The organism is Saccharopolyspora taberi (assembly GCF_039534165.1).
Classification (GTDB): Bacteria; Actinomycetota; Actinomycetes; order Mycobacteriales; family Pseudonocardiaceae; genus Saccharopolyspora_D; species Saccharopolyspora_D taberi.
The window spans coordinates 311018-365715 of record NZ_BAAAUX010000014.1; the positions used below are offsets into that span (position 1 = coordinate 311018).

Here is a 54698-nt window from a genome sequence, read left to right on the forward strand (position 1 = left end):
GGCTTCCCGCTCCGGACCCCGATGCCGACATCCGGCTGTGGGTGGACCGCTCCTTCACCGTCCGCGGCGCGGGAACCGTCGTCACCGCGACCCTCGCGGCGGGGACCTTGCGGACCGGCCAGCACCTCGCGGTCAGCTCGTCGGACCGGCAGGTAGCGGTGCGAGGCATCCAGGTCCTCGGCGAGAGCACCACCGAAATCGGCGCGGTCGCCCGGGTCGCGTTGAACCTGCGCGGGGTCGAGGTCGACGAGATCCGCCGCGGTGACGCCCTGCTGAGCCCGCGCCGGTGGCTGACCACCGACGTCATCGACGTCCGGCTGGTCGGCACGGCCAGCGGCGACGTCCCCCGCGAGCTGACCGCGCACATCGGATCGGCAGCGGTTCCCGCCCGCGTCCGCCCGCTCGGCGAGGACACCGCGCGGCTGGCCCTGCGCTCCGCGCTCCCCCTGCGGATCGGCGACCGCGCGCTGCTGCGCGAGCCCGGCGGGAAGCACGTGCGGGTCGGGGCGATCGTCCTCGACGTGCGCCCGCCCGCCCTCCGGCAACGGGGCGCGGGGAAGGCCCGGGCCGCCGAGCTGGCCACGATGGACGGTCGGCCCGACGGTGCGGCGGAACTGCGGCGGCGGCGCCTGATCCGCGCCGGTGAGCTGCGGGCGATGGGCGCGGAGCCGCCCGGTGACGGCCCCTGGCTGATCGACCCGCCCCACCGGGACCGGCTCGCCCAGGAGCTCCGCGCCCTGCTCACCCGCCACCGCGAGGAACACCCGCTCGAAGACGGCATGCCCGCCGAAGCTGCGCGGCGCGCGCTCGGGCTGCCCGACCCGGCCCTGCTGCAGGCCGTGGTCACCGAGGCCGGGGTCGAGCTGCGGTCCGGCCGGGTCCGGCTCGGCGACTCCGCGCTGCCCGGGCCGGTGCGCAAAGCGGTGCGCGAGATTCGCGGTTCGCTGTCGGAAAATCCGTTCGACGCACCCACCGCCGACGACCTGACCGCGCTCCGCCTCGGCGAGCGGGAGCTGGCCGCCGCCGAACGCGCGGGCGAACTGCTCCGGATCGGTCCAGGGCTCGTCCTGCTGCCCGGCGCCGACGGGGAAGCGCTCGACCGCCTCCGGTCGCTGCCCGATCCGTTCACCGTCAGCCAGGCCCGGCGCGCGCTGGGCACCAGCCGCCGGGTCGCGCTCGCGCTGCTGGCGTTCCTCGCCCGCGACGGCCGGACCGCGCGGGTGGAGGGCGGAACCCACCGGGTCGTCTCGCACGGCGGCTGACCTTGTCGTTTCGGATCGCCGCTGACCGGGCAGTTCGTGGGTGCGACCGGCCGGCGCTGGTGCGATCTTGCGCCCGTGCCCGCATCGTGGAAGCCGCGACGGCAAGGGAGGCGCGCCATGCCGCGAAAGATCTGGACCGGATCGATCAACTTCGGACTGGTGACCATCCCGGTCGGGCTCTACGCCGCCACCGAGGACCACTCGATCCAGTTCCACCAGTACCAGCGCGGGACCACCGACCGGGTCCGGATGAAGCGGGTCAACGAGCGCACCGGCAAGGAGCTCGGCTACGACGACATCGTCAAGGGCCGCGAGGTGGACGGGACGCTGGTCACCGTCGAACCGTCCGAGCTGGACGAGATCGCGCCGGTCCTGTCGCGCACGATCGACATCAGCACGTTCGTCGACATCGGCGAGATCGACCCGGTCTACTTCCAGAAGACCTACTGGCTGGCGCCCAACAGCAAGGAGCATTTCCGCCCGTACAACCTGCTCCGGCAGGCGATGGACCAGACCCACCAGGTCGGCATCGCCACCTTCGTCATGCGCGGCCGGGAGTACCTGACCGCGGTCCGCGCCGAGGACTCGGTGCTGGCGCTGAACACGATGTTCTTCGCCGACGAGATCCGCGATCCCGGCGAGCTGGTCGGCCAGGCGTCCTCGGCCGCCGAGCCCACCGACAAGGAGATCCAGATGGCGACCATGATCATCGAGTCGATGAGCGGGCCGTGGGAACCGGAGGAGTACGAGGACACCTACACCGCGCGGGTGGAGAAGCTCATCGCGGACAAGAGCGAGGGCCGCACCCCGGAGGTCGAGGAGGAGCCCGAGCGCCCCAGCGACGTCATCGACCTCACCGAGGCGCTGCGGCGCAGCGTCGACCAGGCGCGCGGCGCGCGGCGCGGGAAGGTGCCGAAGCAGCGGGAGCGCGAGGAGGACGTTTCCGGGATGAGCAAGGCGGAGCTGGAGAAGAAGGCGAAGGAGCTCGGGATCCGGGGGCGGTCGAAGATGAACCGGGCCGACCTGGTCGCCGCGGTCAGCGAGCAGACCTCCGGCCGTCGCCGCCGTCCGGCGTCCTGATCCGGCGCGGGGTTTTCGCGGAGCGCTCGGCGAAAACCCCGCCCGCTCTCGCTACGCGTCGTAGTCGACGGTGATCGTGTCCGAGACCGGGAGCGACTGGCAGGTCAGCACGAACCCGTCGTCGACCTCGGACTCCTCCAGGGCGAAGTTGCGGCGCATCCGCACTTCGCCGCAGGTGACCTTCGCCCGGCAGGTTCCGCACACGCCGCCCTTGCACGCGAACGGCAGGTCGGGGCGGACCTTCTGGGCCGCGTCCAGCACCGGGGTGTCCCTTGGCAGCGCCAGCTGGGTGGCGCGGCCGTCGAGGATGACCGTGACGTCGCTGGCCGGTCCTTCCAGTTCGGGTTCCTCGTGCCGCACCGGCTCCGGCGGGGCGTCTTCGACGAAGAACAGTTCCTGGTGCACGCGGCGGGATTCGACGTCGTGGTCGTGCAGGACCTCCTGGGCGTCGGTGACCATCCCGTACGGTCCGCACAGCCACCAGTGGTCCACGTCGGCCGCGTCGACCACTGTGGACAGCAGGGCGCGGAGCTTGGCCGCGTCGAGCCTGCCGGTGAACAGCTCCGACTCGCGCGGCTCGCGGGACAGCACGTGCACCAGTTCCAGCCGGGCCGGGTAGCGGTCCTTGAGGTCGGCCAGCTCGTCGGCGAACATCACCGTGTCGCTGCGCCGGTTCCCGTACAGCAGGGTGACCGTGGCGTCGGTCTCGGCCAGCACCGAGCTCGCGATCGACAGGATCGGCGTGATGCCCGAACCGGCCGCGACCAGCACGTGCCGCTCGTGCGCGGTCAGGTCCGGGGTGAAGCTGCCGGTCGGCGCCAGCACCTCGACGGTGTCGCCGACCGCGATCTCGTTCACCAGCCAGCCGGAGAACAGCCCGCCCGGCACGAGCCGGACACCGATCCGCAGTTCCGCCCCGCGGGCGGCGCAGATCGAGTAGTTGCGCCGGTGCTCCCGGCCGTCGATCTCGCGCCGCAGGGTCAGCGACTGCCCGGGCCGGAAGTCGAACTCCGCGGCGTGCTCGGGCGGGACGGCGAAACTGACCGCGACCGCGTCGTCGCACAGCCGCTCGACCCGGCTCACCCGCAGCGCGCGGAACGTGGTGCGGCGGCGCGCCGGGCGGCCGTTGTCCTGGGACTCGGTCACCCCGGCGGGCGGACCGGTCACGACGGGGGCAGAGCGGGCCACGTCAGATCTCCTTGATGTGCTCGAAAGGTTCGGAACACGCGCGGCAGCGGCGCAGGGCCTTGCAGGCGGTCGCGCTGAACCGCGACACCTCCTCGGTGTCGGCCGACCCGCAGCGCGGGCACGCCACCCACGCCGGCGGTGGCGACAGCGCCAGCGGCACCGGACCGGACGCCGCCTTCGGGGCGCTGCCCGGCGGGGCGATGCCGTAGTCGGCCAGCTTGCGCCTGCCCTCCTCGCTGATCCAGTCGGTGCTCCAGGCCGGGTGCAGCACGGTGCGGACCTCGACCTCGGCGAACCCGGCCGCGTGCAGCCTGCGCCGCAGGTCCGCGCGCATCTCGGCCATCGCCGGGCAGCCCGAGTAGGTCGGGGTGATCGAGACGACCACCCCGCCGTCATCGGACAGCTCGACATCGCGGAGCACCCCGAGATCGGCCAGCGTCAGCACCGGCAGCTCGGGGTCCGGCACGGTGCGGGCGACCTCCCGCGCGCGGGCCACGTCCGGCTTCGCCGTCGTCACCATGTCGCCTCCGGGTGTGCTCGGGCCAGGGACTGCATCTCCGAGAGCAGGTAGCCCAGGTGCTCGGTGTGGATCCCGTCGCGTCCGGCCCTGCCCGCGACTCCCGCCAGCGCCGGGACTTCCGGCCGGGACAGCGTCGCGGCGCCGAGCACCTGCTCCAGCACCTCGTCGAACTCCGCCCTGGTCTCGGCCGGATCGACCCCGACACCGGCCTCGACCACGCGCCGGTCGACGTCGTGGGTGGCGAACAGCTCGGCCACGTACGGCCAGACGTCGTCGAGCCCCCGGCGCATCCGCTCGTGCGAGGTCTCGGTGCCGTCACCGAGGCGCACCACCCACCGGGCCGCGTACTCGCGGTGGTAGGTCAGCTCCTTGACGCCCTTGGCCGCGATCGCCGCCAGCACCGGATCGCGCGAGCCGGTCAGCCCGCCGAACAGCGCGAGCCGCCAGGTCGACAGGACCAGCAGCCGGGCGACGGTCTCGGCGAAGTCGCCGTGCGGCACCTCCGCCAGCCGGACGTTGCGGAACTCCCGGTCGTCCCGGAAGTAGGCCAGTTCGTCCTCGGTGCGCCCGGTGCCGTCGGCCTGCCCCGCCCTGGACAGCAGCAGGCGGGCCTGGCCGAGCAGGTCGAGCGCGATGTTGGCCAGCGCCAGCTCCTCCTCCAGCTCCGGCGCGTGGGTGACCCACTCGGTCAGCCGATGGGAGGTGATCAGCGCGTCGTCACCGAGCGCGGTGCAGTACGCGGCCAGCGCCGCGCCGTCGACGCCGCCGGGCAGCGCGGTGTCCACACCGGACAGCGGATCGTCGAATCCGGTTCCGAACGCCCACCTGGCCTCGCCGTCCGGCTCGGCCTCGGTCAACGCCTCGTAGGCATTGTCAAACGACATCAGGCCGACCTCACATGTGCGGAACGTTGTCTGGGATCGAGTAGAACGTCGGGTGCCGGTACACCTTGTCGCCGCTGGGCGCGAAGAACGGGTCCTTCTCGTCCGGGCTGGACGCGGTGATCGCGTCCGCCCGCACCACCCAGATGCTCACGCCCTCGTTGCGCCGGGTGTAGAGGTTGCGGGCGTTGTGCAGCGCCATCTCCTCGTCCGCGGCGTGCAGCGACCCCACGTGCACGTGGTTGAGGCCGCGCTTGCCGCGCACGAACACCTCGAACAACGGCCACGACGACTTCGGCGCGGTTTCCTCGCTCATCGCCCCGCCTCCTGACGTGCGGCGTGCTTGGCCGCGTGGGCCACCGCCGCGTCGCGGACCCACTGCCCCTCCTCGTGCGCCCGGCGGCGGTGTTCGAGCCGCTGGGCGTTGCACGGCCCGCTGCCGCCGATCACGCGCTTGAGCTCGCTCCAGTCGGGTTCGCCGAAGTCGTAGTGCCCGCGCTCGGCGTTCCACGACAGCGCCGGGTCCGGCAGCGTCACGCCCAGCGCCTCGGCCTGCGGCACCGTCATGTCGACGAACTTCTGCCGCAGCTCGTCGTTGGTGTGCCGCTTGATCCGCCAGGCCATGGACTGCTGGGTGTTCGGCGAGTCGCCGTCGGGCGGGCCGAACATCATCAGCGACGGCCACCACCAGCGGTCGGTGGCGTCCTGCACCATACGCCGCTGGGCCTCGGTGCCGCGCATCATCGTCATCAGCAGCTCGTAGCCCTGCCGCTGGTGGAACGACTCCTCCTTGCAGATCCGCACCATCGCGCGGGCGTACGGGCCGAACGAGCTGCGGCACAGCGGCACCTGGTTGCAGATCGCCGCCCCGTCGACCAGCCAGCCGATCACGCCGATGTCGGCGAAGGTCAGCGTCGGGTAGTTGAAGATCGACGAGTACTTCTGCCTGCTGCTGATCAGCTTGCCGGTCAGGTCCGCCCGGTCGGCGCCGAGCGTCTCGGCCGCCGAGTACAGGTACAGGCCGTGCCCGGCCTCGTCCTGCACCTTGGCCAGCAGGATCGCCTTGCGCCGCAGGCTGGGCGCGCGGGTCAGCCAGTTGCCCTCCGGCTGCATGCCGATGATCTCGGAGTGCGCGTGCTGGGCGATCTGGCGGACCAGCGTCCTGCGGTAGCCCTCCGGCATCCAGTCCCGCGGCTCGATCCGCTGGTCGCGGGCGATCCGGTCGTCGAAGTGCCGCTGCAACGCCTCCTCGGCGTCGCCTGCGCGTTCAGCTGCCAGCGTCATCGTCATCCCCGCTCTTCCGGACGTTTGGCCACGAGGGTGAGCACGTCGTACTTGGCCACCGACTCGCCGTCCTGGTTGGTCACGTCGGCGTCCCAGCGGACCTCGCCGTGCTCGGCGTTGGTGCGCGGGGTGATCTGCTTGGCCGTCAACGTCACGGTGATCTCGTCACCGGGGTAGGTCGGGGTGAGGAACCGCAGGTTCTCCAGCCCGTAGTTGGCCAGCACCGGTCCCGGCTCCGGGTCGACGAACAGGCCCGCGGCCAGCGAGACGACCAGGTAGCCGTGCGCCACGATCCCCTCGAAGAAGGGGTTGGCCGCCGCGGCCTCCCGGTCGGTGTGGGCGTAGAAGGTGTCGCCGGTGAACTCGGCGAAGTGCTCGACGTCGGCCATCGTGACCGCGCGCGGCCCGCCGACCACGGTGTCGCCGATCCGCAGGTCCTCCAGGTGCTTGCGGAACGGGTGCACCTCGGTCTCGGTGCGCGGCGAGCCGGGCACCCACTGGCCGGTGATCGCCGTCAGCGTCTCCGGGTCGGCCTGGACCGCGGTGCGCTGCATGTGGTGCAGCACGCCGCGCACACCGCCCATCTCCTCACCGCCGCCCGCGCGGCCCGGTCCGCCGTGGACCAGGTTGGGCAGCGGCGAGCCGTGGCCGGTGGACTCCTCGGCGTCCCGGCCGTTGAGCACCAGCAGGCGGCCGTGCCGGGACGCGGTGCCCAGGACGACGTCGCGGGTGAAGCCGGTGTCGGCGCTGACGACCGATCCGGCCAGGCTGCCCCCGCCGCGGCGGGCGAGATCGACGGCGTGCTCGGTCGACTCGTACGGCAGGATCGTGCTGACCGGGCCGAACGCCTCGACCTCGTGCGGCTCGGCGCGGTCCGGGTCGTCGCAGCGGACCAGGATCGGGGAGAGGAAGGCGCCGCGCTCGGCGTCGGCGTCGACGACCTCGACGCGCTCGGGATCGCCGTGCACCAGCGTGCCCGCGGCCAGCAGGGCCTTGAGCGAGCGGCGGACCTCCTCGCGCTGTTCCAGGCTGGCCAGCGCGCCCATCCGCACCCCGGACGATTTCGGGTTGCCCACGACGACCTTCGCCAGCCGCGCGGAGGCGGCCTGCACGACGTCGTCGACCCGCTCGGCCGGGACCAGCGCCCGGCGGATCGCGGTGCACTTCTGGCCCGCCTTCACCGTCATCTCGCTGACCAGCTGCTTGACGAACAGGTCGAACTCACCGGTGCCCGGCGTGGCGTCGGGGCCGAGGATCGAGCAGTTCAGCGAGTCGGCCTCGACGTTGAACCGGACCGAGCGCGCGGCCACGTTCGGGTGCGCGCGCAGCCGCTGGCCGGTGGACGCCGAACCGGTGAACGAGACCAGGTCCTGGTCGGTCAGGTGGTCCAGCAGGTCGCCGACGCCGCCGCAGATCAGCTGCAGCGAGCCCTCCGGCAGCAGCCCGGACCCCAGCATCAGCTCGACCAGGCGGTGCGTGAGGTAGGCGGTCTGGCTGGCGGGCTTGACCAGCGTCGGGACCCCGGCGAGGAAGGCCGGGGCGAACTTCTCCAGCGGCCCCCACACCGGGAAGTTGAAGGCGTTGATCTGCACGGCCACGCCCTGCAGCGGCGTGCAGATGTGCTGGCCGGCGAAGGTGCCGCCCCTGCCCAGCGGCTCGACCGCTCCGTCCAGGTAGACCCGGCTGTTGGGCATCTCCCGGCGGCCCTTGCTCGAGTAGCCGAACAGCACGCCGATCCCGCCGTCGATGTCGAACTTCGAGTCGCCGAGCGTCGCCCCGGTGCGGGCCGACAGCGCGTACAGCTCCTCCCGGTGCTCGCGCAGGTGGGAGGCCAGCGACTTCAGCAGCGCGGCGCGCTGGTGGAAGGTCAGCTCCCCCAGCGCGGGCCCGCCGCGGCGCCGGCCGTGATCGAGCACCCGGGCCATGTCGATCCCAGCCGAGGACACGCGCGCGACCTCCTCACCGGTCACCGCGTCGTGCAGTGGTGCGCCCTCTTCCGAGGGGACGTGCCAGTCGCCGTTGACGTAGCTCCGCAGGGCGGCCATGCCCCAACCTCCTCAGCGCGTGCTGAACTCGATTCGAATTACCGACCGTTCGTTCAGGAACGATAGCAGCGCGCACCCCCGCACCGACACCGGGTTTCCGGCCGATTTCCCTGCTGTACCGAGCAAGACACCTCCGCGCCGCGCCGCTGTTGACAGCACCGCGGGCAGCGGTATTAATTACCGACTGTTCGTTCGGCCTGAAGGAGTCACGCCATGACAGGGACGACGAGGTCTCGCACCACTCGCCGGCTGGGCGCCGCACCGGCTCCTTCCGAGCTCGACCCTGCCGAGCGGTACTCGGCCGACGAGCTGGCGGCCGTGCAGCTGGAACGGCTCCGGTGGACGCTGCGGCACGCCTACGACAACGTGCCGCTGTACCGCGCCCGGTTCGACGAGGCCGGGTTCCGGCCGGAGGACTGCCGCGGTCTGGGCGACCTGGCCCGGCTGCCGTTCACCACCAAGCACGACCTGCGCGACACCTACCCGTTCGGCATGTTCGCGGTCCCGATGTCCGACGTCCGGCGGGTGCACGCCTCCAGCGGCACCACCGGCCGCCCCACCGTGGTCGGCTACACCGAGCACGACATCGACGTGTGGGCCGACGTGGTCGCCCGGTCGATCCGCGCCGCCGGGGGCAGGCCGGGGCAGAAGGTCCACGTCTCCTACGGCTACGGGCTGTTCACCGGCGGGCTGGGCGCGCACTACGGCGCGGAGCGGCTGGGCTGCACGGTCATCCCGGCCTCCGGGGGCATGACCGCCCGGCAGGTGCAGATCATCCAGGACTTCCGGCCCGAGATCATCATGGTCACCCCGTCGTACATGCTCACCCTGGTCGACGAGTTCGAGCGGCAGGGCATCGACCCGCGCACGACCTCGCTGCGGACCGGCATCTTCGGCGCCGAGCCGTGGACCGAGCAGATGCGCCAGGAGATCGAGGAGCGCCTCGACATCGACGCGGTGGACATCTACGGGCTGTCCGAGGTGATGGGCCCCGGGGTGGCCAACGAGTGCGTGGAGACCAAGGACGGCCTGCACGTCTGGGAGGACCACTTCTACCCCGAGGTCATCGATCCGTTCACCGGGGAGGTGCTGCCCGACGGCGAGGAGGGGGAACTCGTGTTCACCTCGCTGACCAAGCAGGCGCTGCCGATCATCCGGTACCGGACCCGCGACCTGACCCGGCTGCTGCCGGGCACCGCGCGGCCGATGCGGCGGATGAGCAGGATCACCGGCCGCAGCGACGACATGATCATCCTGCGCGGGGTCAACCTGTACCCGACGCAGATCGAGGAGCTCGTGCTGCGCACCGGCGGGATGTCCCCGCACTTCCAGCTGGTGCTGGCCAGGCGGGAGCGGATGGACCAGCTCACCGTGCGGGTCGAGGCCCGGCCGGACTGCCCGGGGCCGCGCCGCGAGGCCGCCGCCGCCGAGCTGGCCAGGGCGATCAAGGACGGGGTCGGCGTGACCGCCGAGATCGCGGTGGTCGATCCCGACACCCTGGAACGCTCAGTAGGCAAGCTTCGCCGGATCGTGGACACCCGCGAACCCTGATCGGCGAACGGGTAATCGGAGATTGGGATACTCCACGTCATGCAGGGCAACGCTGGGCAGCGCAACCGCCGGGGCCGGCCGGGGTACGACCTCGGCAGGCTGCTTGACGTCTCGGTCCAGGTGTTCATCGAGCGCGGCTACGAGGGCACCAGCATGGAGGACCTCTCGCACCGGCTGGGCATCTCGAAATCGGCGATCTACCACCACGTGGCGGGCAAGGACGAGCTGCTGCGGCTGAGCGTCAACCGCGCGCTCGACGCGCTGTTCGCGGTGGTCGAGGAGGAGGCGTCCACCACGGGCAAGGCGATCGACCGGCTCGAACACGTCGTGCGGCGCAGCGTCGAGGTGCTGGTGGAGGACCTGCCGTTCGTCACGCTGCTGCTGCGGGTCCGGGGCAACACCAGGATCGAGCGGCAGGCGCTGGCCCGGCGCCGCGAGTTCGACCGGATCGTCAGCGACCTGGTCCGGCAGGCCGAGGCCGAGGGCAGCATCCGGCCCGACGTGGACCCGGCGCTGACCAGCAGGCTGCTGTTCGGGATGGTCAACTCGATCATCGAGTGGTACCGCCCCGGACGCGGGGTGCGGGCCGGGCAGGTCGCCGACGCGGTGACCAAGATCGCCTTCGACGGGCTGCGGAACGGCGTCGCGGAACCCGTCGAATAGGAATTCATGTTCTTGCGTCATACCGCCCGGGCCACTCCGTCCCCCACGCGTGCGGGTGATCTGGAGCTCCCGCGCCGCGCGTGGAAAGCAGAGGGGATTCCGCGCGCGCAGGCCGTCGGCCGCGCCGGAGGATGTGGGAGGCGGTCGGCGGCCCCACTGCCGCAGTACGCTGGGAAGTGCCTGGTCGGAGCTTCGCGCTGGCACGCGGAGCGGATCGGTCCGGCCGGGCGGAGCCCTCGGTCCGAGTCGGCCGGGGGCTCTCGTTTCGCGTTCCCCGGTCGCCGCGGTGCGAACGCGGTAGGGCCTTAGGACTCCTGCGCTCCGGCGCATCGCCGCCTACCGTCCCGCGAGGGCGGGCCGGTCGCTGGGGAAGGCTCGTCACGCGCTTTCCACCGTCATCCGGAGGCGACCGTGTCACGGTTGGAGATGATCGCTCGCGCTTTCCTCCGCTACCTCTACAAGGACCCGCACTTCCGGCCCGAGGTCTCGGGGTTCCTCGCCGATCCCGGGCTGGTGGTGCCGGTCGGCAGGGACGAGTTCGCGCAGGTCGTCGACGCGTTGCGGGGCCAGGAGCTCATCACGACCAGCGGCGAGGAGGCGGGCGGGGTGCCTGCCAGGGCCGGGCTCACCGGTTCCGGGCTGATCTGCGCGGGTCACCACGACGGGGACATCGCCGCGTGGATGAACGCCCGCGCCGCGCCGCTGGCGGTGCTGGAGGACGAGCCGCCGGTGGTGATCCCGGAGCAGCCCCGGCCCGCCGACTTCACCGGGCTCGCGCGAGTCGCCCGGGTGGTGCTGCTGACCCTGCCGACGGTGCAGGAGCGGCGCGGCGGTGGTGACCGCGTCGAGCGGGCCGCGCGCGAGCTGTGGGAGACCGCCCGGCTGCCCCGGCCCGATCCCGCCGAGGTCCGCGAGCTCGCCCGGGCGCTGCGCGGCGAGCTGGTCGGCGGTCCGGTGGCGCACACCCTCGGGGTCGTCCTGGTCGACGGTCTGGACGAGGAGATGGCCCGTGCCGGCCTGTCGTGACCGGGTTCACGACCGGGTCGACCGCGCGCACCGCTTCCCGGGCGTGTGCTGAGATTCCGGTATGGACACCGCTGCCGGAGGCCGTTGCCGATGACCCGTCGCGAGCTGGACGCGGCGGGAATCCGGCAGCCCCGGCTGCGGGCCGCCTACCGCCGCTGCCGCAGGCTGCACTCGGCGCACGGGCGCACCTACTTCCTGGCGACCAGGCTGCTCAGCCCCGGGCGCCGGCCCGCCGTGCACGCGCTGTACGGGTTCGCGCGGTGGGTCGACGACATCGTCGACGGCTCCGGTGGCGACGCGCGCGAAGGACAGCTGGACCGGCTGGACCGGGATCTGCGCACGGCGCTGCGGGAAGGGCGCAGCGCGCACCCGATCATCGCGGCTCTGGTGGACACCGTGCGTCGCTACGACATCCCGCACTCGCTGTTCGCCGACTTCATGGCTTCGATGCGGATGGACCTGTCCGTCGGCGAGTACCGGACGCGCGCCGAGCTGGACGAGTACATCCACGGTTCGGCGGCGGTGATCGGGTTGCAGGTGCTGCCGGTGCTCGGCACTGCCGGGCCCGTCGACACCGCCGCGCCGTACGCGGCGGCTCTCGGCTGCGCCTTCCAGCTCACGAACTTCCTGCGCGACATCGCCGAGGACCTCGACCGGGACCGGGTGTACCTGCCCGCCGACGAGCTGGCGGCGTTCGGCGTGGACCGCGAGCGGCTGGTCTGGTGCCACCGGACCGGCAGACCGGACCGCCGCGTCCGCACCGCGCTCGCCCACCAGGTGGCGCGAACCCGCGCGGTGTACCGGGACGCCGAACCGGGAATCGGCATGCTGGCCGAGACCTCGCGCCCGTGCGTGGCCACCGCTTTCACGCTGTACGGCGAAATCCTGGACCGGATCGTGGAGTCCGGTTACGACGTGTTCCGGCAGCGGCTCGCGGTGTCGAACGCGCGGCGGCTGGGGATCGCGGTCTCCGCCGTCGGCACGACGGCCGCGGCCAGGGCGCGGGTGTCGGCGCGCGGGCGTCAGCGCTCCTGCTGATCGGCGATCGCCTGGGCGGCGACCCTGGTGGCGTGGCTGAGGTCCTCGGCCGCCGCCGCGGCCTGGTCGAGCGCGACGTGCACTTCGGACGGCCGCACCAGCGCGGCCCCCGCCTCCGAGAAGCGGTTGGACAGCGCGTCGAGCTGCCGGGCGAGCCCGTTGCCCGCCGCGGTCACGACTTCCAGCGCCTCGCGCGCCGCGTCGATCTCGGCCGGTGTACCGGCCTGCCTGCGCGCGGCGAGCTCCAGCCCCTCGCTCGCACTCGCGATAGCGTCCGCGGTGGCGGTCAGATCCTGCCATCGGGACGAGGGCGTACCTGCCATCGCTCCTGCCCCCGCACGTGCCCGTGTTCAGCGGGCGCCTGGTTCGGCCAGCGCGGTTCCGGAGCGACCCGGGTGGCCGCGTCCGAGCCGGAACCGCTACTGCGGCAGTACCCGGCCCGGACGGCGAGCACACGTGGCGGGTGGGTCAGGGTTGACGGGCCGATCAGGGTGCCTGGACCAGGCCCGCACCGGCGTCGGTCGACGGCAGCGGGACCCGCCGGGCGGTCTGCGCCAGCCGCGCCCACAGGCCCCACGCCCGTTCCGGCGTCTGCTGGGCCAGCAGCGCGGCGATCCCGGCGACGTGCGGGGTGGCCATGCTGGTGCCGCTGAGCGTCTTGTAGCCCGCGCCCGGCCAGCTGGAGTGCACGTCGACGCCCGGTCCGACGACGTCGACCTGACCGATCTCGTCGACGGTGCCGCAGGAGAAGTCGGCGATCGCGCCCTGCGCGTCCACCGCGCCGACGGCCATGATCGACGGGCAGTTCGCCGGGTGCCCGACCGGGGCGACGGTGCCCTGCCCGCGGGCGCTCTCGTTGCCCGCCGCCGCGATGATCAGCGTGCCCTTGGCCATGGCGCGCTGCGCGACCCGCTCGAACGCCTCCGAGAACGGCTGACCCGGTTCGGTCGCCGCGCCCAGCGACATCGACACCACCGAGCAGCCGTTGGAGATCGCCCAGGAGATGCCTTCCAGGATTCCGCTGTCACTGCCCGAACCCTCGTTGCCGAGCACCTTGCCCGCGTAGATGCTGGCCTCCGATGCGATGCCGTAGCCGGGGCCGTTCTGCGAGGTCCGCGGACCGCAGGAAGTACCGATGACGTGGGTGCCGTGGCCGTGGCCGTCCTGCACCTCCTCCCCCGGCACGAACGATCCGGTGACGATGTCGCGGCCTGCCAGGTCCGGGTGCTGCAGGTCCAGCCCGGTGTCGAGGACGGCCACCCGCACGCCCTTGCCGGTGGCCGCGCTGCGGTCGGCCCGGGTGGCCTGGAGACCCCAGGTGAACTCGCCGTCCACCGGCGCCGCGGGCTGGTCCCCGATGGCGTAGACCGTGCGTTCGGCTTCGAACGCCGCGATCGGTCCGGGCGCGTTCACGGCTTCGCTCAGCGCGGTCGCCTGGTCGGCTCCCGCGGTGATCAGGGCGATTCCCAGTTCGTTGAGCACGACGCCGTCGGCGGCGCCGAGCAGTTCGGCGGCCGAGGCGCCGACGATGTCGGCTGTGTTGACCGTGCGGATTCCCGCCAGCCTGGTCAGTTCCCGTGCTCCCACAACGGTCGAGTCGTCCTCCAGCAACACCAGGTAACGCCCGGTGGCTGAGCTTTCGGTTCCGGCCATAGCGGCCCCCTAGGTCCGTTTGCGCGCTTTCCGGCACAGATACCACAGGTTTAACTCGCGTAACGCACGGTGAGCAAGGGGCCGGACGGGTACCGCTCGGAGGTCCTCAGTGGATGGACCGGCCGCAGCGGATGGCAACCGCGCCCGCGGATCCCCACACTGGTGGCCGGAGTCCGTGTGACCGGAGTCCGCGCCAGGAGCGGAAGGAGTCGTGATGAGCGATCCAGCCGAGTCCGAGATCGTCGTCGGTGTCGACGGTTCCTCCTCGTCGAAGGCCGCGCTGCGCTGGGCGGTCCGGCAGGCGGGGCTGACCGGGGCCGGGGTGCGGGCCGTTGCCGCGTGGGAGTTCCCGGCCTTCTACAGCTGGGAAGGCGGGCCGATGCCGCCCGAGGAGTTCGAGCAGACCGCGCGCAAGAGCCTCGACGACGCGGTCGACGAGGTCGAGCACCAGACTGTGGGGCCGGTGCGGATCAGCCGCGAGATCATGCACGGCCACTCGGCGCAGGTGCTGCTCGACGCCGCGGAAGGCGCCGAGCTGCTGGTGGTCGGCAGCCGCGGCCACGGCAGCTTCTACGGCGCGCTGCTCGGTTCGGTGAGCCAGCGCTGCGCGCAGCACGCGCGGTGTCCGGTGGTGATCGTGCGGGAGGAGTGAGTCACCCGCGCCACGCCTCGACCAGACCGCGCGCCGCGCGCCAGAGGACGTCGTAGGCGTCCTCCGGCGGCAGGCCGCGGTTGCCGATCAGGGTGTCCGCGGCGCGGATCATCACGTCACTGCTGCGCAGCGGTTCGCGGACGCGCGCGTCGTTGCGCGCCCCGGCCGCGTCGATCGCGATGGCGGAGTAGGACGCCAGGACGAGTGCCACGTCGGGGTCCGCCGCGGCCAGGCCCCGGGGCTCGGACGACCAGAGGGTGACCACGGCTTTGCGGCCCTCTGCCGCCAGGACCACCCCGGCCGCGAGCGCGCTGCGCACGCCGCGGTCGGCGGCCTGCGGGCCGAACCGCGGCCACGCCTGGTCCGCGGTGAGGTCGGCGCTGTAGCCGAGCCCGGTTCCTCCGTCGTCGGCCGCCCGCAGCGCCGGGCCTTCTCCCAGCCTGTGCTGCAACAGGTCCAGCTCGGCGCACAGCCGATCGGTGTGGGCGAGGGTCGACAGCCCGCCCACCGCGTCGCGGGTGGTCACGCTCGCCGACGACGCCCCGGGCACCACCGCCGCCGCGAAGTCGGCGATCAGCTGCAGCACCTCGGAAACGGTTCCGGCGGCGAACAGGTCCCGGCCCATGTCGGCGAACTGCAGGGCCAGCGGCGACCACAGCTGCGACCTGGCGTCGGCCACGCCGCGCTGCCCGGTGCCCTCGGCGCGCTTGCGGAAGTACTCCACGAACCGCTCGCGGTCCCTGACGTCGGGGTCCACAGTCCCCTGTTACCCGACCGCGTCCGGGGTCAACCGCCGAGGCATTCGCGCAGCCGGGCGAGTCCTTCGTCCACATCGGACGCGTCGATTCCGCCGTAGCCGAACACCAGACCGGGTGGGGTCGCGCCCGCCCGGCCGAACGGGCTGAGCGGCATGATCCCCACGCCGCCGGCCGCCGCGCGCTCGGACGCGGCCCGGTCGTCGGTGCCTTCCGGCAGCCGCGCGCACAGGTGCAGCCCGGCCTCGGCGGGCAGCACGTCGAGCAGCCCGCCGAAGTCGCGGCGCAGTCCCGCCGAGATCCGCCGGTACCGGTCGGCGTAGGCGGCCCGGCAGCGGCGGATGTGCCGGGCCAGCAGCCCCTCCTCGACGAACTCGGCCAGCGCCGCCTGCACCGGCAGCGAGGTGTGCGCGTCGGTCACGTGGCGCGCGGCCCGCAGCGCCGGGCGCAGGCTCCGCGGCGCGATCAGGAACCCGATGCGCAGCGTCGGCAGCAGGACCTTCGACATCGAGCCGACGTATATGACCCGGCCCGTGCGGTCGAGGTTCTGCACCGGCTCGATCGGGCGGCCGGAGAAGCGGAACTCGCTGTCGTAGTCGTCCTCGACGATCACGCCGCCGGTGCGTTCGGCCCATTCGAGCAGGGCGGTCCGGCGCGGCAGCGACATCGGCACGCCGAGCGGGAACTGGTGCGACGGGGTGACGCACACCAGCTTCGCCTCGCGCGGGATCCGGTCGACGACCAGGCCCTCGGAGTCCACCGGCACCCCGGCGACGCGGGCGCCCAGCGACCGGAGCAGCTGGCGCTGCGGCGGGTATCCGGGATCCTCCACCGCGACGCACATGCCCGGCTCGACCAGCACCCGCCCGATCAGGTCGACCGCGTGCTGGGCTCCGTTGGTGATCAGCACGTCGTCGGCGGTCGCCCGCACCGCCCGCGACACGCCGACGTGACGCGCCAGAGCCGCGCGCAGCCCGGCGTGCCCGGCGGGGTCCCCGTAGCTGGGCGGGCCGATCGCCGAGGCTCGCAGCCGGCGCGACATGAGCCGCCGCCAGGAGGCGTACGGGAACATCCGCACGTCGGGGATGCCCGCGCGGAAGTCGAACCGCGGCTCGCTCACGTCGGTCGGCGGCACCTTGATCCGCGACCAGATCGCGCGCGGGCGCAGCTCCGCTCCGGCGGCGGGTTCGGGTGGGCGTTCGAACCCGCCCTCGCGCACATAGGTGCCCGAACCCGTTCTCGCGGAGACGAACCCTTCCGCGGTGAGCCGGTCGTAGGCGGCGCTGACGGTGTTGCGCGAGACCTCCAGCCGGGCGGCGAGCTCGCGGCTGGGCGGCAGCGCCTGGCCAGGTCGGAGGCGGCCGTCGAGCACGGCCGCGGCGACCTGCCGGTAGATCTGGCCGGTCAGGTCCGTCCTGCCGACCAGGCTGACGTGGAACTCCACCCGGCAGAGCCTAGCCGGAATCGGCCCAGTCGAACTCGGCGGATTTGGCTCTGCCACCGGGCCGTTCCGGTTCCTAGCATCGGCGGTGTGGACATCCGACACCTGCACCAGCGGGCCGCCGCCGACGTTTGGCGGGTCGTCTCGCGGATCCGCCCGGACCAGCTGCACCTGCCGACCCCCTGCGCCGACTGGACGCTGCACGGGCTGCTGCGCCACCTCGTCAGCGAGAACCTCGGCTTCGCCGCCGCGGCCACCGGAAAGTCCGATGTGGACCGGAATGCGGTGGATCGGGACGCTGTGGACTGGGACGCGGTGGACTGGGACGCTGGGCGGCTCGGGGACTCCCCCGCCGAGGACTACCGGCGCTCGGCCGAGGAGTTCGACCGGGCCTTCGCCGACGACGGCGTGCTCGCGAGCCGGATGCGCGTCCGCGAGTTCGGCGTGCTGCCCGGGTCGACAGCGCTGGCGATGCACTTCATCGACCTGGTCGTGCACGGCTGGGACGTGGCGCGGACCATCGGCGCCGACTACCGGCCGGACGACGAGCTCCCGTCGACCGCGCTGCGGCTCATGCGCGGCTTCTCCGGCGGTCAGGCCGCTCGCGTCTTCGGTCCGCCGGTGGCCGTCGACGGCAGCGCGGGCGCGCTGGACCAGCTGGTCGCGTTCCTCGGGCGGTCTCCGGGCTGGAACGGCGGGGGCGTGGGCTGAGTCCTGGCCGGTCGAGGCGGTGCCGGTCGCTCGGCGCGTTCAAGCGACCGGCACCCCAGGGCCCGGTCAGCCCTGCCCGGCGAAGGGCGAGGGCACCCTGCCCTCGGAGCGGATCTGCTCGGCGAGGTCGGTCATCGACGCGGAGTCGTTGACGTGCGGGAAGTCCTCCTCGGGCACGTCGACGCCGAGGAACTCGCACAGCGGTCCCCAGCCCTGCTTGACCTCGAAGACCAGCAGCCGCTCCGGCGGCACGATCCGCTGCACCTCGGCGTTGTGCCGCTCGAACACCTCGATCGCGTGGTCGCGGTCCTCGAACCGGCCGTCGAAGGTGCCGTTCCAGACCATCCGCTCGATGGTCGGGCGCAGCGCCAGCATGTCCGGGTCGGCGCCGAACCGCTCGTCGGCCTCGGAACCGTTCTTCACGAACTGGTAGATCGTGTTGTACGTGCTCTCGTACCACCGCAGCGGGTCGCGCACCGTGAGCACCACCTTGGCGTCCGGGTACCTTTCCATCAGCTGCTGCCAGAACGCGCAACCCGGCCAGTCCACTGTGGATTCGAACCCGGCGAAGACCTGGTCCCAGTCGACCCGCTCGCCGTCGAGCGCGCTCGCCCACGGCCGTATCCGCGTGGGCTGGGCGATGACCTCGAACATGTGGTAGCAGGGGCCGTGGCCGATGTGCTCCAGGGCCGCCTTCAGCGACGCCGTTCCGGTCCGGCCGAACCCGGCACCGATGACCTTCATTGTGCGTTCTCCTCTTCCTCGGGGCCGCTCGCGGCCGTTCAGCCGCGGGCGCGGTCGATCATCACGGCGGCGACGGTCGCGTTCGTGGACTCGTCGACCAGCACCCCGCCCCCGGTGAGGCGGTTGTGCTCGTACGGGTCGCAGAACACCGGCTCGTCGAGCCGCAGCGCGATCCCGCCGATGTCGTTGAGCGCCAGTTCCGCCGCCGGTTCGCTGCGCAGGGTCATGACGTCGAGCCGGTGGTGCAGCTCGGTCACCGTCGCGCCGACAGTTCTGGTGGTGTGCTTGAGGAGCAGGCGCGCGTTCGGCCGGAGCGCCTTGCGCGCGTCCATCCAGCACACCGTCGCCTCGATCTCCGCGGCCCGCACCGGTTCCGACCCCACCGCGCAGAACAGGTCTCCGCGCCGGACCGGGAGATCGTCGCCGGGCACGAGCGTGATCGACAGCGGCGCCGCCACCCGGTCCGCGGGCCCGTCGGGCGTTTCGACCGCCGCGACCGTGGTGATCCGGCCGGATGGCAGGTGCCGGACCTGCTCACCGGCGCTCACCGATCCAGCGGCCAGCTGGCCCGCGCAACCCTCGAACCCGTCGGTCCGGATCAGGTACTGCACCGGGAAGCGCAGCGCGCCGTCGGCGTCGTCGCGCGCCGGCACCGACTCCAGGTGTTCGAGCAGTGCTGGACCCTCGTACCAGGGCGTGGCGGCCGAGCGGTCGACCACGTTGTCGCCGTGCAGCGCCGAAATCGGGATCGCGGTGACCTCGGCCAGCCCGATCCCCGCCGCCCGCGCGGCGAAGTCCTCGGCGATCCGGTCGAAGACCGCGCGGTCGTAGTCGACCAGGTCCATCTTGTTCACCGCGAGCACGACGTGCGGCACCCGGAGCAGGCCCGCGAGCACGGCGTGCCGGTGGCTCTGCTCGGTCAGCCCGTTGCGGGCGTCGGCCAGCACGATCGCCAGGTCCGCGGTCGAGGCACCGGTGACCATGTTGCGGGTGTACTGGGCGTGGCCCGGAGTGTCGGCGATGATGAACGCCCGCCGCCCGGTCTCGAAGTAGCGGTGCGCGACGTCGATGGTGATGCCCTGCTCCCGCTCGGCCCGCAGGCCGTCGGTGAGCATCGCCAGGTCCAGGTGCTCGTCCCCGCGCTCCTCGCTGGCCAGCCGAACCGCCTCCAGCTGGTCGGCCAGCAGCGACTTCGAGTCGTGCAGCAGCCGCCCGATCAGGGTGCTCTTGCCGTCGTCCACGGCGCCCGCGGTGGCGAACCGCAGCAGTGTCGCCTGGGACATCGTCACTCGGGACATCAGAAGTATCCCTCCCGCTTGCGGTCCTCCATCGCGGCGGCACCGGCGCGGTCGTCGGCGCGGGTCTGGCCGCGCTCGGTGATCCGGGTCGCGGCGATCTCGGCGATCACCTCGGCGACCGTGGTCGCCTCCGACGGCACCGCACCGGTGCAGGTCATGTCGCCGACGGTGCGGAAGCGCACCGACCGCTCCACCAGCGGCTCGTCGGCGTCCCGCTCGACGAACCTGTTGTCCGCCAGCAGCATCCCGTCGCGCTCGAACACCTTGCGGTTGTGCGCGAAGTACAGCGACGGCAGTTCCACCCCGTCCCGCTCGACGTAGGTCCAGACGTCGCGCTCGGTCCAGTTCGACAGCGGGAACGCGCGGACGTGCTCACCGGGGTGGATGCGGCTGTTGTAGAGGTTCCACAACTCGGGGCGCTGGTTGCGCGGATCCCACTGGCCGAAGGCGTCCCGGAACGACAGCACGCGCTCCTTGGCCCGCGCCCGCTCCTCGTCCCGGCGGGCGCCGCCGAACAGGGCGTCGAAGCCGTGCTCGGCCACGGTGTCGAGCAGGGTCACCGTCTGTGCGCGGTTGCGGCTGGGCCAGCGGCCCTCGGGTTCGGCGACCCGGCCCGCGTCGATGGAGTCCTGCACCGACCCGACCACCAGCCGCACCCCGAGCTCGGCGACCCGCCGGTCTCGGAACGCGATGACCTCGTCGAAGTTGTGTCCGGTGTCGACGTGCAGCACCGGGAACGGGATCGGCGCGGGCCGGAACGCCTTCTCGGCCAGCCGCAGCAGCACCGCGGAGTCCTTGCCGCCGGAGAACAGCAGCGCGGGCCGCCCGAACTCGGCGGCGACCTCGCGCAGCACGTGCACCGCCTCCGCCTCCAGCACCTCCAGCCTGGAGTCCGTCACAGCCCCTCCTCGGTCAGATCGAGCTCGGCCAGCTCGGCCAGCAGGCTTTCGGCGAGCCCGGGACGGCACACCACGAGATCGGGCAGCCACGGATCCGGCTGGTTGTAGCGCAGCGGGGAGCCGTCCAGCCGCGACGCGTGCATCCCGGCGGCGCGGGCGACCGCGACCGGCGCCGCGCTGTCCCACTCGTACTGGCCGCCCGCGTGCACGTAGGCGTCGACGTCGCCGAGCACGACGGCGGCGATCTTCGCGCCCGCCGAGCCCAGCGGCACCGGCACCGCGCCCAGGGCCTCCGCCAGCGGTTCGACGAAGCGCGGCGGTCTGGTGCGGCTCACCGCGATGCGCGGGCGGTTTCGCCCGGAGCCGACGCTGAGCGGCGCTTCGGCGGTGCTGAGCACGACATCGCGCGCGGGCAGCGCGACCGCCCCGGCGATCAGGTCCTCGCCCTCGGCCAGCGCCACGTGCACCGCCCAGTCCTGCCGCCCGGGTTCGCCGAACTCCCTGGTGCCGTCGAGCGGATCGACGATCCAGGTGCGCCCGCCCGCGCGGCGCGGCGGACCCGCGGTCCCGTGCTCGGACACGACGGTGTCCTCCGGGCGGTGCTCGGTCAGCTCCGCCACCAGCAGCTTGTGCGCGCTCTGGTCGCCTGCCGCGCCGAGCGCCCTGGGATCTCCACGGTCGTCTCGTTCGCGCAGCTCGACGAGGTGGCGGCCCGCCGACGCGGCGAGCCGCGCGGCGAGCGCGTGGTCGTTGTCGGTCACCTTGGTTCCCCTTCGTTTCCCACGCCCACGGGTGGACGTGGTCTTACCGCCAGCCCCGCTCCCGCGGCGGCGGCGACGGCCACCGCCGGCACGAGCGCGACGGCCACCGGCACCGAGAGCAGCACGAGGCCGGTCAGAGTCAGCATCGCTCCCAGCAGCACCCGGATCGGTGCGTCCGGTGTGCGCGCCGAGAGCAGGGCGCCCGCCAGCACGCCCGGGATCGATCCCGCCAGCAGCGCGCCGACCAGTGCGAAGTCGACCTCGCCCACCAGCAGGTGCGCCACCGCGGCGACCAGCACCAGCGGCACCGCCTGGACCAGGTCCGTACCCACCAGCTCCGACGATGTCAGCCGCCGGTGCAGGAGCAGCAGGCACACGATGACGATCGAGCCCGATCCCACCGAGGTCGTGCCCACCACCAGCCCTGCCAGCGCGCCGAGCAGCACGGTCGGCAGCGCCCCGGGCCGCGTCGGCGACAGGGCCGGTACTCGCACGCGATCCAGGTACATCCGCACGAACAGAGTGACCGCGGCCAGCACGACCGCCACCGCGGCGGCGATCTTGAGCACGTCCTGCGAACGCTCGCCGAGGTACCCGGACAGCACCGAGCCGACGGCCGCGCACGGCAGCGAGCCCGCGCACAGCCACCCGACGAGCCGCAGGTCGACAGTCCGGCGTCCCAGGTGCACCAGCGCCCCGGCGGGTTTGGTGACGGCGTTGGCGACCAGGTCGGTCGAGACCGCCGCCAGCGGCGGCACGCCGAAGACCAGGGTGAGCAGCGGCATGGTGAGCGCTCCCCCGCCCATGCCGGTGAGGCCCACCAGCAGGCCGGTCACCAGACCGGTCGCGGTCACCCCGAGGTCCACGACCGGACCCAGCCCCGCGCGCCCAGCAGCGCCACGACCTCCGCGACCGCCTCGGACACTGACATCCGGGAAGTGTCCAGCACCAGGTCGGCGTCCTCGGGCTCCTCGTACGGCGCGGAAACCCCGGTGAACTCGGGCAGCGAGCCCTCGCGAGCGCGCGCGTACAGGCCCTTGCGGTCGCGGCGTTCGCACTCGTCGAGCGGAGTCGCGACGTGCACGAGCGCGAACTCGCCGACCTCGCGGACGCGGCGGCGGACGTCGTCGCGGTCGGCGGCGTACGGGGCGATCGGAGCGCAGATCGCGGCGCCGCCGTGCCGGGTGATCTCGGCCGCGACCCAGCCGATGCGGCGCACGTTGCGGCTGCGGTCCTCGGGCGAGAAACCGAGCCCCGCGCACAGCGACCGGCGAACCACGTCGCCGTCGAGCAGGGTGACCTGCCTGCGGTCCAGCCGCGCGAGCTCGTCGCGCAGCGCGCTGGCCAGCGTCGACTTGCCCGCTCCGGACAGGCCGGTGAACAGCACGGTGAACCCGCGTTCGTGCAGCGGTGGGCGCAACCGCGCCCATTCCTCGGCGATCGGGGCGGTGGCGAACCACTCCGGCAGCGGCGTCCCGGAATCCAGCAGCTGCTGCAGCTCGTCGTCGGACAGCCCGGGACGGCGCTCCCCGGCGGGGACCAGCGCGGCCGGGAGCCACCGGTCGCCGGCTCCGCGCGCGACCTCCGGCGGCTCCACGACGGTCACCGGCACGTGCTCCATCGACCTGTCGCCCAGCAGGTGGGTCGCGCCGTAGGCGGCGGCGACGTGTGCGGCGAGCAGGTCGTCCTGCTTTCCGTCGCCGTGCGAGGTCAGCGGGACCGGTACCACCGCGGTGCCTTCGGGGAGTTCGGCCTGCGCGGCGAAGGTGGCGCGGACCAGCGTTTCCGGCCGGGGGCCGGTCAGCCGCGGCAGGAGCAGCACGGTCGCGCCCAGCTCCCCCGCGGCGTGCCGGATCTGCGCGAGCCTGGCGCGGTCCAGCGGCTCGTCCGGGACCACGCCGAGCACCGGGCCGGGCGGGAGGCCGGCGCGCACCACGTCCGCCGGGGGCCGCAGCATCCGCAGCAACCGGGACCGCTCGGCGGTCACCGCGCGGACCGGTCCAGCGAGGTGCGCGTACCGTTCGTCGCGCCACGGCGCGATGTTCTCGACGACCGCCAGCGGCGCGCCCTCCTGGTCGCGCAGCTCGACCCTGGGGTGCGCGGCGATCTCGTCGGGCACTCGCAGCGTGATCGGCACCGGCCACGGCGAACCGTCGGCCAGCCGTCCCGCGGTCCGCACCGACTCGGCGTCCTCCGCGCCGAGAAACCCGTCCAGGGCGGGAAAAGCCCCGTCCAGCAGAAGCTCCACATCGGACAGTTCCGCCGGCTCCGGCACCCACACCGGACAGTCGGACTCCGCAGCGTTCGTGCGCACGCACACCTCACGTCGTTCGACGATGGACCAGACCACCATCTTCGACACCGCGCCCGCCGGAGAACCCCGCTGACGACTTCTCGCCACCGGCCCACCGGTCCTTGCCTGATCAACGACCAACTGCCGAGTCCACAGTGGATCACCGGTACGCGGCATTGACGCTGCCGCACCGGGCCGACAGAGTGTGACTCCGGCGCGACGCACGCGAAGGAGACACGATGACGGCGCAGGTGCTTCCCCACGACCGGGTCGGAACCGGTGAGCACGCGGTGCTGGCCGTGCACGGCTGGCTCGGCGACCGGACCAGCTTCGCCCCGCTGCACCCCCACCTCGACCGCTCGGCGTTCTCGTACGTGTTCGCCGACCTGCGCGGCTACGGCGAGGCCGTCGACGTGCGCGGCGAGCACACCGTGTCCGAGGCCGCCGACGACGTGCTGGCCACCGCGGACGCGTTGGGGCTGCGCGAGTTCTCGCTGCTGGGGCACTCGATGGGCGGCATGGTCGCCCAGCACGTGCTGCTCCGGGCCCCGGAGCGGGTGCGCCGGATCGTCGGCGTCTCGCCGGTGCCCGCGTCCGGCGTGCCGTTCGACGAGCAGGGTTGGGAGCTGTTCTCCGGTGCCGCCGAACGGCCCGGGAACCGCCGGGCGATCATCGACCTCACCTCCGGCAACCGGCTGCCGGGCGCCTGGCTCGACGCCGTGGTGCGGCGTTCGGTGGAACGCACCGACACCCGGGCGTTCCGGCGAATCCTCGATTCCTGGGCGAAAACCGACATCCACCAGGAGATCGACGGCAACCCCGTCCCGGTGCTGGTGTGCGCCGGGGCGCACGATCCCGCGCTGTCGCCGGAGGTCATGACCGCGACGTGGATGCGCTGGTACCCCAACGCCGAACTGGAGGTGTTCGCCGACGCCGGGCACTACCCGCCCGACGAGGTGCCGCTGGCGCTGGTGGCCAGGGTCGAGTCCTTCCTGTCGGCATGACGGCCACCGAGGTCCCCGACGTCTTCGACCCGCGCCGGTACGCCACCGGGATCCCGCACGCCGACTTCGCCTGGCTGCGCGAGCACCAGCCGGTGAGCAGGCAGGCCGAGCACCGGGTCGGGGACTGGCCCGAGGGCCCGGGATTCTGGGCTGTCACGCGGTATTCCGACGTGGAGCGGGTGCTGAAGGAGCCGGCGGCGTTCTCGTCCTGGCTGGGTGCCACCCAGATCCGCGATCCCGCTCCGGAGGATCTGCCGTTCATCCGCCGGATGATGCTCAACCTCGATCCGCCCGAGCACGGTGCGCTGCGGCGGATCATCAGCCGCGCGTTCACCCCGCGCCGCATCGACCGGTTCCGGGCCGACGTGGCGGCGCGGGCGCGGGAGCTGGTCGACTCGGCCGCCGATCGCGGCGGGTGCGACGTGCCGCCGGAACTGACCGACGACTACCCGCTGCTCAACCTGGCCGATCTGCTGGGCGTTCCGGAGTCCGACCGGCGGATGCTGCTGGAGTGGACCAACCGGATCATCGGTTACCAGGACCCCGAGCACTCCGAACCCACCCGCGACGCAGACGGGAATCCGGTCAACCCGCGTTCTCCGGCCCAACTGGCCGACATGTTCGACTACGCGGGCGAACTCGCCGCGCACAAGCGCCGCAACCCCGCCGACGACCTGATGACCGCGCTGGCGACCGCGGAGATCAGCGACACCGAACTGCGGATGTTCTTCTTCCTGCTGTCGGTGGCGGGAAACGACACGGTGCGCAGCGCTCTTCCCGGTGGGCTGCTCGCGTTCGCCGACCACCCGGACCAGCACCGGCTGCTGCTGGAGCAGCCCGGCCTGCTCGACCGGGCGATCGAGGAAACGCTGCGCTACCACCCGCCGGTGCTGAGCTTCCGGCGGACCGCCACCGCCGACGTCACGTTGGCCGGACAGCACATCCGCGCCGGGGACAAGGTCGTGGTGTTCCACTGCTCGGCGAACTTCGACCCCGAGAGGTTCGAAGACCCGCTGCGCTTCGACATCCGCCGCTCCCCCAACGCGCAGCTCTCCTTCGGCACCGGCCCGCACGTGTGCCTCGGGACGCATTTCGCGCGGATGCAACTGCGCGCGTTCTACTCGGAAGCCCTGTGGCGACTGCGCGAACTGCACCGCACAGGCCCGGTTCAGCGCCTGGTCTCGAACTTCATCAACGGCGTCAAGCACCTTCCGCTGGGCTTCACCGCCACCCCGCCGGAAGCACCGCCCGGACCTATCCTCGACCAATGAGCACAGGCGCTCCCGTCGCACTGCGGTCCACCTCGGGCCGCTGGGTCATCGTGGCCACGATCCTCGGGTCCGGCGTGGCGTTCCTGGACGGCTCGGTGGTCAACGTGGCGCTGCCCGCCATCGGCCGCGACGTCGGCGGGGACCTCTCGGTCCTGCAGTGGGTCCTCGACGCCTACCTGCTGACGCTGAGCGCGCTGCTGCTGCTCGGCGGCGCCCTCGGCGACCGGTACGGCCGCAGGCTGGTGTTCACCATCGGGCTGGTCGTGTTCACGCTCGCCTCGCTGCTGTGCGGGCTGGCACCGACCGGCGGCGCGCTCATCGGCGCGCGGCTGCTCCAGGGCGTCGGTGGCGCGCTGCTCATCCCCGGCAGCCTCGCGCTGATCAACTCGTCCATCCGCGGCGACGACCGCGGTCAGGCCATCGGGACCTGGGCGGGGCTGACCGGCGTGTCGTCGGCGATCGGCCCGTTCGTCGGCGGCTGGCTGGTGGACGCGGTCTCCTGGCGGTGGGTGTTCTTCATCAACGTGCCGCTGGCCGCGGTGGCCTTCGCGGTGACCGTCCGGCACGTCCCGGAGAGCCGGAACCCGGAGGCCACCGGGCGGCCCGACCTCGCGGGCGCGCTGGCGGTCACCGTCGGTCTGGCGGGCACCATCTACGCGCTCATCGAGGTGCCGACCAAGGGCTGGGGCCCGATGCCGGTCGTCGCGCTCGTCGCCGGCGTCGCCGGGCTGGTGCTGTTCCCGTTCGTCGAGGCCCGCAGGCCCAACCCGCTCATGCCGCTGTCGCTGTTCCGCTCCGGGCAGTTCACCGGGGCGAACCTGACGACCTTCACCGTCTACGCGGCGCTGAGCGGGGCGCTGTTCCTGCTGTCGTTGCAGTTGCAGCAGACCCTCGGCTACTCGGCGCTGTCGGCCGGGATCGCGACGCTGCCCATCACGATCATCATGCTGCTGCTGTCCGGCCGGATGGGCGCGCTCGCGCAGCGCACCGGTCCCCGCCTGCCGATGACCATCGGGCCGCTGGTGTGCGCGGGCGGGCTGGCGCTGATGGTGCTCGCGGTTCCCGGCAGCACCTACCTCACCGGCGTCCTGCCGGGCGTACTCGTGTTCGGCCTGGGACTCGCGATCACGGTCGCTCCGCTGACCTCGGCCGTGCTGGCCTCGGTCAGCGAGCACCACGGCGGCATCGCCTCCGGCGTGAACAACGCCGTCTCCCGGGTCGCCGGCCTGCTCGCGGTCGCGGTGCTCCCGCTGGTCGCCGGGCTCTCCCACACCGGTGCCGGGCAGGCGCTGGGCGCCGGTTTCGGCCGGGCCATGCTGATCTCGGCCGCGCTGTGCGCGCTCGGCGGGGTGCTCGCGTGGGCCACCATCGACCGGGGCAAGGCGGTCGAGGCCGTCCCCGTGCCCGCGCTCAACCACGCGTGCCAGGACCCGGGCACCTGTCCCGACGTCAGCTGATGCGCACGCCGCCGCGTGCCCTCACGCGGCTCGCCGGACGTCGCCCAGCTGCCGCATCCGGGCCAGCCACAGCTCCAGCTCGGCCAGCTGGCCGTGCAGGAGCTCGCTTCCGTACATGTCCGGGCTCGCGCTCAGCGCTGTCAGCTCGTCCCAGCGCTGCTGCATCTGCTCGGTCAGCTCGCGCACCGTGTTGGCCGCCATCCGGCACCCCCTCCGACTAGGTCACCCAGGTGACGGTACGAACGCGGTCGGTGACCTGGGAAAGGGCGAAAGTCCCGAACCCAGCCACCCGGAAGATCGCCTACCGCCCGGGGTCCGGCTGTGGTCTGATCATCCGGGTGGGGGCCGCCCCACCGGACCGGCTTGGAGGCTGGGGATGAGACGAGGACGGCGGGGGCATCCGTGCGAACCGGACACCTCCCGCATCGGCCTGTGGCGCTGCGAGGAGTGCAAGCAGCTGTGGGAGATCCACGGCGTGGAGGGCGCGCCGAAGGTCCGGCGGGTGAGCCGGATCGGCCAGTTCTTCGCCTGGCTGCTCGGCTGACCGCCCCGCGGCGGCGGCTACCGTGATCAGGGTGCGCGGAATCGTCGTCACCGAGCAGGGCTGGACCGAGCGCGATGACCTCCCGGCGCCGGAACCGGATCCGGACGAGGTCGTCGTCGAGGTCCGCGCCGCCGCCCTGAACCACGCCGACCTCGACGAGCTCACCGGCGACTACCGGTCCGACCAGCGGCGGGCCGACCGGCCGCGGATCGCCGGGTCCGACCTGGCCGGGGTCGTGGTCCGCACCGGCAGCGACGTCAGCGGCCTACGTCCCGGCGACCGCGTGATGGCGATGACCGAAGGCGCGTTCGCGGAGCTGGTCGCCGTCGACCACCGCGCGGTCGTCCCGATTCCGGACGGGCTCGGCTGGGCCGAGGCCGCCGCGCTGCCGTCGGCGTGCATGACCGAGTACGACGCGCTGGTCAGGCAGGGCGGGCTCGCGCCGGGCCGCAGCGCGCTCATCACGGCCGGGACCTCCGGTGTCGGCCTGGTCGCGATCGACATCGCCCGCTGGGCGGGCGCGCCGAGCCGGTGCTCGCGACCACGACCGACCCGGCCAAGCTCCCGCTGCTGTCCGGACGCGGCGCCCTGCCGGTCGACACGGCCTCCGACGACCTCGTCGCGCAGGCGATGCGGGCCACCGGCGGCGCGGGCGTGGACCTGGTCGTCGACCACGTCGGCGGCGCGCTGCTCGACGACCTGGTGGCCGCGGCCGGGCTGGGCGCGACGATCATCCAGGTCGGCAGGCTCGGCGGACGGCGCGCGGCGCTGGACCTCGACCGGCTCGCCTACCGGCGGGTGCGGCTGGTCGGCACGACGTTCCGCACCCGCCGCGGCGCCGAGCACCGCGCCGCCATCGCCGCGGACCTGCGCGAGCGGCTGCTCCCGGCGATCGCGTCCGGGCGCGTGCGTGCGCACGTCCACGAGGTGTTTCCCGCCGACCGCGCGGATGCCGCCCGCGACCTGCTCCGCGGCGGCGGAGCGACCGGCAAGGTCGTGCTCTCCTACGGCGGGTGACCACCCGTTCGCCAGGGACGACGGACAACGCGAACTCCGTTACTGTGATCGTTCCGCGGCGCAGGAAGGAGTCCGACGATGGCCAGGTTCAGGTGGTTCACCCACGCCGTTCCCGAGGGCCTTCCGGTGCGCCAGGTCTACGGCTTCCTGTTCGCCTCCGACGGCCGGGTGCTGATCCGGGTCGACGGCGCGAAGCACTCGCTGCCGGGCGGGCGCCCGGAGCTGGGCGAGAGCACCTACGCCGACATCCTGCGGCGCGAGACCTTGGAGGAGGTCACCTCCGAGATCACCGATCCGCACTACCTCGGCTACCAGTGCGTGGACGACGGGGTCTCGCCGTACGCGCAGGTCCGGATGGTCGCCTCGCTGGCGCGGGTGCACCCGCCGGCGCCCGACCCGGACAACGGCCGCACCTACCGGCGGCTGCTGGTGCACCCCGACGACGCGGGTGACCTGCTGAACTGGGGCACCAGCGGGCACATGCAGGCCACCGCCGCGGCGGAAGCCGCGATCACGGTGCTCGGGCTCCCGCACCGCGGGCTGCCCGCCCCGAGCTACATCTGACCCGCGCGAGCCACCGGCTCGCGTGCCGGCACCGCCCCGCGGGCGGGACCAGACCGCGCTGCGGCACCGGCTCGCGCGGGCCCCTTCTCGAACCAGGCGTTCACGCCTGGCGATCGATCGTGCCCACCTCCGGAGTATTGACCTCACCAGCGGCTTTGCTCTAGCGTTCGCATACAGCACACATGTTCTCTATGCGTACGGAGGTTGGAGTGGCCCGGATTCAGTCGCTCCAGGAGGCGGTCGCGGAGCTGGTGCACGACGGCGACACGGTCGCGCTGGAGGGCTTCACGCACCTGATCCCGGTGGCCGCCGGGCACGAGATCATCCGGCAGCGGCGGCGGGGGCTGACGCTGTGCCGGATGACGCCCGACATCGTCTACGACCAGCTCATCGGCGCCGGGTGCGCGAGCAGGCTGGTGTTCTCGTGGGGCGGCAACCCCGGCGTCGGCTCGCTGCACCGGTTCCGCGACGCCATCCAGAACTCCTGGCCGGTTCCGCTGGAGATCGAGGAGCACAGCCACGCCGGGATGGCCAACCGCTACGTCGCGGGCGCCTCCGGCCTGCCCTTCGCCGTGCTGCGCGGCTACACCGGCACCGACCTGCCCGAGCACACCGACAGCATCAAGCCCGTCGAATGCCCGTTCACCGGCGAACGGCTCGCGGCCGTGCCCGCGCTGAACCCCGACGTCGGCATCATCCACGCCCAACGGGCCGACCGGTCCGGCAACGTGCAGCTGTGGGGGATCACCGGCGTGCAGAAGGAAACCGTGCTCGCCTCCCGCCGCTCGCTGGTCACCGTCGAGGAGATCGTCGACGAGCTGGAGCCGCGGCCGGGGGCGATCGTGCTGCCGCAGTGGGCGATCACCGCCGTCGCCGAGGTCCCCGGCGGGGCGCACCCCTCGTACGCGCAGGGGTATTCCGAACGGGACAACGCCTACTACCGCGGGTGGGATCCGATCGGACGCGACCGCGAGGCGTTCGGGCGGTGGCTCACCACCGAGGTGCTGGAGAGGAGCGCGTGATGGCCCAGTCCGCCGACCACACCGCCGACGAGATGATGACCGTCGCCGCCGCCCGCTCCCTGCGCGACGGCAGCGCCTGCTTCGTCGGCATCGGCCTGCCGAGCACGGCGGCCAACCTCGCCCGCCGCACGCACGCCCCGGACCTGGTGCTGATCTACGAGTCCGGCACCCTCGGCGCCAAGCCGGACCGGCTGCCGCTGTCGATCGGCGACGGCGTGCTGGCCGACACCGCCGACTCGGTGGTCGGCGTGCCGGAGGTCTTCAACTACTGGCTCCAGCCCGGCCGCATCGACACCGGTTTCCTCGGCGGCGCCCAGGTGGACCGCTTCGGCAACCTCAACACCACCGTGATCGGCGGTGACTACCGGCACCCGAAGGTCCGCCTGCCCGGCGCGGGCGGCGCGCCCGAGATCGCCGCGTCCTGCCGCGAGGTGCTGATCGTGATGCGCCAGAGCCCGCGCAGCTTCGTCGACCGCCTCGACTTCGTGACCTCCGTCGGCTACGGCGACGGCCCGGGCAGCCGGGAGCGGCTGGGCCTGCGCGGCCGCGGCCCGGTCAAGGTGATCACCGACCTGGGCGTGCTGGAACCGGACCCGGACACGCTCGAGCTGACGCTGACCCGGATCAACCCCGGCGTCGAGGTCGAGCAGGTGCGGGCGGCCACCGGCTGGCCGCTGCGCGTCGCCGCCGAGCCGGTGGTCCAGGAACCGCCGACCGCCGCCGAACTCGACGTCCTGCGCGCGCTCAAGGCCACCATCGCAGAATGACCCACCAGCGCAGAACGACACCGTGCCTCCCACCGCCCCGCCAGAGGAGCCACCCATGACGCCATCCCCGCAGACCCGCTCGCCTTCCGGCCTGATCCTGCCCTCCTACCCCCGCGACGACGCCTCGCACCCCGCGCTGGACACGCCGGAGTACGCCTCCACCTCGTTCCGGCACCCGTCCCAGCCGCTCCAGCTGCTGCCGCAGTACCTGACCGAGGTGACCGGTCCGCTGCTGGGCCACGACCGGGTCGGCGCGACCGACCACGACCTGACCGCGCAGCACGACGGGGAGCCGCTGGGCGAGCGGATCATCGTCAGCGGCCGGGTGCTGGACTCCGGCGGGAAACCGGTGCCGGACGCGCTCGTCGAGCTGTGGCAGGCCAACGCCGCGGGCCGCTACCGGCACTCCGGCGACCGCCACCCCGCTCCGCTGGACCCGAACTTCTCCGGCGTCGGCCGGTGCGTGACCGACGCCGACGGCGGGTACCGGTTCGTCACGATCAAGCCCGGCGCCTACCCGTGGCGCAACCACGACAACGCCTGGCGGCCCGCGCACCTGCACTTCTCCCTGTTCGGGCAGGCGTTCACGCAGCGCCTGATCACCCAGATGTACTTCCCGGGCGATCCGCTGTTCTCCCAGGACCCGATCTTCAACTCGGTGCGCGACCCTAAGGCCAGGGAGCGGATGATCTCCCGCTTCGACCTGGACAGCACCGTGCCCGAGTGGGCGCTGAGCTACCGGTTCGACATCGTGCTGCGCGGGTCCGAGGCGAGCGTGTTCGAGGACGAGGAAGAGGACGACGACTGATGGCACTCGAGACCACCCCGTCGCAGACGATCGGCCCGTTCTTCGCGCTGCCCGACGGGCTGCTGTGGCCGGACGGCCCTGACGTCGTGCCCGAGGGCGCGCCCGGCGCGATCGTCCTGCACGGGATCGTGACCGACGGCAACGGCGATCCGGTGCCGGACGCCGTCGTGGAGATCTGGCAGGCCGACGCCGAAGGCCGGTTCCACCACCCCGCCGACCCCCGGCCGGACACCGCCGGTTCCTTCCGCGGGTTCGGCCGCTGCGGGACCGCGCCGGAGGGGCGGTTCTGGTTCCGCACCGTCAAACCCGGGCCGCTGCCCACGCCGGACGGCCGGACCGAGGCGCCGCACATCAACGTCTCGGTACTGGCGCGCGGGCTGCTCAACCGCGTCGTCACCCGCGTGTACTTCCCGGACGAGGCCGAGGCCAACGGCGCCGACCCGGTTCTGTCCGGTGTGGACGAGTCCCGCCGCTGCACGCTGGTCGCCACCGCCGACGACGACGGGTTCCGCTTCGACATCCGGCTGCAGGGCCGGGACGAGACCGTTTTCTTCGCCGTCTAGCAAGGGGATCGGTGTGTTCGGTCCGATGTTCAGCACGCCGCGCGCCTCCGCCGCGACCGGGAGCAAGGCGTGGTTGCAGGCGATGCTGGACTTCGAGCGGGCGCTCGCCGGCGCGCAGGCCGCGGCCGGGGTCATCCCGGATGACGCGGCCCGCGAGATCGGGCGGCGCTGCCGGGCGGAGTTGTTCGACGCCGAGGACATCGCGCGGCGCGCGGTCGCCTCTGCCACGCCGGTGATCGCGCTGGTGCACGACCTGACCGGGCTCGTCGGCTCCGCCGCCGCTCCGCACGTCCACCGTGGAGCGACCAGCCAGGACGTCGTCGACACCGCCGCGATGCTGGTCGTGCGCCGCACCCTGGACCCGGTCCTCGACGACCTGCGAGCGGTGGCCGGGGAGTGCGCGCGGCTCGCCCGCGAGCACCGCGGGACCGTGATGATCGCCCGGTCGCTGTTGCAGCAGGCGCTGCCGACGACCTTCGGCTACCGCTGCGCGGGATGGCTGGTGTCGGTCGAGTCCGCCACCTCGGGGCTCCGCCGGGTGCGCGACGAACGGCTGGCGGTGCAGTTCGGCGGCGCGGCGGGCACGCTCGCCTCGCTCGGCGCGGACGGCCCCCGGGTGCTGGGCCTGCTGGCGGCCGAACTGGGACTCGGCGAGCCGGTGCTGCCCTGGCACACCGACCGAACCCGGATCGCCGAACTCGCGGGCGCGCTGGGGGCGGTCGCGGGTGTGCTGGGCAAGATCGCGCTCGACGTGAAGCTGCACGCCCAGACCGAGGTCGGCGAACTGGCCGAAGGTGCCCCCGGGGGCTCGTCGGCCATGCCGCACAAGCGGAATCCGGCAGGCTCGGTGCTGGTCACGGCTGCGGCGCAACGGGTTCCGGGGCTCGTCTCGACCCTGCTGTCGTCCATGCCGCAGGAGTACGAGCGGGCGGCCGGATCGTGGCAGGCCGAATGGGAGCCGCTTTCCGAGGTGCTGCGCCTGGTCGCGGCAGCGGCGGCCCACACCCGCCGGCTGCTTTCGGACCTGCGGGTCGACGCGGGCCGGATGGCCGCCAACGCCGCGAGCACCCGGGGTCTGGTCATGGCCGAGAGCGCGTCCGCCGCGCTGGTGGACGCGCTCGGCCGGACGGGGGCGCAGGAGCTCGTGTCCCGCCTGTGCCGCCAGGTGACCGAGAAGGGCAGCACCCTGCGGGACGAGCTCCTCGCCGACGACCGGGTGCGCGAGGTGCTTTCGCACGACCAGATCGTTTCCGCGACCGAACCGGCCGACTACCTTGGCGCGGCCACCGCGTTCGTCGATCGAGCCCTGTCCGAACAGGAGGACCGTTGACCGTCCACTTCGAACTGACCGGACCCGGGGACGGCGCCGTGGTCGTGCTGTCCAACTCGCTGGGCACCGACCTGGCGCTGTGGGACGAGCAGGTTCCCGCGCTGTCCCGGCAGTTCCGCGTGCTGCGCTACGACCAGCGCGGGCACGGCCGCACGCCGGCCGTCCCCGGGCCCTACGACCTCGCCCAGCTCGGCGGTGACGTGCTCGCGCTGCTCGACCACCTCGGGGTGGAGCGGGCGCACTTCGCCGGGGTCTCCCTGGGCGGCATGACCGGCATGTGGCTGGCCGAGCACGCTCCGGACCGCATCGGCAGGCTCGCGCTCATCTGCACCTCGGCCGAGCTGGGTCCGGCGTCGAACTGGCACGACCGCGCGGCGCTGGTCCGCGCGCAGGGCACCACACCCGTAGTGGAGAGTTCGCTGTCCAGGTGGTTCACGCCGGCCGCGGCCGGAAAGCCGGACATCGCCGCGAAGTTCGGCGGCATGATCGAGGGCTGCGCCGCCGAGGGCTACGCGGGCTGCTGCGAGGCGATCGCGTCGATGGACCTGCTGGCCGGGCTCGGCTCGATCACGGCTCCCACCCTGGTCATCGCGGGCGAGGACGACCCAGCCACTCCCCCGCACCACGCCGAGCGGATCGCCGCGGCGGTCCCGGGCGCGCGGCTGGCGGTGCTGGCCGAGGCCGCGCACCTGGCCAACGCGGAGCAGCCCGCCGCGATCAACGAACTCCTGCTCGACCACTTCACGAGGAGCCTGTGATGGACGACCACCACGCCGAGGGCATGCGGGTGCGCCGCGAGGTGCTGGGTGACGCCCACGTCGACCGGGCGATCGCGCGGACCACCGAGTTCACCAGGCCGTTCCAGGACTTCATCACCCACTACGCCTGGGGTGAACTGTGGCGCGGCGACGGCATCGACCGGCGCACCCGCAGCATGATCACACTGGCGCTGCTGGCCGCGGGCGGCTGCGAGGACGAGTTCGCGATGCACGTGCGCGCCGCCCTGGGCAACGGCGTCACCGCGGAGGAAATCCGGGAGGTCCTCATGCACGTTGCCGTGTACGCGGGAGTGCCCCGCGCGAACAGCGCCTTCGCGATCGCCAATACGATCCTGGACGATGACGGCGGGAGCTGATCCCAGACTGGCGAGGAGACGACCTTGGAGCCCTCCGACTCCGGTAGCGGTTACGTGCAGTCGCTGGCGCGCGGCCTGCTGGTGATCCGCGCGTTCGACGAGACCCATCCGGAGATGACGCTCAGCGAGGTCGCCCGCGCGACCGGGCTGTCGAGGGCGGCGGCCCGGCGTTTCCTGCACACCCTGGTGCACCTGGGCTACGTCTGGACCGACGGGCGGGTCTTCGCGCTCACGCCGCGCGTGCTCGAACTCGGCTTCGCCTACCTGTCGAGCGTGTCGCTGCCCGAGATCGCCCAGCCGCACCTGGAGCGGCTGGTGGCCGAGGTGCACGAGTCGGCGTCGGTCTCGGTGCTCGACGGCACCGACATCGTCTACGTCGCCCGCGTCCCCACCTCGCGGATCATGACCGTCTCGATCAACATCGGCACCCGCTTCCCGGCGTACGCGACCTCGATGGGCCGGGTCATGCTCGCCCACCTCTCCCCCGACGAGCTGGACGCCCGCTTCGAGCAGGTCCGGCTGGAACGGCTCGGCCCGCACACGATCACCGACACCGGCAGCCTGCGCGAGGAGCTGGCGCGGATCCGGGAGCAGGGCTGGGCCATGGTGGACCAGGAGCTGGAGGCGGGCCTGCGCTCGATCGCCGCGCCGATCCGGGACCGGGCCGGCCGCGTGGTGGCCGCGGTCAACGTGTCCTCCCACGCCGGACGCACCACCGATTCCCACGCGCAGCAGGAGTTCCTCCCGCGGCTGCTGGACACCGCCGCGAGCATCAGCGCCGACCTGCGCGTCTCCCCGTCGGGCGGCGCCCACCTGGCCCGCTGAGCGGGTTCAGGGCAGCCGCACCACATCTGCCAGCACGGTCCCCTCCTGCGACAGCCGGTACCGGGCGGGGCTGTCGTAGACGACCAGCAGCTCGCCGTCCGGCAGCAGTGAGATCCCCTCGGCGTGGTCGTCGCCCTCGCCGTGCGGCAGGTCGATCTCGCGCCGCAGTTCCTCGCGGTGCACCACGTCGGGCGCCTCGATCCGGGCCGCACCCGGCCACCGGTAGACCCGCACCGGGCCGTCCAGGTCCATCGACGGACCGGCCAGCACGAGCAGGTCGTCGCCGTGCGGGCACAGGTCGCGGATGCCGAGCCCGTCCAGGTCGAGGAAGTGCTTGAGGTAGCGCCGGCCGCCCTCGAGCCTGGCCAGCCGCAGCTCGCCGTCGTCCTCCCGCGGCGCCAGCTGCAGGACCACCGCCCAGCCGCGCAGCACCGGCCCGCGCAGACCGAGGAACACCCGCTCGGCGCCCGGTTCGCCGTGCACCGCGATGCCCTCCACGTCCAGGCCGTTGTCCTTGCCCGGGATGGCCAGGAACGGCGCCAGGTGCTCGTCCTCGTCGAGCAGGTCGAGCAGTCCCGGGCCGCTGAGCGCCGCGCTGCGGAAGCCCTCCGGGGTGACCTCGGCCGGCACGTGGTCGGCGATCGCGATCCGGGCGAGCACCCTCCGGCCGGGCTCGGCGCTGACCACCGCGAGCCGCTTGGCCGCCTTGGCGTCGGAGTGGTGCGACCTGATCCGCTTGCGCTTGCTGCTGTGCGATCCGACCGCCCACAGGTACGGGCCGTTGAGCGCCAGGCCCTCGACGTCGACCTCCTCGTCGGCCTCGCCCGGCAGCCGGACCACGTCGGCCAGGTCGAACCCCACGTGCTCGCCGTACTCCGCGGGCCGCCGCACGACGTCGCAGGTCAGCCGCTCGATGGTCGCGGTCTCGTCCCCGGCGATCCACAGGTGCGCGCCGTCGGTGCGGACCGCGGAGAGGTTGACGTGCGTACCGGCCCGCACCGCGTCCGAGCCGAACCGCAGCGCAACCGATCGTTCGACGCTCATCCCCTGTTTCTACCAGCAGGTTCACCACCCGGCACCGCAGGGCACTCGAACACTGGGTACCGCCGGGTAGGTTCAGGTCCACTGTGGATCAGGGCCGCCGCCGGAAAATCGGCGCTGGAGCGATGATCGACTTCGTGGGAGCATGTCGCCACACGATCAAGTGACATCCGGAACGAGTTCCAGCTCCGCGGAGTCAGAACCGGTTGTCGTTGCTCGTTCGAGGAAGGGAGTTCCGGTGGGAGATGTCCGCGTGCGGTTGCGCGGCGGGCCGGAAGACGGGCGGGAGATCAACGTGGCGGCCGATACCTCGGGCAACCCGGTACCGCGCGTCACGCTGCCCGCCCGCCGTCCGCAAGGCAACCGGCCGACCGCGGGCCAGAACGCACCACTGCTGGCCTACGAACGCGCCCGGAGCGGATCGGACGGAGTCTGGGAGTTCCGGTTCGTAGGAGCCGAGACGGAATGAACCGCGGCCGATGTGACGTGTCCGCCGACCTCCAGAACGGCGGGCACGTCACATCGGAACCGCCATCGCCGCGGCCGGTCAGAGCGCTTCCGGCTCCCGCCACATCGGGTGCAGCACCGGGCCGTCCGGCAGCTGCACGGCCGGGCCGAGGTCCCGGAAACCCAGCCGCAGGTACAGCTGCCGGCTGCGCGTCGAGCTGGCTTCCAGGTAGGCGGGCACGCCCTGCTCGTCCCAGCGCCGCAGCACCGCGGCCAGCGCCCGGCCGCCGATGCCCGCGTTCTGCAGAGCCGGTTCCACCCCGATGAGCGCGAGGTACTGGTGCGGCTCGGCCGGATGGCGCGCCGACATCAGCTCGCCGAAGGTGCGGAACCGGGGCGCGGAAGTGCCGAGGAGCTCGGCCAGCCGCTGCTCGTCCCGCTCCTCGACCATCCTCGGCGGACTGTCCACACCGGACAGCCAGACCTGCACCGCGGCGGTGTCGTCGGCGGTCACGACCTCGCCCGCGCGGTCGGCGTGCGCCAGCACCATGCCGAACCACTCGTGGTAGACCGCGTACCGGCGCTCCGGCTCCGGCACCAGCCAGCACGAGACCGCGTCGTCGGCGAAAGCCCGCAGCAGGGTGCGCAGCCGCGGTTCCACGGCATCGTCGTCGAACGCCGCAGCATCCTCATGGAATGCCGCAGCATCGTCATCGAACGCCGCGGCATCCTCATCAAACACCGAGCTCCTCCTTCTCCCACCGGACGGTGGCCGACCGCGCTCCCATCCCGATGCGGGCGTAGGCGGCCGGGCGGCGGCTCCGGAGCACCGCGCCCCAGACCAGACCGGCCGCGATCAGCACCAGATAACCGGCGGGCAGCGCCCAGGCGGCCGGATTCCCCGGCTCCACGCCGAGAACCGTCCCGAACGAGCCGACGGTCAGCACCAGCACGGCAGCCAGCACGACCGCGGCAGCCGCCGGGGCGACCAGCCGCCGCCACACGCCCAGTGCTTTCCCGTCGTGGCGCAGGAAATAGCCGACGACGGCGACCGAGGTGAACGTGACCAGGATCAGCACGCCCAGCGCGCCGACGGACGCTCCCCAGTAGAACAGGTAGGTGATCGGGTCGATCCCGGTCACCATGACGATCAGCACCACGACCGCGGCGATCGCGGTCTGCGTCAGCGAACCCGCCACCGGTGCGGCGGTGCGCGCGCTGGTGGTCCCCCACGCCCGCGGGCCCGCGCCTTCCCGCCCCAGAGCGAAGAAGTAGCGGGCGCAGACGTGGTGGAACGAGAGCATGGCGGCGAACAGGCTGGTGATGTAGAGCGCGGAGCCGATCGTGACCACCAGCCCCGGCAGCCGCTCACCGGCGAGGACGAACAGCAGCTCGGTCGAGTGCTCGCCCGCCTGCGCCACGATGGCGTCGGGCCCGGTCGCGACCGTCATCGCCCAGGTCGACAGCGAGTAGAGCCCGCCGATGACCGCCAGCGAGATGTAGGTGGCGTAGATGACCGTCCGTGGGTGGCGGGCCTCCTCGGCGAGCACTGTGGAGTTCTCGAAGCCGATGAACCCGGTGAAGCCGATCACCAGGATGACCCCGGCGGCACTGGTCATCAGCTGCCCGGGGCTCAGCGTGGTCAGCACGACGCCCTGCTCCGACGGCGCGGACACGAACGCGATGTCGAACAGCACGATGACCGCCACCTCGGCGACCAGCAGCACGCCCAGCACCCGGCCGTTGACGTCGATCCGCAGGACCCCGAGCAGTCCCACCCCCGCGACCCCGACCGCGGCGAACAGCCACCAGGGCAGCTCGGCACCGGTGAGCTGGCGGACGAAGTCGCCCGCGCCGACGCCGAAGCCGCCCACCAGGCTGACCTGGAGGATGTTGTAGGACACCAGCGCCACGCCCCCGGCCGCGGTGCCGGGGATCCGGCCCAGCCCCTTGGCGATGTAGGCGTAGAAGGCGCCCGCGTTCTCGACGTGCCGGGCCATGGTCACGTAACCGATCGCGAACAGCCCGAGCACGAGCGCCATCGCGAGGTAGCCGACCGGGATGCCGGTGACCCCGGAGACCGCGAAGCCGCTGACCGCGCCGCCGCCGACGACGGTCTCCGGCGCGGCGGCCGCGACGGTGAAGAACACGATGGACGTGACGCCCAGCCGGGCTCTCGCCAGCGAAGTGGACACTTTGGACGGTGGCAAGGCCGCTTCCCCTTCCGCTCGGTCAGTACCTCGGGGTCATCGCCGACTGCTCCCGCGCCGCGGCGACTTCGTTGACCACGGCGCGCAGCGGCCCCGGGATCCGCGGTTCCCACGACTCCATCCGGTGCTCGCCCTGCCGGGCCGCCTGCCGGGACAGCCGGAGCTGGCGCACCGCCCCGGTCTCCCGCGCCAGCAGCGCGAACACGATCTCCCGCAGGACGTCCGGGCCGGTGATCATCCCGGTCCCCGCCACCGACTCGGTCCCGGTGAACAGCTCGCCGAGCTGTTCGGCGACCGGCGGCGGGCCGTCCTCGGTGACGCGCCAGGCGGTCGCGGGCCCGGAGCGCCAGCCCGTCGAGACCGAGACCTCGCGCAGCACGTCGATGATCGTCAGCCGGGCCCGCACCTTCTCGGTCGCGGTCTGGGCCAGGTACTCCAGCCAGGTCCGCAGATCGAGCCCCTGCTCCTGCCGGATTTCCCGGAGCACGACCCAGGACAGGTAGTCCGGGCACCGGCCGGGGCCGCTGGCCCGCACGGTCGGCGTCACGGTGATCTCCTCGTCCAGGATCAGCTCCGCCAGCAGCCCGCCCGCGCAGCCCAGCGCCACCAGCGAGGGGTCCACGGTGGGACTGAGCCGCTGGTCCCCGGCGTGCGCGGCCAGGAAGATCCGGTCGGCCAGCCGCAGCGGGATGGGGGCGGTCTCCGGGCTGCTCGTCATCGCCGGTCACCCTTCTCCGGCACCACTGGCACTTCTCCCCACACCCCGTCGTTCGCCTCGTCCGGCACCACGCGCGTCCCCAGCCGGAAAGTGGCCGGACATGCGCACACAGTAACGCAAGATCGACACAATTCAAGATCCGATCGAAGCACTCCGAACAGGGTTTTTCCTTGAAGTTACAACGATTCTCATTCAAAGTGATGATCGTTTGCCCGGCGGTCGCCGCTGCCCGACTTGACTTCGAGCTAACGTGAAGTTCGAGGATCGGTGCGTTCCACCCACCACTGCGAAGGGACCACGACCATGACAGCCAGCTGGGAGACGATGCGCTCCTTCGCCAGTGACGACTCGGTGACGCGCGAACGGCTCACCCCCGGCATCACGCGGCGCATCTTCGGCTACGCCCGCCCGTACGCCCGCGACATCGTGCCGTTCCTGCTCACCGTCGCGGTCGCGGCGCTGCTGGGCATCGTCACGCCACTGCTGTTCAAGGCGATCATCGACGACGGGATCGTGCCGCGGAACCTGTCGCTGGTCGTCTGGCTCTCCGTCGCGGTGGCCGGGGTCGCGCTGCTGGAGGCGGCGCTGTCGCTGCTGCAGCGCTGGTACTCCGCGCGGCTGGGCGAGGGCCTGATCTACGACCTGCGCTCCGAGGTGTTCGACCACGTCCAGCGGATGCCGGTGGCCTTCTTCGTCCGGGCCCAGACCGGCTCGCTGGTGAGCAGGCTCAACAACGACGTCATCGGCGCGCAGCGCGCCCTGACCAGCACGCTGTCGTCGGTGGTGTCCAACGTGCTCAGCCTGGTGCTGGTGCTGGCCACCATGTTCACGCTGTCCTGGCAGATCACCCTGATCGCGCTGGTGCTGCTGCCGCTGTTCCTGCTGCCGGTGCGCTGGATCGGCCGCAGGCTGCAGCGCGTCACCCGGGAGCAGATGAAGGTCAACTCCGACATGAGCTCGCTGATGACCGAGCGGTTCGGGGTGGCGGGCGCGATGCTGACCAAGCTCTACGGCCGGGCCGACGAGGAGTCCGGCCGGTTCGCCGAGCGGGCGGGCCGGGTGCGCGACCTCGGGGTGGTCTCGGCGATGTACAGCCGGGTGTTCTTCGTGGCGCTGACCCTGCTGGCGGCGCTGGCCACCGCCGTGGTCTACGGCCTGGGCGGCGGGCTGGTGCTGGCCGGGGCGTTCCAGCTGGGCACCCTGGTCGCGCTGGCGACCCTGCTGAACCGGCTGTACGGGCCGCTGACGGCGCTGTCCAACGTGCACGTCGACGTGATGACCGCGCTGGTCAGCTTCGACCGGGTCTTCGAGGTGCTCGACCTCAAGCCGATGATCCAGGAGAAGCCCGGCGCGGTGGCGCTGCCCGCCGGTGCCTCCGACGTCGAGTTCGACCACGTGTCGTTTCGCTACCCCGCCTCCAGCGAGGTGTCGCTGGCTTCGCTGGAATCGGTCGCGCACAACGACAACGCCCCCGCGCACCAGGTGCTGCACGACATCTCGTTCCGGGCCGAGCCCGGCCAGACAATCGCGCTCGTGGGGCCCTCCGGCGCGGGCAAGACCACGATCACCCACCTCGCGGGCCGGCTCTACGACGCCGACGAGGGCGCCGTGCGCATCGGCGGCACCGACGTCCGCGACGTCCGGCTGGCGTCGCTGTACTCGACGGTCGGGGTCGTCACCCAGGACCCGCACCTGTTCCACGACACGATCCGCGCGAACCTCACCTTCGCCCGTCCCGGCGCCACCGACGACGAGCTGGTGCAAGCGCTGCGCACCGCCCAGCTGGAGCACCTGCTCTCGGCGCTGCCGGACGGGCTGGACACCGTGGTCGGCGACCGCGGCTACCGGTTGTCCGGGGGCGAGAAGCAGCGGCTGGCCATCGCCCGGCTGCTGCTCAAGGCCCCGCCGGTCGTGGTCCTCGACGAGGCGACCGCGCACCTGGACTCCGAATCCGAGGTCGCGGTGCAGCAGGCGCTGCGCACCGCGCTGTCGGGCCGCACGGCGCTGGTGATCGCCCACCGGCTCTCCACGATCCGGGAAGCCGACCGGATCCTGGTCATCTCCGACGGGCGGATCGCGGAGGACGGAACGCACACCGAGCTGCTGGCCAGGGGCGGCCTCTACGCGGAGCTGTACCGGACGCAGTTCTCGCAGGGCAAGGACACCGCGCTGACCGCCTGACGCACGTCGGCGGTGGCGTCACCGCTCGCGGCCTCCTGCGGCGGTCCGCTCGCAGGGGGCCGCGGTGCGCAGCCTGCCCTCGGGATCGATGTGCGCCAGCATCGCGGTGCACACCTCGTCCAGATCGCGCACCTGCTCGTCGTCCAGCCCGTCGAAGATCATCGCCCGGACCTGCTCGACGTGGCCGGGCGCGGTTTCCACGACCTTGGCGTACCCGGCGTCGGTCAGCTCGGCGACGCTGCCGCGGCCGTCGCCCTCGGCCCGCTGCCGCCGCACCCACCCGCGCTTCTCCAGCCGGGCCACGACGTGCGACACGCGGGACGGCGAGGCGTTGGCCTGCGCGGCGAGGTGGCTCATCCGCAGGGCCCGGTCCGGGTCCTCCGACAGCATCGCGAGCACCCAGTAGCCGAAGTGGGTCAGCTCGGAGTCGCGTTGCAGCTGGGCGTCGAGTCCGGCGGGTACGACGGTCATCAGCGCGGCGAGCTTGCGCCAGGCCCGTTGCTGCTCGTCGGTCAACCATCGCGGCTCGTCCACGTCGGCGAGCTTACCCGGAGTGGCCGAACGCTCACTCCGCCGGAGCACGGCGGGAGCGCAGCAGCCGGTCGGCCGTCCGGGTGTTGATGACGCGGTCCGCCGGGACCCCGCACTGCTCGGCCCGCGCGCAGCCGTTGTGCAGCCAGTCGAGCTGACCCGGCGCGTGGCCGTCGGAGTCGATGCTGAACCGGCAGCCGAGGCCGAGCGCCTTGCGGATCAGCTCGCGCGGCGGGTCGAGCCGGTCCGGGCGCGAGTTGATCTCGACCGCGACTCCGTTCTCCGCGCACGCCTCGAAGACCGCGTCGGCGTCGAACGCGGACTGGGGGCGCCGCTGGCCGCGGATCCGCCGCCCGGTGCAGTGGCCGAGCACGTCGACGTGCGGGTTCCGCACCGCCGCGCACATCCGGCGGGTCATCGCACGGGACTCCATCCGCAGCTTCGAATGCACGCTGGCCACCACGATGTCGAGTTCGGCCAGCAGGTCCTCGTCCTGGTCCAGCTCGCCGTCGTCGAGGATGTCGACCTCGACGCCGGTGAGGACGCGGAACGGCGCGAGGCGTTCGTTGAGCTCGGCGACCACGTCGAGCTGGCGGCGGAGCCGGTCGGCCGACAGGCCGTTGGCGACGGTCAGCCGGGGCGAGTGGTCGGTGAGCACCATCCACTCGTGCCCGAGGTCGCGGGCGGTCTCGGCCATCTCCTCGATCGGGCTGCCGCCGTCGGACCAGTCCGAGTGGGTGTGGCAGTCGCCGCGCAGGGCCTCGCGCAGGGCGCGGCCCTCCTCGGGCGTCCGCGCCTCGGCCCGGAGTTCGCCCAGGTACTCCGGAACCTCGCCGCGGTGGGCCTGCTCGATGACCTTGGCCGTCGTCCTGCCGATCCCCTGCAGGTCGGTCAGCGTGCCGGACTCGACCCTCCGCGCGATGCCGCTCTCGCCTTCGACGACCTCGGCGGCGCGGCGGAACGCGCGGACCCGGTAGGTCGGCGCATCGTCGCGTTCCAGCCAGAACGCGATCTCCTTCAAAGCCCGCACCGGATCCATCGGTACCTCCTCGCGGGTCAGCTGCGCACCGGTTCCCGTTCCAGCACACCACGGGCGATCAGCTCCAGCACGACCACGATCGCCACCGCCTCCACGGCCAGCAGCCCGACCAGGACGAACAGCTGCACGATCCCCGCCTCCACCGGCCCGGCCCCGCCCAGCAGCATGCCGACGAACGCGCCGGGCAGCGTCACCGTGCCGACCGTGCGGGTCTGGTCCAGCGCCGGGACCAGGGCGGTGCCGGCCACCGGGCGGGCGATCTCCATCCGCGCGTCGCGGTCGGTCAAGCCCAGCGCCAGCGCGGCCTCGACCTCGCCCCGGCGGTGCGCCAGCTCGTCGGCCAGCCGCCGCCCGGCGAGCGCGGTCGCGGTCAGCGCTCCTCCGATCAGCTGGCCGATCAGCGGGATCAGCACCAGCCCGGTGACCGGGACCGCGCCGGTGAGCAGCAGCAGTCCGGCCACCGGCGCCACCCCGGCGACCAGCGGCACGGCGGCCCACCAGCGGGCGCGGCCCGCGGTGATGCGCCCGCCCGCGGTCCACGCCGCGACCAGGAGCATCAGCAGGAGGAAGAGTCCGATCAGGACGCCGGAGCCGACGATGTAGGCGATGACCAGGGCCACGGCCAGCAGTTGCACCGTGCCGCGCAGCCCGGCGACGAGGATCGGGCGCCAGCGGCCGATCCCGCCCACGGCCACGGTCGCGGCGGCGGCGAGCAGCAGCGCGGCGATGACGGCGCCGAGAGCCGGGGTGACCGGGATCGCTGACGATGTCACCCGACGACCTTATGGCCTGGTCCCGGTTCTCGGCTGGGACCGAGTGGATCAGGGCTCAGGCCGACCGGTCCAGCAGCTCCGTCGGCTCGGCGATGACGTCGACGAGCGCGCCGTTGCGGGTGACGGTGATCTGCAGCGGCCTGCCGATCGCCTCGGCGAACATCAGCCGCTGGAGTCCCTGCGCGTCCTCCACCGGTTCGCCCGCCGCCGTGAGCACCAGGTCGCCGGGGTGCAGGCCGGCCTGGTCGGCCGGGCTCCGCCGGACCACGTCGACCACGCGCAGGCCGGTGCGCTGGCCGATCCGCCTCGCCAGGTCCTCCGGCAGCGGGGCCGGCGTGGTCACCAGGCCGAGGAAGGCGCGGCGGACCCTGCCGAACCGCACCAGCGCGTCGATGATCCGCCGGGTCGTCGCGTTGACCGGGATCGCCAGCCCGAGCCCCACCCCGGCGACCGCCGTGTTGATGCCGACGACGTGGCCGCGCGAGTCGGCCAGCGCGCCACCGGAGTTGCCGGGGTTGAGCGCGGCGTCGGTCTGGATGACGTCCTCGATGATCCGGGCGGCCTGGCCGCTGCGGGCCGGCAGCGACCGCCCCAGCCCGCTGACGACCCCCGCGGTCACCGAGCCCGACAGCCCGAGCGGGTTGCCCACCGCGACCACGAGCTGGCCGACGACGAGGTCGTCGCTGTCGCCCAGCACGACCGGGTCCGGCGTCGGGCCGTCGGCCCGGACCACGGCCAGGTCCGACAGCGGATCGGCACCGGTGACGGTGAAGCGGGTGCTGGTCCCGTCGGCGAAGTCGGCCGCCCCACCGCGGGCGTCGCCGACGACGTGGGCGTTGGTCAGCAGGTAGCCGTCCGGGGTGAACACCACCCCCGACCCTGTGCCCGCGCCCGCCAGTCGCAGGCTCGCGACCTTCGGCGTGATCGCCGCGGCGACCGAGGTGACCGTGCGCGAGTAGGCGTCCAGCGGATCGCCGCCATGAGTGCTCATCGCCGCCTCCTCGTCCAGCGCGTGCCTGCGCAACACCCGGCTCCCCGGCCGCATTCCCGCGGCGTCCCACATCGTGGCGTCACACGCGCCCCGCGAGACCACCCGCGGACACTCCCGCCACAGCGCGGAAACCGACCGTCGAAACCGGCCCCACCTGCGGTTATGGTGGCGGGATACCCCGAAGAAGCCCCGACGTTTGGACCGACGATGCAGCCGCACGGGATCGATCACTTCGACGCCACCTTCGCCCGCGACCTGGCGTGGGCGCAGAAGCTCCACGAGCAGCTCGACCAGCTGCCGACCACCGACGACGCCGAGACCGAGGACAGCCCGCGCTGAGGCTCACCCCTCCTCCCTGCCGAAGCCCGCGGGCAGGTGGACCGCCAGCAGGTCGAGCAGCCGGTTGACGTCCACGGGCTTGGTGATGATGTCGGTCGCGCCCGCCGCGAGACTGCGCTCCCGGTCGCCCTTCATCGCCTTCGCGGTGATCGCGATGATCGTCAGGTCGCGGTAGCGGGGCATCTGGCGGATCGTCTCGATGGTCGCGTTGCCGTCGAGCTCGGGCATCATCACGTCCATCAGCACCACCGTGATGTCGCCGTGCTCCTGCAACGCCTGGAGCCCGGACACCCCGCTGTCGGCGTAGACGACCTGCAGCCCGTGCTGCTCCAGCAGGGTCGTCATCGCGTACACGCTGCGCTGGTCGTCGTCGACGACAAGCACCTTCTCCCCGTTGAAGCGCACCGAGTCCGGCCGCGCCGGGGTGTCGGGCTGCTCGATCGGCTCCCGCCCGATGCTCTCCTGCCGGGTGCGCTCGGAGCCCCGCAACGGCGGGTCGATGCCCTCGGCCGACACGTCGAAGCTGCTTTCCGCGGAGATCGGGATGTGCCTGCGATCCGGCGCCGCCACCACGCGGGCCGCACCGGCCGCGGTCTCGCCGTTGAGCACCGGGGTTTCCCCGCCCCACACCGGTGAGTCCACCGGCAGGTACAGCGTGAACGTGCTGCCCAGGCCCAGCTCGCTGCGGACCTGCAGCTCGCCCCCGAGCAGCGTGGACAGCTCCCGGCTGATCGACAGCCCCAGCCCGGTCCCGCCGTACTTGCGCGCGGTGGTGCCGTCGAGCTGCTGGAACGCCTCGAAGATCCGGCTCAGCTTGTCCGACGGGATGCCGATCCCGGTGTCGCGCACCGCGAACGCCACCCGCTGCGCGGCCGTCCGCAGCGCCGGGGTGCTGACCTCGGTCGCCTGCGCGGGCCGGATCCGCAGCTCCACCTTGCCCTTGTCGGTGAACTTCACCGCGTTGGACAGCAGGTTGCGCAGGATCTGCTCCAGCCGGTTGCGGTCGGTGCGCAGGCTCGCGGGCAGCGACGGCGCCAGCACCACCGCGAACTCCAGGCCCTTGTCCTCGGTCAGCGGCCGGTACAGCGACTCGACGTGGTCGGTCAGGTCGCTGAGCTCGACGTCCTCCGGCAGCAGGTTCATGTGCCCGGCCTCCACCTTGGACAGGTCGAGCACGTCGTTGATCAGCTGCAGCAGGTCGGTCCCGGCGGAGTGGATGGTCCTGGCCAGGTCGACCTGCTGCGGGGTCAGGTTGCCCTCCAGGTTGTCGGCGAGCAGCTTGGCCAGGATCAGCGCGCTGTTGAGCGGAGTCCGCAGCTCGTGCGACATGTTCGCCAGGAAGTCCGACTTGTAGGTCGACGCCTGCGACAGCTCGTGCGCGCGGTCCTCCAGCTCCTGCCGGGCCTGCTCGATCTCGATGTTCTTCAGCTCGATGTCGCGGTTGCGGCTGGCCAGCAGCGCGGCCTTCTCCTCCAGCTCGGTGTTGGACCGCTGGAGCTCGGCCTGCTGGCGCTGCAACTGCTCGGAGCGGGCCTGCAGCTCCTGGGCCAGGTGCTGGGACTCGCCCAGCAGCGCCTCGGTGCGGGAGTTGGCCACTATCGTGTTGACGTCGACGCCGATGGTCTCCTTCAACCGCTCCAGCAGGTCCAGGTGCAGCGGGGTGAACTCGTGCAGCGAGGCCAGTTCGATCACGCCGAGCACCTCGCCCTCGAACAGCACCGGCAGCACCACGACGTTGACCGGCCCGGCCGAGCCGAGCCCGGAGCCGATCCGGATGTAGTCCGGCGGGCTCTCCGAGACCAGGATCGTCCGCTTGTCCACCGCGACCTGCCCGACCAGCGACTCGCCCGCGGCGAACCGCAGCGGCTCCTCGCCGCGCCCGGGCGCGCCGTAGGTGGCGGTCTGCTCCAGCACCAGCCGGTTGTCCTCGGTGCGGCTGAGGAAGAACGCGCCGTACTGCGCCGAGACCAGCGGGGTCAGCTCGCTCATGATCAGCGAGGCCAGCGCGTCCAGGTCGTGCAGGCCCTGCATCAGCCCGGACATCCGGGCCAGGTTGGTCTTGAGCCAGTCCTGCTCCTCGTTGGTGCGGGTGGTCTCCTTGAGGTTGCCGATCATCCGGTTGATGTTGTCCTTGAGCTCGGCGAGCTCCCCGGAGGCGTCGATGGTGATCTGCCGGGTCAGGTCGCCCTCGGTGACCGCGGTGGCGACCGCGGCGATTGCCCGGACCTGGCTGGTCAGGTTGCCAGCCAGCCGGTTGACGCTCTCGGTCAGCCGCCGCCAGGTGCCGGAGACGTCGGCGACCTCGGCCTGGCCGCCGAGCTTGCCCTCGGTGCCGACCTCGCGGGCCACCCGCGTGACCTCCGAAGCGAACGCGGAGAGCTGGTCGACCATCGTGTTGATCGTGGTCTTGAGCTCCAGGATCTCGCCGCGGGCGTCGACGTCGATCTTCTTGGACAGGTCGCCCCGGGCCACCGCCGTGGTCACCTGCGCGATGTTGCGGACCTGGCTGGTCAGGTTGCGGGCCATGAAGTTGACGTTGTCGGTCAGGTCCTTCCAGGTCCCCGCGACGTTGGGCACCCGCGCCTGGCCGCCGAGGATGCCTTCGGTGCCGACCTCGCGGGCGACCAGGGTGACCTGGTCGGCGAACGCGCGCAGCGTCTCGACCATGCCGTTGATCGTCTCGGCGAGCGCGGCGACCTCGCCCTTGGCCTCCACCGTGATCTTCTTGGACAGGTCGCCACCGGCGACCGCGGTGGCCACGGTGGCGATGCTGCGGACCTGGCTGGTCAGGTTGTCGGCCATGATGTTGACGTTGTCGGTGAGGTCCTTCCAGGTCCCCGCCACGCCGTGCACCCTGGCCTGGCCGCCGAGCTTGCCCTCGGTGCCGACCTCGCGGGCCACCCGCGTGACCTCGTCGGCGAACGCCGAGAGCTGGTCGACCATCGTGTTGATCGTGTTCTTCAGCTGGAGGATCTCGCCGCGGGCGTCGACGTCGATCTTCTGCGTCAGGTCGCCGCGGGCGACGGCCGTCGCGACCTGGGCGATGTTGCGCACCTGCGCGGTCAGGTTGTTGGCCATGAAGTTGACCGCGTCGACCAGCGACCGCCAGGTGCCCGCGGCCGCGGGCAGGTCGGCCTGACCGCCCAGCCTGCCCTCGCTGGCCACCTCGCGGGCCACCCGCGTGACCTCGTCGGCGAACGCCGAGAGCTGGTCGACCATCGTGTTGATCGTGTTCTTCAGCTCCAGCGTCTCGCCCGAGGCCTCGACGGTGATCTTGCGGCTGAGGTCGCCGGTCGCGACCGCCTTGGAGACCTGCGAGATGTCGCGGAGCTGTCCGGTGAGGTCGGTGGCCATGCCGTTGACCGACTCGGCCAGCTCCAGCCAGGTGCCCGACAGTCCCGGCGGGATCTGCACCGACCCGCCCAGCCTGCCGTCGGCGGAGATCTCGCGGGTGACCCGGTTGATCTCGGTGGCCAGCGCCGAGAGCTGGTCGAGCAGCCCGTTGACCACGTGGGTCAGGTCGCCGAGCCTGCCGGGCAGGCTGGCGTCGCCCGCGCGGCGCGGCAGCCGCCGGGTCAGATCGCCCTCGGCCGCGGCCCCCAGCACGCGGCTCAGCTCGTGGGCCGGGCCCAGCACGTTGTGCACCAGGTCGTTGAGCGCCGCGGCGCCGACCGCCCAGCCGCCGTCCGGCTCGCCGACGGGCCGGGCGGGCTCGATCGGCCACTGCCCCTCGTTGGCGGCCGCCGCGACGCGGTCGAGCTCGGCGGCCATCGTCTGGTTGCGCTCGGCGAGCTCGTTGAACACCTCGGCGATCTCGGCGCTGACGCCGTCGCCGGAGACGACCAGCCGCCGCCGAAAGTTGCCGTCCCTGAGGTCGCGTAACCCGCCGAGGAGGCGTTCCAGCGCCGTGGTGCTGACGACCTGCTGCCCCACCGCGTCCGGCTGGTCCGGGACGCGCTGCGACGGTAGTGCCATGGCAGACCTCCGAACAGCAGTTCCTGTTGATCCGCGGCGCTTGGCGGTCAGGGCGACCGTAGGCGCCGCGACGCCCTGCGAACAGGGCAACAATGCCCGCTGGGCGCGTCCCGCGACCACTCGACCGTTCGGGTGGACGGTCAGGGACGGTTGCGCGAGTCGCGGTCCAGCCGGAGCTCGGTGGCCAGCACCGCCGCCTCGCTGCGGTGCCGCATCGCGAGCTTGGACAGCATCTGCGAGACGTAGTTCTTGACGGTCTTCTCCGCCAGGTACATCCGCTGCGAGATCTCCCGGTTGGTCAACCCTTCCCCGATCAGCTCCAGCACCTCCCGCTCGCGGGAGGTCAGCTCCCGCAGCGGGTCGGCCTGCTCCTGCTCCCGGCGCAGCCACGCCAGCATCGCCTCGGTCTTCTTCGGGCTCAGCAGCGACTGGCCGGAACCGACCGTGCGGATGGCGTTGACCAGCTCCTCGCTCACCACTCCCTTGAGGACGAATCCAGCCGCCCCGGCCATAATCGCGTCCATCAGCGCTTCGTGGTCGTCGAACGAGGTGAGCATCAGGCAGCGCAGCCCGGGCTGGCGGGACTGCAGCTCGCGGCACAGCTCGACCCCGTTGCCGTCGGGCAGCCGCACGTCGAGCACGGCGACGTCAGGCTGGGCCTGCGGCACCAGCGCCAGCGACTCGGCGACGGTCGCGGCCTCCCCGATGAGTTCCATGTCCGATTCGGCGCTGACCAGAGCAGCGATGCCCCGGCGGATCACCTCGTGGTCGTCGACCACGAACACACGTGTCGCCATCCGGTCCTCCCCACCTTTCCACCCACCGCACCGCTCGCGCCCACGTCCTGCGGGCCCGGCTCGCGGTGGTCCTGTGGAGGCAATGACCAGGATAAATACGCTTTGAACCGAGCGCCCGACACGGTCCGTCACGCGGAGCGAACCGGTCGGACCACTGCCCGGGCCGACGGGCGTGCACGAGGATGCGGGGTCGGCTCGGACCGCGCCCGGCCCCGGAGCCCCAGCCGTCCCGGCCCCGGAGTCGCCAGTCGTCCTTGCCCCTGTAGTCCACAGCCGTCCCGACTCCACCGAAGCCCCCAGCCGTTCCCGGCCCCCGAAGTCCGCGGCGCGTCGGCCGCCCGACGAGAACGCCACCCCGCCCAGCCCCGCCCGCCTGCTGCGGCCCGCGGCGGGCGAGGTCCGCGTGCACGGCGAACCGCTGGACGGGCTGAACCGGCTTTTCGTCACCCACGACCTCGACGAGGCGGTGTCGATGTCCGATGAGGTCGTGCTGCTGTCGGCCGGGCCCGCCTCGCCATGACGGCGGATTCGCGCGCAGCCAAGCTTGAGTCCATATCGGACACAGGTGGGCGGCGTCCCGGCCGCGCGCTCGTCCTGGCGGCGCAGGCCGGGCTCGGATTCGCCGTCGTGCTGGGCTGGGAATTCGGCGTCCGAGCCGGGGTGGTCGACGAGTTCTTCTTCAGCGCTCTCAGCGACATCGCCCTGCGGGTCGGGCAGTGGCGGGTCCTGCTGCGCTGCCAGCCCACCCACCGCTGAGCGGTGTTCCGACAACCTGCCCAGGAGGAGAAGTTTCGGAACTGGCGGAGAATCGTCGTGGTGCTGGTGGCCGTGACCGCGCTGGCGTCCTGCACGCCGAAGCCCGGCGAGGGTGCCGGATCGGCGGTACTCATCGGCGTCGGCGGGTACTACGACCACGCGATCCACACCAACGACTTCCTGCCCTACCCCTGGGCGGTCAGCTCGATCGAGCGCTTGATCGCGCCGACGGTCTCGCCCATCGACGCCTCCAGCGACGCGCGCCGCTCGGTGATGAACGTCCCGCCGCTCTCGGCGTCCATCCGCAGCATCAGGTCCGTGGGCTCGCGCATGACGAACCGCTGGGTCAGGGTCGAACCGGCGTCGTCCGGAACGACCTCGAACGACCACACCGCCGTCTCGGCGTCCGGCGCCGAGGTCAGCACCGCCCACGCGAACCGGCGGCCGGGGTCGGCGCTGACGACCAGGCAGTCGGTCGACCAGCTCTGGTCACCGATCCGGTTGTGCCCGCGGAACCGGGCGCCCACCGCGCCCGGATCGCCCTCGGTCCACTCGCCGCCGACGCATTCCGGGCTCCACTCGCCCATGCGCGTGATGTCGCTGGCCAGCTCGTAGACCGCGCCGGGATCGGCCCGGACGTGGACGGAAGCGCTGATGTCGTACGCGGGTTCATGATCCATGCCGCCAGTATGCCGTCGCGGGCGGAGGTGGCGGCGGAGGAGTCCGCCGCCACCTCGCCGCGTCCGGTCAGCTCATCGCGTAGACGCTCTCCACGAAGTGGGCGATCTGCGCGTCCGTGAGGTTCCTGGCCAGATCCGCCTCGGCGATCATGCCGACCAGCTTGTGGTCGGCGATCACCGGCACCCGCCGGATCTGGTGCTGCTCCATCAGGTTCAGCACCTCACCGACGTCGGCACCGGCATCGACCCAGAACGGCGTTCCCTGCGCGAGCTCACCGGCCTTCACCTCGGCCGGGTCCTTTCCCTCCGCGCAGCACCGGAGCACGATGTCCCGGTCGGTGATCATGCCGTGCAGCCGGTCGTCCCTGCCGCAGATCGGCAGGGAACCGACGTTGAGATCACGCATCATCTGCGCCGCCCGGTGCAGGCTCTCGTCCTCGTTCACGCACTTGGCACCGGCGTGCATGATGTCGCGAGCCGTCGTCATGAGGTCTCTCCTTTCGACCGTCAGCCAGTCTCGGCGCCGCGGCACCGCGGCCGGCTCGCCCGGCCACCCCGCTGCGGGGCGGCCACGTTCAGGATGTGTCAGCGCGGCGCACCCTGCCATCGCAGCGGGCGGTCCGCGCGGGACCCATCTCGTCCCTACCCCGGGGAGACCACCGGGCAAACCACCGGCACCGGCCCCTGCCGCATCCCGCGCCGCGATCGGCACCGGGCGGAACGCCTTCGTGCCAAGGGAATCATCGAACTCGGCCGTTCCGATCAACACCGGCTGCCGCGACCGGTCGCGCACCCGGACACCGAGCGCCGTCGCCGCTCGCGAAGCGGAACCGGATCCGGCGGCCGAGCGCGGATGCCGCGCGCGACACCGGATCAACCGGATTATTTGAAGCGCCAACAAATCTATCGTGGACACCCGCCCAGACGATATAAGTCCACTTGCGACAGTCCAAGAAGGACCACACGCGCGGACGTGGCATCGGAATTAACCGACTACGCACGGACCTTCGCGATCGGCGGGCCTGATCCTTCGGCGTAACCCGTGCCGACCTTCCGGCGACTTGACGACGGCAATCCTCGGCGCAAAGGTCTGAACCATCGAAGTTGCCCCCTCCCGCAAGGAGTTCGGCCGATGACCGAGGACGAGAAGAAGTTCCGCCGCTCCACCTTCCTCAAGGCCGGGATCGCCACCGCCGCGGCGATTCCCGCCCTCACCGGCGAGGTGCTGCGCGGCCCGGACGCCGGCGCCGCACCGCTGGACCCGACCCCGCTGTGCGAGGACGGCGACGAACCCACCCACGAGCAGATCGAGGGCCCGTACTTCAAGCCGGACTCGCCCGAGCGCACCGACCTGCGCGAGCCCGGCCTGCCCGGGGCCCTGCTGACCGTCACCGGCTTGGTCTACACCCGGTCCTGCACCCCGCTGCCCGACGTGCTCCTGGACTTCTGGCAGTGCGACGACGCCGGGATCTACGACAACCAGGGCTACCGGCTGCGCGGCCACCAGTTCACCGGCTCCACCGGCCGGTACGAGCTGCGCACCATCGTGCCCGGCCTCTACACCGGCCGGACCCGGCACATCCACGTCAAGGTGCAGGCCCCCGACCAGCCGATCCTGACCACGCAGCTGTACTTCCCCGGCGAGCCCGGCAACGACAGCGACATGATCTTCGACCCGGCGCTGCTGATGACGATCGAGGACGGGCCCGACGGCAAGATCGGCAGGTACGACTTCGTGCTCGACCTGCCCTGAACTCGACTTGCTCTGAACTCGATCGATCTGCCCTAAACTCGATCGACCTGCCCTGGGCGTCCGCCGCAGCGGACGCCGGGACCGGCGTACCCGGTCAGTACTCCTTCATCAGCCGGTCGAAGGCGGCGTTGGCCACCGCCCACTCGGTGGTGATCACCTCGGTGGGCACCTCCGGCCTGGGCTCGGCGTCGGCCACCACCACGAAGCCGGGTTCGGCGACCCGCCTGCGCAGCTGGACCAGGCGACCACCGGCGGAGCAGCCCCGCCGCTCACCGCTGTCGTTCGACCGGCTCTCCCCCGGTTGCAGGGAGGGCGCATCGGTTTCGGCCATGTCCTCGTTGTAACCCATCCGGGCGGTCGCGACAACGCCTGCGGCCGAGCCCGCGCCCGGGTGACCCGGGTGCGGGCTCGGCCG

At 72.5% G+C, this 54698-nt stretch carries 58 protein-coding genes and 1 pseudogene (1 of these 59 cut by a window edge); 29 read left to right on the forward strand and 30 right to left on the reverse strand.

Features of this window, described 5'->3' with window-relative positions:
• Both selB and ku read left to right on the forward strand, forming a co-directional pair.
• Positions 1-1262, forward strand: the 3' portion of a protein-coding gene (gene selB, locus ABD691_RS15625; protein WP_344680406.1) for a selenocysteine-specific translation elongation factor. 493 nt of this gene lie to the left of the window's left edge; the window shows 1262 of its 1755 coding nt (coding positions 494-1755); the start codon falls outside the window, past its left edge; the stop codon is at positions 1260-1262.
• A 117-nt stretch (positions 1263-1379) separates the two neighbouring features.
• Entirely contained in the window at positions 1380-2342 is a 963-nt protein-coding gene (gene ku, locus ABD691_RS15630) for a non-homologous end joining protein Ku (protein WP_344680407.1), read from the forward strand.
• A 51-nt stretch (positions 2343-2393) separates the two neighbouring features.
• Here ku and paaE read toward each other — a convergent pair whose 3' ends face one another.
• From paaE to paaZ, 6 genes are read right to left on the reverse strand one after another with little or no spacing between them, the layout of a single operon-like run.
• Positions 2394-3488 (reverse strand): 1,2-phenylacetyl-CoA epoxidase subunit PaaE, encoded by a 1095-nt coding sequence (gene paaE / locus ABD691_RS15635; protein WP_344681296.1) that lies wholly within the window; start codon positions 3486-3488, stop codon positions 2394-2396.
• A gap of 43 nt (positions 3489-3531) precedes the next feature.
• A complete protein-coding gene (gene paaD / locus ABD691_RS15640; protein WP_344680408.1) occupies positions 3532-4050 on the reverse strand; it encodes a 1,2-phenylacetyl-CoA epoxidase subunit PaaD in 519 nt (172 codons plus the stop codon).
• The gene (gene paaC, locus ABD691_RS15645; RefSeq protein WP_344680409.1) at positions 4044-4934 is read right to left on the reverse strand and encodes a 1,2-phenylacetyl-CoA epoxidase subunit PaaC; all 891 of its coding nucleotides are present in this window, start codon (positions 4932-4934) and stop codon (positions 4044-4046) included. Before paaC ends, paaD begins: the two co-directional genes overlap by 7 nt.
• A 10-nt stretch (positions 4935-4944) precedes the next feature.
• Positions 4945-5247 carry a 1,2-phenylacetyl-CoA epoxidase subunit PaaB gene (gene paaB, locus ABD691_RS15650; protein WP_344680410.1) on the reverse strand — a complete coding sequence of 101 codons (303 nt, stop codon included), beginning with the start codon at positions 5245-5247 and terminating at the stop codon, positions 4945-4947.
• The gene (gene paaA, locus ABD691_RS15655) at positions 5244-6221 is read right to left on the reverse strand and encodes a 1,2-phenylacetyl-CoA epoxidase subunit PaaA (RefSeq protein ID WP_425565088.1); all 978 of its coding nucleotides are present in this window, start codon (positions 6219-6221) and stop codon (positions 5244-5246) included. Before paaA ends, paaB begins: the two co-directional genes overlap by 4 nt.
• The gene (gene paaZ, locus ABD691_RS15660; RefSeq protein WP_344680412.1) at positions 6218-8260 is read right to left on the reverse strand and encodes a phenylacetic acid degradation bifunctional protein PaaZ; all 2043 of its coding nucleotides are present in this window, start codon (positions 8258-8260) and stop codon (positions 6218-6220) included. Before paaZ ends, paaA begins: the two co-directional genes overlap by 4 nt.
• Positions 8261-8473: 213 nt before the next feature.
• Between paaZ and paaK the strand changes: the two genes are divergently transcribed.
• The 4 genes from paaK to ABD691_RS15680 all read left to right on the forward strand — a co-directional run bounded on the left by paaK (position 8474) and on the right by ABD691_RS15680 (position 12538).
• Complete coding sequence (paaK, locus tag ABD691_RS15665; protein ID WP_344680413.1) at positions 8474-9811, forward strand: phenylacetate--CoA ligase PaaK; 1338 nt, start codon at positions 8474-8476, stop codon at positions 9809-9811.
• A gap of 39 nt (positions 9812-9850) precedes the next feature.
• Positions 9851-10474 (forward strand): TetR/AcrR family transcriptional regulator, encoded by a 624-nt coding sequence (locus tag ABD691_RS15670; protein WP_344680414.1) that lies wholly within the window; start codon positions 9851-9853, stop codon positions 10472-10474.
• Between the two features lie 411 nt (positions 10475-10885).
• Positions 10886-11500, forward strand: a complete 615-nt coding sequence (locus ABD691_RS15675; protein ID WP_344680415.1) for a hypothetical protein — start codon at positions 10886-10888, stop codon at positions 11498-11500.
• 90 nt (positions 11501-11590) lie between these two features.
• Positions 11591-12538, forward strand: a complete 948-nt coding sequence (locus ABD691_RS15680; protein WP_344680416.1) for a phytoene/squalene synthase family protein — start codon at positions 11591-11593, stop codon at positions 12536-12538.
• On the opposite strand, the gene ABD691_RS15685 is transcribed toward ABD691_RS15680, so the two are convergent.
• The gene (locus tag ABD691_RS15685; protein WP_344680417.1) at positions 12523-12861 is read right to left on the reverse strand and encodes a hypothetical protein; all 339 of its coding nucleotides are present in this window, start codon (positions 12859-12861) and stop codon (positions 12523-12525) included. The two genes, ABD691_RS15680 and ABD691_RS15685, sit on opposite strands and share 16 nt — an antisense overlap.
• A gap of 163 nt (positions 12862-13024) precedes the next feature.
• Positions 13025-14191, reverse strand: a complete 1167-nt coding sequence (locus ABD691_RS15690; RefSeq protein WP_344680418.1) for a S8 family serine peptidase — start codon at positions 14189-14191, stop codon at positions 13025-13027.
• Positions 14192-14405: 214 nt separating this feature from the next.
• On the opposite strand from ABD691_RS15690, the gene ABD691_RS15695 reads away from it, so the two are divergent.
• Positions 14406-14843 carry a universal stress protein gene (locus tag ABD691_RS15695; protein ID WP_344680419.1) on the forward strand — a complete coding sequence of 146 codons (438 nt, stop codon included), beginning with the start codon at positions 14406-14408 and terminating at the stop codon, positions 14841-14843.
• Between the two features lies 1 nt (position 14844).
• Here the strand turns inward: ABD691_RS15695 and ABD691_RS15700 are convergent, their stop codons facing one another.
• Positions 14845-15600: a GAF domain-containing protein gene (locus tag ABD691_RS15700; protein WP_344680420.1), complete on the reverse strand. Its 756-nt coding sequence runs from the start codon at positions 15598-15600 to the stop codon at positions 14845-14847.
• Between the two features lie 29 nt (positions 15601-15629).
• Positions 15630-17042, reverse strand: a complete 1413-nt coding sequence (gene pdxR, locus ABD691_RS15705) for a MocR-like pyridoxine biosynthesis transcription factor PdxR (protein WP_344680421.1) — start codon at positions 17040-17042, stop codon at positions 15630-15632.
• 87 nt (positions 17043-17129) lie between these two features.
• Between pdxR and ABD691_RS15710 the strand changes: the two genes are divergently transcribed.
• Complete coding sequence (locus ABD691_RS15710; RefSeq protein WP_344680422.1) at positions 17130-17750, forward strand: TIGR03086 family metal-binding protein; 621 nt, start codon at positions 17130-17132, stop codon at positions 17748-17750.
• Positions 17751-17816: 66 nt separating this feature from the next.
• Here ABD691_RS15710 and ABD691_RS15715 read toward each other — a convergent pair whose 3' ends face one another.
• Genes ABD691_RS15715 through cysC form a run of 6 tightly spaced genes read right to left on the reverse strand, consistent with a single transcriptional unit; the run spans position 17817 to position 23853 of the window.
• Complete coding sequence (locus ABD691_RS15715) at positions 17817-18494, reverse strand: sulfotransferase family protein (RefSeq protein ID WP_344680423.1); 678 nt, start codon at positions 18492-18494, stop codon at positions 17817-17819.
• A gap of 38 nt (positions 18495-18532) precedes the next feature.
• Entirely contained in the window at positions 18533-19792 is a 1260-nt protein-coding gene (locus tag ABD691_RS15720) for a sulfate adenylyltransferase subunit 1 (RefSeq protein ID WP_344680424.1), read from the reverse strand.
• Positions 19792-20691: a sulfate adenylyltransferase subunit CysD gene (gene cysD / locus ABD691_RS15725; protein WP_344680425.1), complete on the reverse strand. Its 900-nt coding sequence runs from the start codon at positions 20689-20691 to the stop codon at positions 19792-19794. Before cysD ends, ABD691_RS15720 begins: the two co-directional genes overlap by 1 nt.
• Complete coding sequence (locus ABD691_RS15730) at positions 20688-21452, reverse strand: 3'(2'),5'-bisphosphate nucleotidase CysQ (RefSeq protein WP_344680426.1); 765 nt, start codon at positions 21450-21452, stop codon at positions 20688-20690. The genes cysD and ABD691_RS15730 overlap by 4 nt, the downstream gene beginning before the upstream one ends.
• Complete coding sequence (locus ABD691_RS15735) at positions 21449-22306, reverse strand: sulfite exporter TauE/SafE family protein (protein ID WP_344680427.1); 858 nt, start codon at positions 22304-22306, stop codon at positions 21449-21451. Before ABD691_RS15735 ends, ABD691_RS15730 begins: the two co-directional genes overlap by 4 nt.
• Positions 22303-23853, reverse strand: coding sequence for an adenylyl-sulfate kinase (gene cysC, locus ABD691_RS15740; RefSeq protein ID WP_344680428.1), 1551 nt, complete (start codon positions 23851-23853; stop codon positions 22303-22305). The genes ABD691_RS15735 and cysC overlap by 4 nt, the downstream gene beginning before the upstream one ends.
• A 131-nt stretch (positions 23854-23984) precedes the next feature.
• Here cysC and ABD691_RS15745 point away from each other — a divergent pair, with 131 nt between their 5' ends.
• From ABD691_RS15745 to ABD691_RS15755, 3 genes are read left to right on the forward strand one after another with little or no spacing between them, the layout of a single operon-like run.
• On the forward strand, positions 23985-24749 hold the full coding sequence (locus ABD691_RS15745; RefSeq protein ID WP_344680429.1) for an alpha/beta fold hydrolase: 765 nt from the start codon (positions 23985-23987) through the stop codon (positions 24747-24749).
• The gene (locus ABD691_RS15750; protein ID WP_344680430.1) at positions 24746-26020 is read left to right on the forward strand and encodes a cytochrome P450; all 1275 of its coding nucleotides are present in this window, start codon (positions 24746-24748) and stop codon (positions 26018-26020) included. The genes ABD691_RS15745 and ABD691_RS15750 overlap by 4 nt, the downstream gene beginning before the upstream one ends.
• Complete coding sequence (locus ABD691_RS15755) at positions 26017-27477, forward strand: MFS transporter (RefSeq protein ID WP_344680431.1); 1461 nt, start codon at positions 26017-26019, stop codon at positions 27475-27477. The genes ABD691_RS15750 and ABD691_RS15755 overlap by 4 nt, the downstream gene beginning before the upstream one ends.
• 21 nt (positions 27478-27498) lie before the next feature.
• On the opposite strand, the gene ABD691_RS15760 is transcribed toward ABD691_RS15755, so the two are convergent.
• On the reverse strand, positions 27499-27678 hold the full coding sequence (locus tag ABD691_RS15760; RefSeq protein ID WP_344680432.1) for a hypothetical protein: 180 nt from the start codon (positions 27676-27678) through the stop codon (positions 27499-27501).
• Positions 27679-27853: 175 nt separating this feature from the next.
• Here ABD691_RS15760 and ABD691_RS15765 point away from each other — a divergent pair, with 175 nt between their 5' ends.
• From ABD691_RS15765 to ABD691_RS15820, 12 genes and pseudogenes are all read left to right on the forward strand, one after another.
• Entirely contained in the window at positions 27854-28021 is a 168-nt protein-coding gene (locus tag ABD691_RS15765) for a hypothetical protein (protein WP_344680433.1), read from the forward strand.
• Between the two features lie 31 nt (positions 28022-28052).
• Positions 28053-28319 (forward strand): annotated as a pseudogene (locus tag ABD691_RS33755) (alcohol dehydrogenase catalytic domain-containing protein); the annotation flags it as partial.
• A 233-nt stretch (positions 28320-28552) separates the two neighbouring features.
• The gene (locus tag ABD691_RS15775) at positions 28553-29038 is read left to right on the forward strand and encodes a zinc-binding dehydrogenase (RefSeq protein ID WP_344680435.1); all 486 of its coding nucleotides are present in this window, start codon (positions 28553-28555) and stop codon (positions 29036-29038) included.
• A 78-nt stretch (positions 29039-29116) separates the two neighbouring features.
• Positions 29117-29602, forward strand: a complete 486-nt coding sequence (locus ABD691_RS15780) for an NUDIX domain-containing protein (protein WP_344680436.1) — start codon at positions 29117-29119, stop codon at positions 29600-29602.
• Positions 29603-29811: 209 nt separating this feature from the next.
• Positions 29812-30624, forward strand: coding sequence for a CoA transferase subunit A (locus ABD691_RS15785; protein ID WP_344680437.1), 813 nt, complete (start codon positions 29812-29814; stop codon positions 30622-30624).
• Positions 30624-31391 (forward strand): CoA-transferase subunit beta, encoded by a 768-nt coding sequence (locus ABD691_RS15790; protein ID WP_344680438.1) that lies wholly within the window; start codon positions 30624-30626, stop codon positions 31389-31391. Before ABD691_RS15785 ends, ABD691_RS15790 begins: the two co-directional genes overlap by 1 nt.
• Before the next feature lie 55 nt (positions 31392-31446).
• Complete coding sequence (gene pcaH / locus ABD691_RS15795) at positions 31447-32199, forward strand: protocatechuate 3,4-dioxygenase subunit beta (protein ID WP_344680439.1); 753 nt, start codon at positions 31447-31449, stop codon at positions 32197-32199.
• Positions 32199-32762 carry a protocatechuate 3,4-dioxygenase subunit alpha gene (gene pcaG, locus ABD691_RS15800; protein WP_344680440.1) on the forward strand — a complete coding sequence of 188 codons (564 nt, stop codon included), beginning with the start codon at positions 32199-32201 and terminating at the stop codon, positions 32760-32762. Before pcaH ends, pcaG begins: the two co-directional genes overlap by 1 nt.
• A gap of 25 nt (positions 32763-32787) precedes the next feature.
• A complete protein-coding gene (gene pcaB, locus ABD691_RS15805; protein WP_344680441.1) occupies positions 32788-34092 on the forward strand; it encodes a 3-carboxy-cis,cis-muconate cycloisomerase in 1305 nt (434 codons plus the stop codon).
• The gene (pcaD, locus tag ABD691_RS15810) at positions 34089-34850 is read left to right on the forward strand and encodes a 3-oxoadipate enol-lactonase (protein WP_344680442.1); all 762 of its coding nucleotides are present in this window, start codon (positions 34089-34091) and stop codon (positions 34848-34850) included. The genes pcaB and pcaD overlap by 4 nt, the downstream gene beginning before the upstream one ends.
• On the forward strand, positions 34850-35227 hold the full coding sequence (gene pcaC / locus ABD691_RS15815) for a 4-carboxymuconolactone decarboxylase (RefSeq protein WP_344680443.1): 378 nt from the start codon (positions 34850-34852) through the stop codon (positions 35225-35227). The genes pcaD and pcaC overlap by 1 nt, the downstream gene beginning before the upstream one ends.
• Positions 35228-35251: 24 nt before the next feature.
• Positions 35252-36052 carry an IclR family transcriptional regulator gene (locus tag ABD691_RS15820; RefSeq protein WP_344680444.1) on the forward strand — a complete coding sequence of 267 codons (801 nt, stop codon included), beginning with the start codon at positions 35252-35254 and terminating at the stop codon, positions 36050-36052.
• A gap of 6 nt (positions 36053-36058) precedes the next feature.
• Here the strand turns inward: ABD691_RS15820 and ABD691_RS15825 are convergent, their stop codons facing one another.
• Positions 36059-37096: a DUF3616 domain-containing protein gene (locus ABD691_RS15825; protein ID WP_344680445.1), complete on the reverse strand. Its 1038-nt coding sequence runs from the start codon at positions 37094-37096 to the stop codon at positions 36059-36061.
• A gap of 235 nt (positions 37097-37331) precedes the next feature.
• On the opposite strand from ABD691_RS15825, the gene ABD691_RS15830 reads away from it, so the two are divergent.
• Complete coding sequence (locus ABD691_RS15830; RefSeq protein WP_344680446.1) at positions 37332-37562, forward strand: hypothetical protein; 231 nt, start codon at positions 37332-37334, stop codon at positions 37560-37562.
• Positions 37563-37640: 78 nt separating this feature from the next.
• On the opposite strand, the gene ABD691_RS15835 is transcribed toward ABD691_RS15830, so the two are convergent.
• The 3 genes from ABD691_RS15835 to ABD691_RS15845 are packed head-to-tail and all read right to left on the reverse strand — an operon-like array spanning position 37641 to position 40468.
• Positions 37641-38282 (reverse strand): GNAT family N-acetyltransferase, encoded by a 642-nt coding sequence (locus tag ABD691_RS15835; RefSeq protein ID WP_344680447.1) that lies wholly within the window; start codon positions 38280-38282, stop codon positions 37641-37643.
• On the reverse strand, positions 38275-39750 hold the full coding sequence (locus ABD691_RS15840) for an APC family permease (protein WP_344680448.1): 1476 nt from the start codon (positions 39748-39750) through the stop codon (positions 38275-38277). The genes ABD691_RS15835 and ABD691_RS15840 overlap by 8 nt, the downstream gene beginning before the upstream one ends.
• Before the next feature lie 22 nt (positions 39751-39772).
• Complete coding sequence (locus ABD691_RS15845) at positions 39773-40468, reverse strand: GOLPH3/VPS74 family protein (protein ID WP_344680449.1); 696 nt, start codon at positions 40466-40468, stop codon at positions 39773-39775.
• A gap of 303 nt (positions 40469-40771) precedes the next feature.
• Between ABD691_RS15845 and ABD691_RS15850 the strand changes: the two genes are divergently transcribed.
• On the forward strand, positions 40772-42649 hold the full coding sequence (locus ABD691_RS15850) for an ABC transporter ATP-binding protein (RefSeq protein WP_344680450.1): 1878 nt from the start codon (positions 40772-40774) through the stop codon (positions 42647-42649).
• A gap of 18 nt (positions 42650-42667) precedes the next feature.
• Here ABD691_RS15850 and ABD691_RS15855 read toward each other — a convergent pair whose 3' ends face one another.
• Genes ABD691_RS15855 through ABD691_RS15870 form a run of 4 tightly spaced genes read right to left on the reverse strand, consistent with a single transcriptional unit; the run spans position 42668 to position 45983 of the window.
• Positions 42668-43183 (reverse strand): MarR family winged helix-turn-helix transcriptional regulator, encoded by a 516-nt coding sequence (locus ABD691_RS15855; RefSeq protein WP_344680451.1) that lies wholly within the window; start codon positions 43181-43183, stop codon positions 42668-42670.
• 31 nt (positions 43184-43214) lie between these two features.
• On the reverse strand, positions 43215-44219 hold the full coding sequence (locus tag ABD691_RS15860) for a PHP domain-containing protein (RefSeq protein WP_344680452.1): 1005 nt from the start codon (positions 44217-44219) through the stop codon (positions 43215-43217).
• Between the two features lie 17 nt (positions 44220-44236).
• Entirely contained in the window at positions 44237-44992 is a 756-nt protein-coding gene (locus ABD691_RS15865) for an ABC transporter permease (protein WP_344680453.1), read from the reverse strand.
• Between the two features lie 55 nt (positions 44993-45047).
• The gene (locus tag ABD691_RS15870; protein ID WP_344681298.1) at positions 45048-45983 is read right to left on the reverse strand and encodes a S1C family serine protease; all 936 of its coding nucleotides are present in this window, start codon (positions 45981-45983) and stop codon (positions 45048-45050) included.
• A 207-nt stretch (positions 45984-46190) separates the two neighbouring features.
• Between ABD691_RS15870 and ABD691_RS15875 the strand changes: the two genes are divergently transcribed.
• A complete protein-coding gene (locus ABD691_RS15875) occupies positions 46191-46322 on the forward strand; it encodes a hypothetical protein (protein ID WP_344680454.1) in 132 nt (43 codons plus the stop codon).
• Positions 46323-46325: 3 nt separating this feature from the next.
• Here the strand turns inward: ABD691_RS15875 and ABD691_RS15880 are convergent, their stop codons facing one another.
• The gene (locus tag ABD691_RS15880) at positions 46326-50297 is read right to left on the reverse strand and encodes a HAMP domain-containing protein (protein WP_344680455.1); all 3972 of its coding nucleotides are present in this window, start codon (positions 50295-50297) and stop codon (positions 46326-46328) included.
• Between the two features lie 140 nt (positions 50298-50437).
• On the reverse strand, positions 50438-51094 hold the full coding sequence (locus tag ABD691_RS15885) for a response regulator (RefSeq protein ID WP_344680456.1): 657 nt from the start codon (positions 51092-51094) through the stop codon (positions 50438-50440).
• Between the two features lie 172 nt (positions 51095-51266).
• Between ABD691_RS15885 and ABD691_RS15890 the strand changes: the two genes are divergently transcribed.
• Complete coding sequence (locus ABD691_RS15890; protein WP_344680457.1) at positions 51267-51614, forward strand: hypothetical protein; 348 nt, start codon at positions 51267-51269, stop codon at positions 51612-51614.
• Entirely contained in the window at positions 51611-51850 is a 240-nt protein-coding gene (locus ABD691_RS15895) for a hypothetical protein (protein ID WP_344680458.1), read from the forward strand. Before ABD691_RS15890 ends, ABD691_RS15895 begins: the two co-directional genes overlap by 4 nt.
• A gap of 185 nt (positions 51851-52035) precedes the next feature.
• Here ABD691_RS15895 and ABD691_RS15900 read toward each other — a convergent pair whose 3' ends face one another.
• Both ABD691_RS15900 and ABD691_RS15905 read right to left on the reverse strand, forming a co-directional pair.
• On the reverse strand, positions 52036-52530 hold the full coding sequence (locus ABD691_RS15900) for an SRPBCC family protein (protein ID WP_344680459.1): 495 nt from the start codon (positions 52528-52530) through the stop codon (positions 52036-52038).
• A 67-nt stretch (positions 52531-52597) separates the two neighbouring features.
• Positions 52598-53017 (reverse strand): CBS domain-containing protein, encoded by a 420-nt coding sequence (locus tag ABD691_RS15905; protein WP_344680460.1) that lies wholly within the window; start codon positions 53015-53017, stop codon positions 52598-52600.
• A 645-nt stretch (positions 53018-53662) separates the two neighbouring features.
• On the opposite strand from ABD691_RS15905, the gene ABD691_RS15910 reads away from it, so the two are divergent.
• A complete protein-coding gene (locus ABD691_RS15910; protein ID WP_344680461.1) occupies positions 53663-54283 on the forward strand; it encodes a dioxygenase family protein in 621 nt (206 codons plus the stop codon).
• Positions 54284-54377: 94 nt separating this feature from the next.
• Here the strand turns inward: ABD691_RS15910 and ABD691_RS15915 are convergent, their stop codons facing one another.
• Positions 54378-54614 carry a hypothetical protein gene (locus ABD691_RS15915; RefSeq protein ID WP_344680462.1) on the reverse strand — a complete coding sequence of 79 codons (237 nt, stop codon included), beginning with the start codon at positions 54612-54614 and terminating at the stop codon, positions 54378-54380.
• Positions 54615-54698 lie beyond the last annotated feature (84 nt).

Bases quoted from the DNA above. Each gene is read 5' to 3' on its own strand.
- ku (WP_344680407.1), top strand. From the start codon at position 1,380: ATGCCGCGAAAGATCTGGACCGGATCGATCAACTTCGGACTGGTGACC.
- paaD (WP_344680408.1), bottom strand. From the start codon at position 4,050: ATGGTGACGACGGCGAAGCCGGACGTGGCCCGCGCGCGGGAGGTCGCC.
- paaC (WP_344680409.1), bottom strand. From the start codon at position 4,934: ATGTCGTTTGACAATGCCTACGAGGCGTTGACCGAGGCCGAGCCGGAC.
- paaB (WP_344680410.1), bottom strand. From the start codon at position 5,247: ATGAGCGAGGAAACCGCGCCGAAGTCGTCGTGGCCGTTGTTCGAGGTG.
- paaA (WP_425565088.1), bottom strand. From the start codon at position 6,221: ATGACGATGACGCTGGCAGCTGAACGCGCAGGCGACGCCGAGGAGGCG.
- paaZ (WP_344680412.1), bottom strand. From the start codon at position 8,260: ATGGCCGCCCTGCGGAGCTACGTCAACGGCGACTGGCACGTCCCCTCG.
- paaK (WP_344680413.1), top strand. From the start codon at position 8,474: ATGACAGGGACGACGAGGTCTCGCACCACTCGCCGGCTGGGCGCCGCA.
- ABD691_RS15670 (WP_344680414.1), top strand. From the start codon at position 9,851: ATGCAGGGCAACGCTGGGCAGCGCAACCGCCGGGGCCGGCCGGGGTAC.
- ABD691_RS15680 (WP_344680416.1), top strand. From the start codon at position 11,591: ATGACCCGTCGCGAGCTGGACGCGGCGGGAATCCGGCAGCCCCGGCTG.
- ABD691_RS15685 (WP_344680417.1), bottom strand. From the start codon at position 12,861: ATGGCAGGTACGCCCTCGTCCCGATGGCAGGATCTGACCGCCACCGCG.
- ABD691_RS15690 (WP_344680418.1), bottom strand. From the start codon at position 14,191: ATGGCCGGAACCGAAAGCTCAGCCACCGGGCGTTACCTGGTGTTGCTG.
- ABD691_RS15695 (WP_344680419.1), top strand. From the start codon at position 14,406: ATGAGCGATCCAGCCGAGTCCGAGATCGTCGTCGGTGTCGACGGTTCC.
- ABD691_RS15715 (WP_344680423.1), bottom strand. From the start codon at position 18,494: ATGAAGGTCATCGGTGCCGGGTTCGGCCGGACCGGAACGGCGTCGCTG.
- ABD691_RS15720 (WP_344680424.1), bottom strand. From the start codon at position 19,792: ATGTCCCGAGTGACGATGTCCCAGGCGACACTGCTGCGGTTCGCCACC.
- ABD691_RS15745 (WP_344680429.1), top strand. From the start codon at position 23,985: ATGACGGCGCAGGTGCTTCCCCACGACCGGGTCGGAACCGGTGAGCAC.
- ABD691_RS15750 (WP_344680430.1), top strand. From the start codon at position 24,746: ATGACGGCCACCGAGGTCCCCGACGTCTTCGACCCGCGCCGGTACGCC.
- ABD691_RS15755 (WP_344680431.1), top strand. From the start codon at position 26,017: ATGAGCACAGGCGCTCCCGTCGCACTGCGGTCCACCTCGGGCCGCTGG.
- ABD691_RS15760 (WP_344680432.1), bottom strand. From the start codon at position 27,678: ATGGCGGCCAACACGGTGCGCGAGCTGACCGAGCAGATGCAGCAGCGC.
- ABD691_RS15765 (WP_344680433.1), top strand. From the start codon at position 27,854: ATGAGACGAGGACGGCGGGGGCATCCGTGCGAACCGGACACCTCCCGC.
- ABD691_RS15780 (WP_344680436.1), top strand. From the start codon at position 29,117: ATGGCCAGGTTCAGGTGGTTCACCCACGCCGTTCCCGAGGGCCTTCCG.
- ABD691_RS15790 (WP_344680438.1), top strand. From the start codon at position 30,624: ATGGCCCAGTCCGCCGACCACACCGCCGACGAGATGATGACCGTCGCC.
- pcaH (WP_344680439.1), top strand. From the start codon at position 31,447: ATGACGCCATCCCCGCAGACCCGCTCGCCTTCCGGCCTGATCCTGCCC.
- pcaG (WP_344680440.1), top strand. From the start codon at position 32,199: ATGGCACTCGAGACCACCCCGTCGCAGACGATCGGCCCGTTCTTCGCG.
- pcaB (WP_344680441.1), top strand. From the start codon at position 32,788: ATGTTCAGCACGCCGCGCGCCTCCGCCGCGACCGGGAGCAAGGCGTGG.
- pcaC (WP_344680443.1), top strand. From the start codon at position 34,850: ATGGACGACCACCACGCCGAGGGCATGCGGGTGCGCCGCGAGGTGCTG.
- ABD691_RS15825 (WP_344680445.1), bottom strand. From the start codon at position 37,096: ATGAGCGTCGAACGATCGGTTGCGCTGCGGTTCGGCTCGGACGCGGTG.
- ABD691_RS15845 (WP_344680449.1), bottom strand. From the start codon at position 40,468: ATGACGAGCAGCCCGGAGACCGCCCCCATCCCGCTGCGGCTGGCCGAC.
- ABD691_RS15850 (WP_344680450.1), top strand. From the start codon at position 40,772: ATGACAGCCAGCTGGGAGACGATGCGCTCCTTCGCCAGTGACGACTCG.
- ABD691_RS15860 (WP_344680452.1), bottom strand. From the start codon at position 44,219: ATGGATCCGGTGCGGGCTTTGAAGGAGATCGCGTTCTGGCTGGAACGC.
- ABD691_RS15870 (WP_344681298.1), bottom strand. From the start codon at position 45,983: ATGAGCACTCATGGCGGCGATCCGCTGGACGCCTACTCGCGCACGGTC.
- ABD691_RS15875 (WP_344680454.1), top strand. From the start codon at position 46,191: ATGCAGCCGCACGGGATCGATCACTTCGACGCCACCTTCGCCCGCGAC.
- ABD691_RS15880 (WP_344680455.1), bottom strand. From the start codon at position 50,297: ATGGCACTACCGTCGCAGCGCGTCCCGGACCAGCCGGACGCGGTGGGG.
- ABD691_RS15885 (WP_344680456.1), bottom strand. From the start codon at position 51,094: ATGGCGACACGTGTGTTCGTGGTCGACGACCACGAGGTGATCCGCCGG.
- ABD691_RS15895 (WP_344680458.1), top strand. From the start codon at position 51,611: ATGACGGCGGATTCGCGCGCAGCCAAGCTTGAGTCCATATCGGACACA.
- ABD691_RS15900 (WP_344680459.1), bottom strand. From the start codon at position 52,530: ATGGATCATGAACCCGCGTACGACATCAGCGCTTCCGTCCACGTCCGG.
- ABD691_RS15905 (WP_344680460.1), bottom strand. From the start codon at position 53,017: ATGACGACGGCTCGCGACATCATGCACGCCGGTGCCAAGTGCGTGAAC.
- ABD691_RS15910 (WP_344680461.1), top strand. From the start codon at position 53,663: ATGACCGAGGACGAGAAGAAGTTCCGCCGCTCCACCTTCCTCAAGGCC.
- ABD691_RS15915 (WP_344680462.1), bottom strand. From the start codon at position 54,614: ATGGCCGAAACCGATGCGCCCTCCCTGCAACCGGGGGAGAGCCGGTCG.